Below are 57671 nucleotides of genomic sequence, written 5' to 3'. Positions count from 1 at the left end.
CATGCACCCGGCTGCCGAAGGGTGTCAGCACGCACACACGCCAGTCACCGAGTTCGTCGCGCACGCGCTCGATCACGATGGTGCGATCGTCCGGCACCGCCGTCGTTGCGAGCTCCTGATCTGCAAGGAAGCGCAGCAGGTTCTCCGCCGCCTGCGGGTCCAGATCGTGCTCGCGCGTCAGCCGCGCCAGCGCGGCATTGCGCGGCATCTCCCGCAGTTCGCGGACCAGTGCACCGATGCGCCGGCCAAACTCAAGCGGTCGCCCTGCTATGTCGCCATGCCAGAACGGCATCTTTCCCGGCTCGCCCGGGGCGGGCGATACAAGCACGCGATCGTGCGTGATCTCATCGATGCGCCAGGTCGTCGCGCCCAGGATGAAGGTGTCGCCCGTGCGGCTCTCGAAGATCATCTCCTCGTCGAGTTCGCCAACGCGCACCGGCCGCCCCTCTGTTCCCGACAGAAAGACGCCATAGAGACCGCGATCGGGAATCGTGCCGCCGTTCAGGATCGCCAGCATCTTCGAGCCATCGCGCGGAGTGAGCACGCTTGTCGTGCGGTCCCACGTGAGCCTCGGCCGCAATTCGCTGAACTCGTCAGACGGATAACGACCCGCCAGTAGATCGAGCACACCCTCAAAGGCGCCGCGACTCAGCTCGGCAAAGGGCGCGGCCCCGCGCACAATGCGGAACAAGTCCTCCACCGGGATCTCCGCAGGCGGTGGAGCCTCTTTGCGCTTTCGTGGCGTGATCACCACGCGCGGCGGTTGCGCCACCGTCGCGACCATCTGCTGCGCCAGCACATCGAGCGGGTTGCGGAGGTAGCGTGTCGATTCCACCAGTCCTTCGTGCATCGCGCGCGTCACCGCCGCGCACGCCACCAGGTCGGCGCGGTACTTCGGGAAGATGATGCCGTCGCTGGCCGCGCCCACACGATGCCCCGCACGGCCGATGCGCTGCATGCCGCTCGCCACGGATGGCGGCGCTTCGATTTGGATGACGAGATCGACCGCGCCCATGTCGATGCCCAGTTCGAGCGACGACGTGCACACCAGCGCTTTGATCTTGCCCGCTTTCAACAGCTCTTCGATCTCCGATCGCTGCGACGCGGCGAGCGAGCCGTGATGCGCGCGCGCCACCGGCTCATTCGCAAGCTCGTTAATGGCGCCAGCCAATCGCTCCGCCGTGCGGCGGTTGTTCACAAAGATCAGCGTCGAGGTACGCTCGCGCACAATCTCCAGCAGCCGAGGATGAATTGCGCTCCAGATCGAAGCGCGCTTCGGCCCCTGCGATGCCGCGCCACTTGGCAGCTCGATGGGCTGGCCGAGCTTCGCCATGTCCTCGACCGGGACCTCGATGCGCAGCTCCAGCTTCTTCGGCTCACTCGCATTCACGATCGTGACCGGGCGGAAGCGCACGACCTGCTCTTCACGCGCAGCAATCGCCTCTGCGGTTTCGTCTTGCGTGTAGCCGGCCTCCATCTCTTCCGCTAATTCGTTCCCGGCTTGCTCAACCGGCTCGGGCGGGATCGAACTCTCGACCGCAGCATCGACCCCGGCGAGAAAGTGCGCGACCTCCTCAAGCGGGCGCTGCGTTGCCGATAGACCGATACGCTGGAATGGCCGATCCGTGATCGCGGCCAGCCGCTCGAGCGAGAGCGCCAGATGCGCGCCGCGCTTGGTCGGCACCAGCGCGTGGATCTCGTCGATGATGACGGTCTCGACGCTGCGCAGGCCCGCGGCCGCGTCGGACGTGAGCAGCAGGTAGAGCGACTCCGGCGTGGTGATCAGGATCTCCGCGGGACGGCGGCGGAAGAGTGCGCGATCCTTCTGCGATGTGTCGCCGGTGCGCACCGCAATTTCCGGCTCATGCACGGAGACACCGCAGCGTTGCGCCATGCTGGCGATACCCGCCAGAGGCGAGCGCAGGTTGCGCTCCACGTCCACTGCAAGCGCCTTCAGCGGACTGATGTAGAGCACGCGGCAGGTGTCCACCGTGCCCGCTGGTGGGGGCGCGAGCATCAGTCGGTTGAGACACCACAGAAAGGCGGTCAGCGTTTTGCCGGTGCCCGTGGGCGCGAGGATCAGCGTGTGGTCGCCGCGCGCGATCGCCGGCCAGCCCAGCACCTGCGGCGACGTAGGCCGCTCGAACACAGCGCGGAACCACTCTGCCGTGACGGGATGAAACAGCGCGAGCGCGTCCTCGGCTGGGTCCGGACTGCTGCGGGTTGTCTTCGCTCGTGCCATCGGCGTTCGTTCGTCAGACGGGGAAAGCGGCTGCCGGGATTGCCGTCTGCGCTAGCAGGGATGCAACTCTTTATGGTCTCAGGAAAGCGGTCCGTGCGCGGACCGGCCCCGAAGGTGTCGGCGTTGGCTGTTGATGGCAACGCAAGCACCCATGCACTCCGGCGGTTGCAAGCGTAAAGCCTTCCCAGTAGCCTCGGACGTGATGCAGAGCAGCGCAGCTACCATTTCGCAGGCAGCAAGAGAGCGACTGCTGGAGGCCGCGGAGACAGCCGCGCTCCAAGCCTATGCGCCGTATTCGCGCTTCCGCGTCGGCGCTGCGTTGCTGCTGGAGAACGGCACGATCGTGACCGGGGCGAATGTCGAGAACGCCTCCTATGGACTAACCATCTGCGCCGAGCGGTCTGCCGTCGTTCGCGCCATTGCCGAGCAAGGTCCCGCTATTCGCATCGCCGCGGTGGCCGTCGCAAACCAGAATGCTGCCGCAAGCCCTCCGTGTGGCGGCTGCCGGCAGGTACTTGCCGAGTTCATGGCCGACGACGCGCCCGTCTTCTTTCCCTTGCAGGACGAGGTGCAGCAGCGCACACTCGCAGAACTGCTTCCTCTGACCTTTGGCCTCGTGCATGGCTGATCTGCACACGGTCGACATCGTCGCCCGCAAACGCGACGGCCTCGCGCTGACGCCGGCTCAGGTCGCGCACATCGTCCGCGGCGCAGCCGATGGCACTATCGACGACGCGCAACTCAGCGCCTTCCTTATGGCTACCTTCCTGCGCGGCATGGAGCCAGAGGAGGTGCACGCGCTTACGGAGTCGATGCGCGGCTCCGGCCAGCAGCTCGACCTGCGCACACCGGCGAGCGGCGGCCCTGCGAAGACGACGGTCGACAAGCACTCGACGGGCGGCGTCGGCGACAAGACTTCGTTTCTCGTGGCGCCCATCGCAGCAGCAGCGGGACTGCGCGTGCCCATGATCAGCGGGCGTGCGCTGGGCCATACCGGCGGCACGCTCGATAAACTCGAAGCCATCCCCGGCTACCGCACCACGCTCTCCGCAGACGAGATGCGCCGCGTGATCGATGCCGCGGGCTTCACCATCGTCGGCCAATCGACGGAGCTGGTGCCCGCCGACCGGCGCCTCTACACCTTGCGCGACCACATCGGCGCGGTCGAGAGCCCCTACCTTATCTGCGCCTCCATCATGAGCAAGAAGCTCGCGGCAGGCCTCGACGCGCTCGTGCTGGACGTAAAGACCGGCTCCGGCGCGATGCTCAAATCACTCGCCGTGGCGCGTTTTCTGGCGCGCCTCATGGTCGAGACCGGTGAGCGTGCGGGCACGCGAACGGCAGCACTGCTGAGCGATATGTCGCAGCCACTGGGGCGATTTGCAGGCAACGGGGTCGAAGTGCTCGAGTCCCTGTCGCTCCTTGGCGGCGAGCGCCACCCGCTCAGCAACGATCTGCGCGAGCTTTCGCTCACCCTCGCTGGATGGATGCTGACCCTCGGCGGCGTCACCGATAGTGCCGAAGCAGGCCGCGCCCAGGCAGAGCGCCACCTTGCCGATGGTTCCGCGCTGCACCAGTTCGAGCAGATGATCGCGCTACAGGGCGGTGAACTCGCCGCGTTGAAGCAGGCGCCTGCGCATCGCCGCGAGCTGCGCGCCACCCGCTCCGGCTTTGTCTTCGCTATGGATACGGCAGCGATCGGCTGGGCCGTGCAACGGCTCGGCGCCGGACGTGAGCGCGCCGGCGATCCTGTCTCGCCCCAGGCCGGCATCGAGTTTCACGCGAAGCCTGGCTCGGAGGTCCGCACCGGGGACCTGCTGTGCACGATGTTCACCGACGATCCGGCGCGCTTTACCGAACCGCAGTCGCTCTTTCTGAATGCGATCGACATCGCCGACGCACCGCCGCGGCCAACGCCGCTGGTGCATGAGGTGCTCACCCGCGATACTCTGGGCTCGGCACCGCTGCTCTGATTCCTCTTCCTCTTTGAGACAGGATCGATCGATTGGCACGATTCACCGGAGTCCTCGGTCTTGTCACCATGCTCCTTCTGGCGTGGATCTTCTCGACCGATCGCCGCGCCATTCGCGCCCGCACCATTGCCTGGGGACTGGGCCTCCAGATCGTCTTCGCCTTCATGGTGCTGCGCTGGAGCTTCGGCCGCACTGCGATGGCGCGAGCCGGAGACGTAGTCAACCACCTGCTCGCGTATGCCTTCGCCGGCTCCTCGTTCCTGTTCGGCGAGTTCGGAAAGCAGCAGTCGTCCTTCGGGTCCATCATCGCGTTCCAGGTGCTGCCCACCATCATTTTCATCTCGGCGCTCTTCGCCGTGCTCTATCACCTTGGCATCATGCAGCTCGTCATTCGCGCCTTCGCATGGGGCATGCAGCGCACCATGCGCATCTCCGGCGCGGAGTCGCTCAACGTCGCCGCATCCATCTTCATGGGCCAGACGGAAGCCCCGCTCTCTATCCGGCCCTTCCTTCCCGGGCTCACGCGCTCCGAGCTGATGACCGTGATGACCAGCGGCATGGCGCATGTCTCGGGTGGCATCATGGCCGCGTACATCCTGCGCGGCATCGAGGCGAAACACCTGCTGGCGGCCGTGATCATGACCGCGCCAGGCACGATTCTTGTCGCGAAGATGCTGGTACCGGAGACGCAGGTACCAGACACGCTGGGCCGCGTTTACCTGCCGAAAAGCGAAGAGCACAAGGATGAAAACCTGATCGGCGCAATCGCGCGCGGCACCATCGACGGCGGACGCCTCGCGTTCAACGTCGGTATCATGCTGATTTCGTTCATCGCGCTGGTGGCGCTCGCGAACGGCATCATGGGCGGTCTGCACGACTGGCTCGGGCTGCGCCACATCCCGTTCCCGTCGTCGCTCGACCAGATCCTTGGATGGGTCTTCGCTCCCGTTGCGTGGCTCATCGGTATCCCCTGGCACGCAGCACCGGTGGTCGGCAACCTGCTCGGCACGCGCATGGTCGTGAACGAACTGATCGCCTTTTCAAACCTAGGCGCTCTCAAGAGTTCGCTCGACCCGCGCTCATTCACCATCGCGACCTTCGCGCTGTGCGGGTTTGCCAACATCAGTTCCATCGGAATCCAGATCGGCGGCATCGGGGCACTGATCCCGGAGAGGCGCAAGGAGCTGGCACAGCTCGGCGCCCGTGCGATGCTGGCTGGCACCATGGCGAACCTCATGTCCGCCTCGATCGTCGGCATCCTGCTGCAGTAGCCCGCACGCGGCACCTCGGTTGCGGTAGCCTGTCCGGGCACAACGGAGGGAGCATCATGGCCGAACCTTCGCTCGACGAGGACCTGGCACAGATCGCGCGCCAGGAGCGTGAGCTGCAGTGGAATGCATTCAGCGAAGAGGATGCCTGGGAGGTCGGCTCCACGCTGCGCTCGCTGGCCGCGGAGCGGATGCTCTCCATCGTGATCGATATCCGCCGCTTCACGCCGCACCTCGGCAATCAGGCAGGTGCGCCGCTGTTCTACGCGGCGATGACCGGCACTAGTCCCGACAACTCCGAGTGGGCGCGTCGCAAGGCTAACGTGGTCGCGCGCCTGCATCGCAGCAGCTACCAAGTCGGCCTGCACCTCAAGTCGCGCAGGACCACGCTCGAAGACAAGTACGGACTGCCGACGACGGACTACGCCAGCCACGGCGGCGCGTTTCCCATCACGCTGGCAGGCACCGGTGTTATCGGCAGCGTGACCGTCTCCGGTCTGCCCCAGCGCGAGGATCACGAGTTAGTCGTGGAGGCGCTCTGTCTCGAACTGAATCGCAAGTACGCAGACCTGCGCCTCGCTAGCGCGAGTTAGCGGGACGAGTGACAATCGAGTCGGCCTCGTCTACCACTCGTTGTGCTGAACGGGCTTGGGTGCTTTCCCTTGCCGGCCGCCCAGCAGCCAGTCCAGGCGCGACCGCAGATCGCGTTCGCGTGCCTCGCCCTCAATGCGGCCAATCACCTCGCCCTTGTCGTCGAGCACCACTGTGGCCGGCACCACGTCGCCCAGTTGCAACTCGTGCAGCGACTTGTACGACGCGCCAGTCCACACCGGGATCTTCAATCCGCGACGTTCGATCACCGCGGGTATCTTCGAGCGCGCCGCTGGCTCATCGATGGACACAGCGACGAACGACACGCCCTGCGCTGCATACGCATCAGCCAGCTTCTGCAGCAGCGGCATCTCTTCTTTGCAAGGCCCGCACCACGTCGCCCAGAAGTTCACGACCGCTGGATGCCCTCGCAGCTCGGCAATCGAATGTGGCGTTCCGTCGAGCGCCTGTAACTGCGTCTTGCTCTCGGCGGCCGCGGACGATCGCGACCCGGCGTGAAGCAAGGGCTGCAGGAAGAAGATCGCAGCGAGTAGACCAGCCGCTCGTTGGGCTTGCATTTCCAACCTTTGGCCGATAGTGAGATAGCTCGGCGCGAATGCATCATGGCACACGTTCCGCCATGAAGAAAACAATCGCACTCCTCGCTACGCTTCTCGCTGCTGCCGTCCCCGCCTTCGGCCAGGGCTGCCTCGCTGTCCACACCAACCAGCCCATGCTCGGCGGCCTGTGCAGTGGCGGCGCGCCAGTGAAGGGGTTCTTCCGTCACCCGCTCACGCTCGAGGTCGACTGGCGCTCCTTCAGCTCCCATCGCCACTTCATCGGCACGGTCGAGCAGAAGCAACGCGAAGCCCTCGGCACCGAAATTGAGAATCATCAGAATCTCTACAACGTCGGCCTGAGTTATGAGTTATCCCCGCGCTGGAGCGTGAACGCGAACGTGCCGTTCATCGCCGGCACGCGCGATCAGAAGTATCCGCCGAAGGCGATCTACGACATCGGCGGCATCGGCGACATGCTGGTCGGTGTGCAGGGATGGGTGATCCGTCCGCCCGCGGAAAATGGCGGCAACATTGCCCTCGGCGCCGCGCTCAAGATACCCACAGGCATCAACGACGGCAAGTACACCGGCACGCTCGCCAATGGCAAGTCGGTCGAGGCCGTCGGCGATCAGTCGATGCAGCCGGGCGATGGATCCTGGGGCTTCACACTCTCGACTCAGGCCTACAAGCAGACGCTCTTCAACACCACCGCTTACTTCCAGGGCTTTTGGCTCTTCAACCCGCGCGATACGAATGGCGTCGCCACATTCCGCAGCAAGCGGGGCGAGCAGGTGATGTCGGTGCCCGACCAGTACCTGTTCCGCGGTGGGTTCGGCCATCGGGTTCCAAAGGTTCGCGGACTGCTGGCGAGCTTGGGTGGCCGCATGGAAGGCATCCCGGTGCGCGACGCCTTCGGCAAGAGCGATGGTTTCCGGCGCCCGGGTTACATCATCTCGATCGATCCAGGATTGATGTATGAGCACGGCCGTGACATGTTCTCGCTCAACGGCCCGTACGCGCTGGAGCGCAACCGGCGCGCCTCTGTCACCGACCTCGCGAGCCACACACATGGTGACGCGGCCTTCGCTGATTACACCGTGATCCTCAGCTACAGCCGCGTCTTCTAAATGCAATCGGCTCAGATACGCGCTTCGAGCACCATGTTGAAGGGCGTCTCTGCCACGCGCCGAACGCGCGTAAACCCAGCCTCGGCAAGCACCGCGCGCAGTCGTTTCTCCCCGGCCTGGGCGCCCAGCCCCAGCGCAACATCCTGCGACAACGACGCAGGCACACACAGCAGCATCGATGCCGAGTAGTAGATGCGCCCGACCGGATTGTGGTTCGCCGCCGTGTCGTCCTCCGCACGCGGTTCCACGATCATCCACACGCCATCGGGGCTCAGCATCTCGCGCATATGCCGGGCCGCTCCGACCGGATCACCCATGTCGTGCAGGCAGTCGAAGCAGGTGATGAGGTCATACCCTGTGCCCGGAATCTGGGCCGCAGAGGACACGCTGAACGTCGCTCGCGAGGCGAGCCCGCGAGCCTTCGCCTCCTCACGCGCATGGGCGACGGATCCATCGTGGTAATCAAAGCCGACGAAGCTCGACTCCGGGAAGGCCTTCGCCATCAGCAGCGTCGACGCACCGTGCCCGCAGCCAACATCCGCCACCTTGCCGCCAGCTTTCAGCTTGGCCTCAACGCCAGTCAGCGCGGGAATCCACTCGGAGACGAGGTGCGTGAGATAAGTCGGGCGGAAGAAGCGCTCACAGCCCACGAACAGGTCCTTGTCATGCTCGTGCCAGCCGAAGCCGCGACCTTCACGATAGGCCTCCGTCAGCTTGTCTACGTCGCGCATGCACGCCGCAAGCATGTAACTGAAACCCGGCAGATCAAGCGCGGTGTCATCCTGCGCCAGTGCAAAGGCCTGCTCCGGAGACAACGAATACGTGTCAGTAGCGGAATCATAATCCACGTAATGGCTGGCGGCATTTGCGTTCAGCCACTCGCGGACGTAGCGCTCACGCACCCCTGTACGCCGGCTTAACTCCTCTGAGCTCATAGGGACGCCATCGCGCATCGCGCGGTAAAGGCCCAGTTTGTCGCCGACCAGCACCACGCCCATATGCATGGCAGCGCCCATATCTCCAACGGCGCGGCCAAGGAACGCGTTCAATTTATCGGGATCGAGGGTGCGGGATTGGGGTGGAGTCTCAGGCGCTGCAGTAGCCATGATCAGTTCTCCTCAGAGGATTGAGGGAACGTCCGCGGTGTCCGGAGGGGCCTGGACAGGTGGCCCATTTACGAATGGCACGGTCGCGCTCCCGGGCCCGATGTTGCCCGGCAGAAGATAGTGCCGGCGCGCCAGTATAGGGGCAACGCCGCACACGGGAGCAAGCAAAATCAGGAACTAACTATCCAGAGAGTAGCGTCTAGCGGATTCCCATCTTCCCCGCGACCGAGGCGCGCAGCTTCTCCGGGTCGTAGCCGATCCCGTCTTTGAATACCGTCTCCACCGCCTCGATATCATCGACCTTAGCTGCGGGATTGCCGTTGATCACCACCAGGTCGGCTGCATGGTCCGCCACAACAGCACCGATCGCGTCCTGCTGACCGAGATAGGTCGCGCCATTCTGCGTCGCGATATGAATCGCCTCCACGGGCGAGAAGCCCGCCTCGACCAGCAGTTCCATCCCGCGCTGATCGCCGAAGCCTGGCAGGATGCCTCCGTACCCGGTCGGGTCACAGCCCGCGAGCAGCAGTCCACCCGCCTTCACAAATGCGCGCTCGAACTGCATCTCCTTCTTCAGCAGCGTAGGCCAGTTCGATGCATCGCCGCGCTCCGCAATCGCTGCACGCGTGGTCGCAAAGTCTGCCCAGGCGGCGACGTTCAGCGCTTTGCGTACCGACTCCTGCTTGGCAAGTGGGGGCCGGTTCGGCACGAAGCTCTCAAAGATCGCCAGCGTCGACGTGACTGCGACATGATGCTCGACCAGCGTGCGAATCATGGCCTGCACCTCCGGCCCATCCACGTTTAGGCTCTGCGCCATCGCCTTCATCGGCCCGTTCTGCCCCGGGCACACGCCCTCCTGCTTGCCCGGCGCAAACTCTGTGTCCACCACCAGCCCGTGCTCCAGATCGTCGATGCCAAGCTCCGCCGCCTTGGTGAAGCCGATCGAGCAGAGATGACCGGTGATCTTCAGTCCCTTGGCATGTGCGCGATCGATCGCCGCCTTCAACTCCTCGGGAGTGATGTGCATGTACGCCTTGTAGTTCGTCACGCCCTCGGCCGCCCAGTAGTCCACGGTGCGTGCAGCATCCTCAGGCCCGTTTAGCGAATGCAATTGCGGGCCCAGCGACGGCGTGCCCTCGAGATAGGGCCCCGTGATCAGCAGCTTCGGCCCCGGTGTCTGCCCGGCATCGATCGCGGCCTTCAGCGCAAGATCGGTGTACGGCTCGACCGAACCTGTCGTGCGCGCCGTCGTCACACCGCCCGCGAGATACAGCCGCGGCGCCGAGTCGGCCATCTCGCCGTACATGTTCTGGTCACCGGGGCCAGATTCCGGTGTGGGATAGAACAGGTGCTCGTGCATGCCGACCAGGCCAGGGATCACCGTGCGTCCGGTCAGATCGAGGATCTTCGCATCCGGCGGATACGCATTGCGCAGCTTCGCGCTCTGCACGCGCGTGACGCGGCCATGCTCGATGTCAATGCGCTGATCCTCCCGCGGCTCTGCACCCGTGCCGTCGATCACCCGCACATGGTTCAGCACCAGGACCGGCGCGTCTTCCTTGACGAACGGCTTCAGCGAATCCTTCGGCGCTTGCGCAAGCAGCAGTGTTGCGGCAGCCAGCGGAGCAAGAGAAATCCATCGGGCGATGCGGGGCATCGGCACACTCCTTACGTCTTTCTGTTGTGTTGATTCGTTCCGCCACTCTCATCGCAGGGCGGCTATTCCGTCAAGATCGGCTCCGCGAGCGCAGCCGCCGCGCCGAACTCACCCTCGCTGCGCGCCACGATCGCCGATGCCAGGCAGTTGCCGATCACATTGATCGCCGTCCGTCCCATATCCGCAAAGGCATCGACGCCGAGGATGAGAAAGATGGGCTCCTGCGGCAGGTGAAAGGTGGACGCGGTGGCCAGCAGCACGACCAGCGTCGCGCGCGGCACGCCCGCCACGCCTTTGCTCGTCAGCATCAGGGTGAAGACCATGGCCAGTTGCGCGCCCCAGCTCAGCCGCTGCCCTGCCGCCTGCGCGACGAAGATCGACGCCAGCGCGAGATAGACAGACGACCCCGCCAGATTGAAGCTGTAGCCCGCCGGAATGACGAACGACACGATGCGCCGCGGCACGCCGAACTGCTCCATCTCCTCCATCGCGCGTGGCAGCGCCGCTTCCGACGTACTGGTCGCGAAGCCGATCGTCGCCGGCTCCGCTACCGCCGCGATGAAGCCGCGCACTGGCACGCGAAACAGCAGGGCCGCCGGCAGCAGCACCAGCAGCAGAAACCCCGCCAACGCACCATAGAGCGTGCTCAGCAGGCTGCCCAGCGGCAGCAGCACGCGCAATCCATGCAGCCCCACCGTGTACGCCAGCGCCGCCGCCACGCCCAGTGGCGCGACATACATCACGACGTTGGTGATGGCAAACATCGCATGCGTCACCGACTCAGCGAGGGCCAGCAGTGGACGACGCCGCTCCTCCGAGAGCATGGTCAGCGCCACGCCCAAAAGCACCGCGAACACCGCCACCTGCAGGATCTGGTCGTCAGCGATCGACTTCGCCAGGTTCTCCGGAAATATGTTTAGCAGGAAGCCCTGCCATCCGTGACCCGCCGCATTGGCAGGCGTTGGCTGCGCCTGCACGGCCGCCGCTTGAGGCGCGAAGGCGATCCCCACGCCGGCATGCGTCACGTTGATCGACACCACGCCGATCAGGAGCGCCAACGTTGTGACGACCTCGAAGTACACCAGCGCCTTCACGCCAATCCGCCCCACTTGGCGCAGGCTTCCGTGCCCCGCGATGCCCGTCACCAGCGTGCCCAGGATCAGCGGCGCGACGATCATGCGAATCAGGCGAAGGAAGATGTCGCTGAACACACGCGAGGCGACCGCTGCATGCGGCGCATCCACGCCGAGTTCAATCCCGGCGAGCATCGCAACAAAGATCCAGCGCGTCAGCGACCGCCCGCTCCACGCCGCAAGCAGCACGAAGCCCAGCAACCGCAACACCAGTCCGGACACGGCGAAGCGCAGGCTCAGCGCCGCACCCGCGCCATACAGCACCGCCCCGGTTGCGCCCATCGCTCGTCTCGCGCCTGTCGCCATCGAGCCACATCCTAACCTGAGCCGCGCGCGTTAGTCTGAACAGGCATGCCTGCCATCGCTTCCCTCGAGTGCTCCCGCTGCCACCAGCACATTGCCGCCGACACACCCCAGACGCTCTGCCCGCACTGCGCGGGCGCTCTCTACGTCCGCTACGAGCTGAGCGCCGCGAAGGGCACAGCCGCGCGTGACCGCATCGCATCCGAGGCAGGCACTGCACCATCCGACGGCATGTGGCGCTACCGCGATGTGCTGCCGGCCGTCGAGCCGGTCACCCTGGGCGAGGGTTGGACGCCGATGCTCCAGAGCAAACGTAACCGCCATGTATTCGTGAAGGAAGAGGGCGACAACCCCACCGGCACCTTCAAGGCGCGCGGGCTTGCGCTCGCCGTCACTATGGCCCGGCATTACGGCCTGCGCAAACTCGCTGTGCCCTCGGCGGGCAATGCTGCGGGTGCGCTCGCCGCCTATGCCGCGGCTGCCGGGATTGAGGCACACATCTTCATGCCGCGCGATGTCCCCATCGCGAACTACATGGAAGGCATCGCCTACGGCGCTCACGTCACACTGGTCGACGGCCTCATCTCCGACTGCGCCCGCATCGTCGCCGAACGCAAGCAGGCCGAGGGCTGGTTCGATATCTCGACACTCAAGGAGCCCTTCCGCGTCGAAGGCAAAAAGACGATGGGCTACGAGCTGGTTGAACAACTCGGATGGGAGTATCCCGACGTCGTCTTCTATCCCACGGGTGGCGGCGTGGGGCTGATCGGTATGTGGAAAGCATTCGAAGAGATGGAGCAGCTCGGCTGGGTCGCGCCGGGCCGCCGTCCGAAGATGATCGCCGTTCAGTCCAGCGGCTGCGCCCCGGTGGCCCGCGCCTTCGATGAGGGCAAACCCGCATCCGAAATGTGGCAGAACGCAGCCACCTTCGCCTCCGGCCTGCGCGTGCCCAAACCCTACGGCGACACCATCATCCTCGATATCTGCCGCAGCAGCGGTGGCGTATGCCTCGCCCTGCCCGACGAGACCATCTTCGCCTCGCTGCTCGACTGGTCAAAGAACGAGGGGCTGCTGCTCTCGCCGGAAGGCGCAGCCGCCACCGCCGCCTACGATCACCTGCTGGCCACTGGCTTCCTGAAGCCGACCGATCGCTGCGTCCTGTTCAACACCGGCGCCGGCCTCAAATACACCGACGTCATCGCGGAGAAGCTGGGCATCACCTCCCGCGCCTAGCCGGTTGTCCGGCCGTGAACAGTGCACCGCGCGACCGGACACTGCGGCTGCTCGCATTCCGGACGCGATGGAAAGTGCGCACTGAACATGCACGACTTAGCGGCCGCTCCCGCCAGTGCAGGAGCGGCTGCTGAATTGCATGTCCTTCTCGGGAACAGAGTTTCAGCCGGAGGACGCTCACGATGCTTTCGTCGCTGCGCTACGCACTGCGTCAGTTGCGACACAGCCCCAGCTTCGCCGTGGTGGCGATCGCGATCCTTGCGCTGGGCATTGGCTCGACGACTGCTATCTTCAGCGTGCTCGACGCCGTCGTGCTGGAGCCGCTGCCGTTCCCTCACCCGGACCGCCTGGTCGCGATTGCCTCCGGCCCCGACGAGATCGTATCGATGCCGACCGTCCAGGACTGGCAGCATCGCGCGCACAGCTTCGCCGCCATCGCAACGTACCGCGGCTGGAGCCCGACCGTCCGGTCTTCGCGCGGGATCGAAAGCGGCAGGGTGCTCGAGGTCTCACAGAACTTCTTCTCAACCCTCGGCGCAAGCTTCGCGCTCGGTCAGGACCTGCCGCAGACCGGCAACGAGCGCGACTGCACTGGTCAGGCCATCGTGAGTGGGCCCTTCTGGCAGCAGCTCGGGGGCGGCGCCACCCTGGGCGCGCGCACACTCGAGATCAATCGCCGCAGCTTTCTGATCACGGGCGTGCTGCCGATCGCAGAAACCATCGAAGGTCACGGCGTCAACCGACCCGACATCTTCGTGCCGACCGGCTGCGATCCGTGGCAGCACCCGGAGAAGCGCGGCTCTATGGATTACTGGGCATTCGGCCGACTCAAATCGCACGTGTCGATAGCAGCAGCGCATGCAGACCTCGCCCGCGCCCACGCGACGCTGCGCCGCGACTTTCCCAACGACTACAACGGGCCGCTCGCGCAGGCTCCCGTCATCGTCCCCTGGATCGACAAGCTGACCGGCGCAGAAACGCGACCGGCCCTGCTCGCCACACTGACCGCATGCGGACTGCTCCTGCTCATCGCCTGCGCGAACCTTGCCAACCTGCTGCTCGCGCGCAGCGTGCGCCGCCGGCACGAGTTCGCAATGCGCGCCACCCTCGGTGCGAACATCGGACAACTGCTGAAGCAGCTACTTGTCGAGAGCGCTGTCCTCGCGCTGGCTGGCACCGCGCTTGGCATTGCGCTGGCCTATGCCGCACTGCACCTCCTGCTCCAGCAGAGGGTGCTGCAGTTGCCACGCCTCGGCCACGCTGCGTTGCATGCGCCGGTGCTTGCCTTTGCTGCCGGCACCACGCTCGTGATCTCCCTGCTGCTCACATTGCTGCCGGCGCTGCGCACCCTACGACCGGAGCTGCTGCGCGACCTCGCCGGTGCAGGCCGCACCTCGGCATCCGGTAGCCTGCGCCTCGCCGGACGCGCGCTCGTCGCCGCGCAGATCGCGTTCGCCTTCATCCTGGTCGCGGGCGCCGGCTGGATGGTCGCCACCGTCTACATCCTGCTGCATCAGCCTCGGCTTCACGCCGGATCATCTGCTGATGGCCGGGGTCGACATCGACAGCACCAGCGTGACGCCTCGCTACGATGCCGCGCAGACCAACCTCTTCTTTACCGAGATGGTCGCGCGCCTGCGTGCATTGCCCGGCGTCGTGAGCGCGACGGCCGTGAATCATCCGCCGCTCGGCCACGCCATCAATCGCTACACCTTCTGCTCCGACGTCCACCCGGAGCACTGGAAACGCCCGGTGACGCTCAACCCGGACTCGTACCACGTCACTCCCGGCTACTTCGCCACCGTGCAGCAGTCGCTGCTCGGCGGTCGCGACTTCACGGACGCGGACACAAGCGAGCACCACGTCGCTATCGTGAACCAGGCGCTCGCCGCGCGCGAATGGCCGGGCGAGAGCGCGCTCGGGCACCGCGTGCGCACGGGTGACGTCGATGGCTGGGCCACGGTCGTTGGCGTGGTGGGCAACGTGCATAGTGTCACGCTCGACGACGCGCCCGGTCCCGACCTATATCTGCCCGAGGCGGACCAGCCGCAGACCGGCATGCAGCTCCTCGTTCGCACCAAAGGTGATCCCGCGATGTTCAAGAACACATTGCGCAGCGTCATCCAGTCCGGACACGCCGACCTCTCGCTCTACAGCCTGCGCACGATGAGCGAAGAGATGGAGGGTGAGACAGCCCTGCGACGCTTCCTGATGCAGGTCGTGGCTGCATTCGGCGCGACCGCGCTGCTCATCGCAATCGTCGGCACGTATGGTCTGCTGGCCTACGAAGTCTCTCTGCGACAGAAGGAGATCGGCATCCGGCTCGCGCTGGGCTCGCCTCGCGAGGCAATTGTCGCTCTCTTGCTGCGGCAGGAGGCGCGGTGGGTTGCACTCGGCGCCCTGCTTGGGCTGATCGGTGCAGTCGCCACTGGCGCTCTGCTCCAGTCGCGCTTCTACCACGCACGTGCGGCCAGCCTGCCGGTCATCGCTGCGTCGCTCGTCCTGCTGGTCGCGCCCGCGCTGCTGGCGATTGCCTTGCCGGCGCGTCAGGCGTCACGCATCGATCTCATACACTCGCTGCGCAGCGAGTGATCTGCTTTACTTCGCGCGCCGCCGAGCGCGCGTCACGCTGCAGCCATTGAAGACGATGGGCAGTGTGTAAGACTTCGCTACGGCAAACGTCACATGCCATGGCACGTGAACGCCGCCCGCATCGTGGTAGTCCAGCGCAATGTGGACCGCCGGCTCTTTGCTTACGTCCACCGCGGTCAGCAGCCGCGGATGACCGGGGATGTCGTTCGGCGCGTCGGAGAAGCGCGGCTCCATAGTGAGCGTTGATCCAGGCCGTTCGTACCGCACACTGCGCACGACAAATTCTTTGTCGATTTCCTCAACCACGCGTGCGCCAGCCGCGGAAAAGCGCAGCCGGTAACCGCCATCGTCGCCGGGCTCGGCTACGGGCTTTTCATCCGCCGTCGGCGCAATCGACGACGCATCGAGCGCCCAGTACACCTGGAAGAACCCCGTCAGTGCTTTGCGCATGCCGTTCTCCAGCGCGGCACGATCCACCCCAGGGTTGCCGGCCCACGCAAAGGCCACCTCCGGCGCTCTGCCGCGCACGGCCTTCATGCGAATCTTCGTCTGCTTCAGCGCTTCGTTCTGCCGGCTGTCGGGCGAGCGCTTCAGCTGCGCCGCGAGCGCGTCCCAATCCGTCTCCACGCTACAAGCGAGCGCTTCCAGATCATCCGGGTGGTAGTAGCTGTCGCGAATGCCGACGGCAATCTTCAAGAGGTCCGGCGAAGCAGGGGCGACGGCATGCTGCGACTGACCAGCAGCAGAGAGGCAAGCAACAACAGCCAGAGCGAGGGAGACGAGTGTGCGCACGCACGCCAGTCTGAGGCCGGCGTGCGCGCGCTGTCTACAAACCTCGCGCCTGCGAACCTACGATGGCCACAATCACGGGCAGGCGAGGCTTACGCATCCGGCACGGCGTTCACCAGAGACTTAGAATGGCGGCACCGACAATGACTGCCACGCCCAGCAATCCAGACGACAGCGGCGCGTTCGCGCAAGCCGCACAGGCGGCCGCGACGATCCGCACGCGCAGTGAGCGGGAACCGCGTGTCGCGATAATTCTTGGGACCGGCCTCGGCGGCTTTGCCGATCAACTCAGCGACCCCATCGCTATCCCGTACACACAGATCCCGCACTTCCCCCGCTCGACGGTCGAAGGCCACTGCGGGCAACTCGTGCTGGGCCGATTCGCTGGCATCCCGATCGCCGTTATGCAGGGTCGCGTGCATCCGTACGAGGGCTACACGCCGCAGCAGGTCGTCTTCCCCGTCCGCGTGCTGGCCCAGCTCGGCGTGCGCACGCTGGTAGTGACTAACGCCTCGGGCGGCATCCGCGAGGACTACGCGCCAGGGCAGCTTGTCCTCATCCGCGACCAGATCAACTTCACCGGCCACAACCCCTGCGTAGGTCCGCACGATGAGCGCTTCGGGGAGCGCTTCTTCGACATGAGCGATGCCTACACCGCGCGCCTCCGCGCGCTCGCACAATCGGTGGCTGCCGCGCAGGGCCACGACGCTCTGGCTGAGGGTGTCTACCTCGGGCTGATCGGCCCCAGCTTTGAAACGCCTGCGGAGATCCGAGCCTTCCGCGCGCTTGGCGCCGATCTCGTCGGCATGTCCACAGTGTTCGAGGTGATTGCGGCGCGGCAGATGGGGCTTGAAGTGCTCGGCTTCTCCTGCGTCACGAACATGGCGGCCGGTGTGCTCACTACCCCCATCGATCACACAGAGGTGCTCGCCATCGGCGCCCGCGCTCAGCAGGAGCTCGCCCGCTTGCTCGCTGCTCTCGTTCCGCAACTGAACGCGTCGCCTGAGTAGCAGCGCGGCAGCTAGTGACGCGCCGGGACCGGCTTCGCGCTCAGCTGCCACGCCGTCGCGATCATGTCCCGCAATTCACTTGCACCCACGGCCAGTTGCGTCGCCACAAACTGCTTCGATTCCGCCGTGCCAGTGCCGACGAAGCCCTGCTGCTTCTCAAGCTGGTACACCCGCTCGACGAGCGTGTGCGACGCGCGTAGATAAGTCACGTAGTCCTCGAACGGATCGTTCAGGTACTTGACCTGCGCCATCAGGGGCGCCACATCGGCGGCCTTGAGATTGTTATGCACGAACTCGCTCTCGAACCGAGAGTGAATGCCCGGCGTCGTCACGTAACCGTTCGGATTTTCCTTACCCACCCAGCCGTTGTAATGGATCGTCGTGTGCAGCGGCATCGAACCATCGCCGACATAGTGCCCCAGCCAGCCCGCATAGAAAATGGCAGCGGCCTCCACCGGCTTGGTGTCTTCGCCGTGCGCTTTTTCCTCGCGGTACTCGCGCAGCGCGGCCTGCAGCCGCTCGTAGACCTCGGTGGTCACATACGGCTGCAAGCCCACCCGCTCCGGCATCAGCTCCGCTGCCTGGTAAGGGTGCGTCAGGCTGGTGGCGTACAGCGCGGCCATGTACGCAAACCGCGTCCGCGGCAACGGACCGATCATGTCCGCCCGCTCCAGGTCGATAAAGTGCTCCGGCGCCTGCGCCGCGTTCAGCTCGGCTTCGTTCGGGCTGCGCCAGCGGTCGGGCTCAGGCCCCAGATACTCAATCTCGGCGATCGCCCCCGGCGCCCGCAGAAACTCCGGGAGGTCAGCAGGAAGATGCTCGGCGGCGAGCCGATTGATCATGCGGTGGCCATCGTTGCCCCAGCCATGTGCAGACGAACCCGCCAGCAACCACGTACCCAGCACCAGAACACCCGACACAGCACGAGCCCAGGAGTGAAACATGGCGCTCAGTATAGCGAGCGATGCAGCGGATTCCGTGCAGTCGCACCGGAAGACCGCACCGGAAGCCACTTTTCACACGAGCGTAGCAATCGCACGCACCCCTGGGTTGATATCCTTGAGATCTATGGCGAATAAGAAAGAATTACTCCAGCAACCCATCCAGCACATCGACATCAAGCAGATCAATGTCGTGCCCCTGGTGGACGCCATGCAGCACATGGCCTACAGCTCGCGCGACCTCGCACGTGCCGCGTCGATCTATGAGCGCATGCTGCGCGACACCGACTGTGGCGTCATCCTCTGCCTCGCCGGATCGCTGGTCAGCGCCGGACTTAAGCAGATCTTCGTCGACCTGATTCGCAACAACATGGTGGACGCCATCGTCTCGACCGGCGCCAACATCGTCGACCAGGACTTCTTCGAGTCGCTCGGCTACAAGCACTGGATCGCCGACGACCTCGTCAAGTCCGGCACCGAGGACGCGAAGCTGCGCGAGCTGATGATCGATCGCATCTACGACACACTGATCGACGAAGAAGAGCTCCGTGACTGCGACGAGACGACCGGCAAGATCGCCGACTCGCTCACACCCCGCCCCTACAGCTCGCGCGAGTTCATCCGCGAGATGGGCGCCTACCTGGTCAAGAACGGCAAGACCCCGCAGCAGGGTGGCGTCGACGGCATCGTGCTCGCCGCCTACGAGAAGGACGTGCCGATCTTCTGCCCTGCATTCAGCGACTGCTCCGCTGGCTTCGGCCTGGTAGCGCACCAGCACAGCCGCGGTGACAAGCCGAAGGTCACGCTCGATTCCGCGAAGGACTTCTACGAGCTGACCCAGCTCAAGATCGCCAACCCGACCACTGGCCTGCTCATGATGGGCGGCGGCGTGCCGAAGAACTTCGCGCAGGATATTGTCGTTGCCGCAGACATTCTGGGCAGCGAGGCTCCCATGCATAAGTACGCCATCCAGATCACGGTGGCCGATGTGCGCGATGGCGCGCTCTCCTCGAGCACGCTCAAGGAAGCCAGCTCCTGGGGCAAGGTCGACACTACTTATGAGCAGATGGTCTACAGCGAAGCGACACTCGCCCTGCCGCTGCTCGCCGGCTACGCATACCACAAGCAGGCTCACGTTAGCCGCAAGGAACGTCGCTGGTCGCGCCTGCTCGAGCCGGTCACCGCATAGGCTCTAGAAGCGTTTCACAACATAAAGGTGCAGTTATGAGCGGCCCATCCATAAAAGAGGATGGGCCGTTTTGCATATAGGTGCGCGGCTGGTAATTTCTGCCGCGCATGCCGGTTCAGCCTTTTACGATGTATGCACATATTGTGGTGCAGTAACCTATTCTTTTCAGTTACTAAGGACATTTTCTTTGACTATCGGTAAGAGTTACCTACTATACTCACGAAGCGCTAATACCTAATCAGCACATGCTCTGCCCATAGTGCAAAGGGAACGGTCATTTCTTCCGTGCGCGCTGAGAGAAATGGGTAGAGAGTGTCAGTGCTGGCGTATCAGTTTCAGGCCGGAAACGGTCTGTGGTGGTTGGAGTGGTTGCAGGTTTGGGGCGAGCGGTACGCTTTACAAACGCTGAGGTCTGCGTGTGTAACGGGTTACGCTCACATTTCCGTAAGGGATTTCTGAGCTTTGGATTCCACAACGAGTCAGCACGAACGTCTCTTCACGCACTGGCTCAGCGGCCGGCCTGTGTGGATTGCCATGTTCGCCCTGACGGTGCTCGTCACCGCGTACGCCATCGCAGCATTTGTCTACTCTGGCGGCGCACTTACGTGGAGCCCGCTCTCGCCCGGCGTCATCCTCATCGGCTCCGGGATCGTGCAGAGCTGCTTTGCCGTCATCTGCCTGCTCAAGCTGCGCCATGAACGCCATCTGCAGTCTGAATTGATCGAGAGCGAGCGCGCCCAGGCCACGGTCGAGGCCGTGCGCAAGGCCGAGAGCTCTCCCGAAATTCGCTACCGCGACTACTTCGAAAACCTCACCGAGATGATTGCCATGCTCTCGGCAGAGGGGCGTTATCTCTACGTCAACTCGGCCTGGCAGCGCTACTTCGGTCGCGATGCCGCATCCGCCCGCGCGCTCGACGGCTTTGCCTCTGCGTTCCCCTTTCCGATCCAGTCGCAGGCTGCCGCCATCTTCGAACGCGCGCTTGCCGGCGAGCACGTCGAGCAGGTCCACCTGCGGATGGAAGACTCGGCTGGCCGCACGCGCGAGATGGACGCCAGCCTCTTCGGTCTGCGCGAAGCCGGCCGCCCGCGCGCGGTGCGCTGCATCCTGCGCGACGTCACACTGCGCAACCAGCGCGAGCGTCGTCTCGCTATGCAGCTGGGTGTCGGCCAGGTTGTGCAGGAGGCCTCGACCGAGGACTCGCTGCCCCGCATCCTCGCCGCGCTCGGCAGCCACCTCGGCTTCGACCTCGTCCAGCTCTGGCGCGCCGACCACGGCAACGAAGTGCTGCGCTACGGCAGCATGTGGATGGCCGCCGACTGCATCTTTCCCTCCACACTCTCGAAAAGCGCCATGACGGAGTTCGCCCCCGGCGATGGACTGCCCGGCCAGGTCTGGATGCAGGGCTCGTCCATCTGGATCGAGGACATCCGCAACGATGTCCGCTTCAGCACTCGCGAGGGCGCGAAGACGGACGGCCTGATCACCTGCTGGGGCGTGCCTGTCCGCGTCGGCAACCAGGTCATTGCCGTTATTGAGTTCTTCAGCCGCAAACGCATGGGCGCCGAAGTCGAGATCATGGCCACCGTCGAGACGGTGTGCGCTTCCGTCGGCCAGTTTCTCGGCCGCTCCGTGCAGGAGAAGCGGGTCAACGAGCTGAACCGGCAGAAGGAATCGATCCTGAATACGGTCGCAGACGGCATCCTCGGCACCGATCAGCATGGCCGCGTCACCTTTGCAAACCCCGCAGCGGCACGCATGCTGGGTGCCGATCCAAACGCGCTGGTCGGCCGCTTCGTCCACGCGATCGTGCATGAAGATGTCTACGGCAGCCCCACCGCCTGCGCCTCGCACTGCTTCATCCGCCGCGGCCTCTTCGCGAAGGAGGGCACGCATGGCCAGGACATCTTCTATCGGCCCGACAGCACCTCCTTCCCAGTCGAGTTCACGCTGACCCCCATGCAGGTCAGCGGCACCGTGACCGGCAGCGTGCTCAACTTCCGCGACGTCAGCCAGCGCCAGGCGCTCGACCGAATGAAGGACGAGTTCATCTCGACCGTCAGCCACGAGCTGCGCACCCCGCTCACCTCGATCCGCGGCTCGCTCGGCCTGCTCTCGACCGGCCTGCTGGGCGAGGTCAACGACAAGGCCGCCAACCTGCTGCGGATCGCCGTCAACAACTCCGATCGCCTGGTCCGGCTCATCAACGACATCCTCGATCTCGAGCGCATGCAGTCCGGCCGCGCGCCGCTCAGCTTCCGCAACTGCTCGCTCTCCGATCTTGCAAAGCAGGCCATCGACGCACTCACGCCGGTCGCGGACAACGCACAGGTCCGCCTGCTGCTGCGCGCCACCAGCGTCGAGTTCGTAGCCGATCCCGATCGTCTCCAGCAGGTACTCACCAACCTGCTCAGCAATGCCATCAAGTTCTCTCCGCCCGAATCAACCATCACGGTTGCCATCGAGACCGGCGCGAGCGGCGTGTCGCTCAGCGTGTCCGATGAAGGCCGCGGCATCCCAGAGGATAAGCTCGAGAGCATCTTCGATCGCTTTCAGCAGGTCGACGCCTCGGACTCGCGCCAGAAGGGCGGCACCGGCCTCGGACTCGCCATCTGTCGCACCATCGTCGAACAGCACGGAGGCCGCATCTGGGCTGAGCGCAACGTGGAGCGCGGTGCTACCTTCCGCCTGTTCCTCCCCGCCGATCCACAGCAGGCGCGCCCCGAACCCCAGCCGCAGTCGCCGCGCGACAGCATCCTGGTCAGCACCAGCGATACGGAAACGCGCACCAGCCTCGCCGCCAGCCTGCGCTTCCATGGCTACACCGTGATCGAAGCCTCGAGCGGCCGCGAGACGCTGGCCCACGCGCAGCGTCAGGCGCCGCAGGCTGTGCTGCTCGATCTCACGCTGCCCGACATGTCCGGCTGGGAGGCGCTCCGCATTCTCAAGGAAGAATCCGGCACTGCCGACGTGCCGGTCATCATCCTCAGCGCACAATCCATCGGCAAATCGTCCACACTCGGCCTCGGTGCCGATGGCTGGCTGCAGGTGCCCGCGCAGGAAAGCGAGCTGATTGAAGAGCTCCGCACTGTGCTCGAGCGGCAAAAGACGTGGGCGGAGATTCTGCTGGTCGAAGACGATCTCGACCTGGCGCGCGTCATCAGCGCCACCTTCGATCGCGCCGGCATCCATGTGCTGCACGCGAGCACGCGGCAGGCAGCCCTTGAGCTCTGTGCCTCGTTCACGCCGCGACTGATGATCCTCGATGTCGCATTGCCCGACGGCGACGGATTCAGCCTTGTCGATCGGCTGCGTCACCATCCGGAACTCCACGCCCTGCCGCTGCTGGTCTACTCCGCTCGCGATCTCAGCGATGCAGAGCGCGCCCAGTTGCAGCTCGGTCCGACCCACTTCCTGACCAAGGCACGCGTTCAGGCGCAAGAGGTAGAAGACGTGGTACTCGCCATGCTTCGTGCGCCGTCACAGAATGTGCCTACCTCCAACTTGTCTATCTCCGGCTTACCGCCGTTTATGGTGCCCAGTGCTCATGACACGCCGCATACTCATCATCGATGACGAAGAAGACATCCGCCAGGTAGCCGGGCTTAGCCTGGAGACCGTGGCCGGATGGGAAGTGGTTCTGGCAAACTCGGGACTGCAAGGGATGGAGCGCGCCGAAAACGAACACCCGGACGCGATCCTGCTCGACGTCATGATGCCGACGATGGACGGCCCTACCACGTTCTTGCAGCTCCAGAAGAACCCGAAGACAGCCAAGATTCCCGTCATACTGCTCACCGCAAAAGTGCAGGGATCGGACCAGCGCCGCTTCGCCGAACTGGGTGTCGCCGGCATCCTCTTCAAACCCTTTGACCCGCTCACGTTGTCCTCGCAGGTCTCACAGACCCTGGGCTGGCCCCAGGTGCAATAGGAGACTTCATGTCCAAACTCCACAATTCCCCCGCAAATCCGGACGAAGTCGCCGGCAAGCTGCACGATCTGCTGGTGACGCTCTGGGCGCGCAGCCGGCAGACCATCGGTGAACGCCTCGACGTGCTCGAAGCGGCGCACAAGGCACTCAAGATCAGCCCGTCCGATCCCGCGGCCCGCCGCTCGGGCGCGGACGCCGCGCACAAGCTCGCAGGCATCCTCGGCACCTTTGGCCTGCCCCACGGCACCGAGGTCGCGCGACGCATCGAGGTCATGCTCGAAGCACAGGCGCCGCTCCGCACCTTCGAGGTCGACACGCTGCAGCAGTCCATCGCGCAACTGCAGGTGATGATCGAAGAGAAGTCCCGCGACGCCGGCAAACGCCGCACTTAAACACCTCGACGACCGGCTCACTCGCCGTTCCACAACGGTGTAGACTCGCTGTTTGGCACACCTCCGCTCCGACAGCGACGACCCCGCCGGACAGCTTGGACTGCTCTTCCCGGCGGAGCAACAGCAGCAACCACCAGAGCCGCAGCGCCGCATCTGGAGCGTCAGCGCCCTCGTCGCTGAGATCCGCGGCCACCTCGAACGCAGCTATGCCGACTGCTGGATCGAAGGCGAAATCTCAGGCCTGCGCGCCGCTCCCTCCGGCCACGTGTACTTCACGCTGAAAGACGAGCAGGGCCAGTTGCCGGTCGTGCTCTTCCGCCGCCAGGCACAACTGCTCCGCTTCCGCCCCGCCGCCGGCCTGCACGTGCTGGTGCGCGGCCGCGTCTCCATCTACGAAGAGCGCGGCCAGTTGCAGATGATCGCCGAAACACTCGAGCCCGTCGGCGCTGGGTCACTCCAGTTCGCCTTCGAGCAGCTCAAGCAGCGGCTCAAGGATGAGGGCCTCTTTGACGCGGAACGCAAGCGGCCACTGCCCGCCTATCCGCGCTGCATCGGTATCATCACGTCGCCTACCGGCGCCGTCATCCGCGACTTCCTCAACATCGTCAACCGCCGTCACGCCGGGCTGGACATTCTGCTCTTCCCCGCAGTGGTGCAGGGCGAATCCGCCGCGGGCGAGATCGCCTCCGGCATCCTCTACTTCAATCGAGCAGAGAACGTGGATGCCATCGTGCTCGCGCGTGGCGGTGGCGCGCCCGAAGATCTCGCCGCATTCAACGCGGAACCGCTGGCCCGCGCCATCGCCGCATCGACCATCCCCGTCGTCTCCGCAGTCGGCCATGAGACTGACTTCACCATCGCCGACTTCGTCGCCGACCTGCGGGCCCCAACACCGTCCGCCGCCGCCGAGCTGCTCACGACACTCCAGCACGGCGTTGCCGAGCGTGTGGACAGCTTGCAGCTCCGGCTCGTCCGCGGATGGCGCTACGCCATCACGCTCGCGCGGCAGCGCTTTGCCGCGGTGTCCTCGGAAGCGAGTATCGCGCGCATGCGCAACCGGCTCGACCGTAGTCAGCAACGCGTGGACGAGCAACAGTTCCGGCTGAATGGGAACGTGCAACGCACATTACAGAAACATCGCGCCGCGCTCGATGTGTTGCACACACGCCTGCTGCGCCAAAGCAGCCTCGAAGCACTTGCGCTGCGGCAGAGACGCTGCAGTGACATCACGCAGCGCCTGCATGCAGCGATGCGCGCACGATTGCTCGCAGCGCATCGGCGCGCCGACCAGCTTGATCACGACGTGCTGCTGCACTCGCCCGCGCACCGTTTCCGCCAGTCGCGCCAACTCATCGAGCACCTGACCGAACGCGCCGCTCGCGCCGGGGCAATTCAGTTTCGCCACGCCCGCAGTTCGCAGCAGGCCCTGCGCGATCGGCTCGAGGCACTCTCGCCGCTCGCTGTACTCAGCCGCGGCTACAGCCTCACCTACACACAAGATGGCCAACTGCTGCGCGTCAGCACCGGCACAGGCGTGGGTGATACGCTCACCACCCGGCTGGCACAGGGCACACTGCGCAGCACTGTTCGCGAGATCACAGACAAATCATGAGAAAGCTCTTCGGCACAGACGGTATCCGCGCGGTAGCAGGTGACGCGCCCCTGGATCAACGCACAATTCACGCAGTCGGGCTCGCGCTCGCCCACACGCAGCAGCGGCATGGCGTGACGCCGCGCGTCCTGCTCGGCATGGACACGCGCGAATCCAGCGAATGGATCAGCGCCACACTCGCAGCGGGTCTGCGCGAAGGCGGCGCCGTGGTCGAGAGCGCCGGCGTCATCACCACGCCTGGCATTGCCTATCTCGCGCGGCGCCACGGCTTCTCCGCCGGCGTCGTCATCTCTGCCTCCCACAATCCATGGCAGGACAACGGCATTAAGATATTCGGCGGTGACGGCTACAAATTGCCCGATGAGCAGGAGCTCGAGATTGAGGCTGAAATCTTCCGCTCACTCGAGAACCGTGCAGCCGCCCCCGCCGGCACGCCGAAAACGCTCGCCGTCATGACGCATTACCGCCACGACTACGAGCGGTTTCTTCGCGAGGTCGTGCCCGGCCTTCACCTCCACGACAAGACCTTCGTCGTCGACTGCGCCAACGGTGCCGCCTCCGCCATTGCGCCGGAACTCTTCGCAACGCTGGGCGGCACGCTTTACCTCACGCATGCGCACCCGGACGGCCGCAACATCAACGAGCAATGCGGGGCGCTCCACGCAGAGATCGTCGCGGCAGAGACGAAGCAGCGCCACGCCGACCTCGGCATCACGCTTGATGGCGACGCCGACCGCGCCCTCTTCGCGGACCGCCACGGCCGCGTCGTCAATGGCGATGCCGTCATGCTGCTGGCCGCCCGCGATCTGCAGACTCGCGGACTGCTGCGCGACAACACCGTCGTCGCCACCACTATGTCGAACATGGGCCTCGAGGCAGCGCTCGCCGCCAGCAACATCCGCATGCTGCGCGCGCCTGTCGGCGACAAATACGTGCTCCAGATGATGCACGAGAACAACGCCACACTCGGCGGGGAGCAATCGGGTCACATCCTCTTCCCCGGCCACAGCACCACCGGCGATGGCCTGCTCACCGCACTGCTCGTGCTCGATATCGTGCAGCGCTCTGGCCGCCCGCTCGATGAACTGGTAGCTGACCTCAAGGTATTTCCGCAGGTCATCGTCAACGTGAAGGTGCGCGAGAAGCGGCCACTCACGGAGATCGCCGACGTGCGACAATCCATCGAAGAGGCCGAAGCCGCACTACGCGGCCGAGGGCGCGTCGTCGTGCGCTACAGCGGCACCGAGGCGTTGGCTCGCGTGATGATCGAAGCAGAGTCGCGTGAAGAGATGGAGACGCACGCAGCGCGCATCGCGGGCACGATCCGCGCCGCGCTCGGCGTTTAGCCCTTCAGATCACGCCAGTTCTGCCCGATGCCGATGTCTGCGACGATCGGCACCTTGAGCTCCATGACGTGCTCCATCTCCTGCTTCACGAGCGCGCTCACCGCATCCACCTCTTCGGGCACCACGTCGAACAGCAATTCGTCATGCACCTGCAGCGTCATCTGCGAGCGCAGCTCCTCATCCCGAAGCCGCGCATCGATGCGGATCATCGCGACCTTGATCATGTCGGCCGCCGTACCTTGTAGAGGCGTGTTCACCGCGGTGCGCTCAGCAAAGCCGCGCAGGTTCGGGTTGCGGCTCTGGATGTCCGGGATTGGCCGCACGCGCCCGAAGAGCGTGCGTACCTGCTGCGCCGAGCGCGTCTCCGCCAGCACTTGGTCGATGAAGCGTCGCACGCCCGCGTAGCGATCGAAGTATGTGTCAATGTACAGCCGCGCCTCGGATTGCGGAATGCCCAGGTTCGCTGCGAGCCCGAATGGCGAAATGCCGTAAACGATCCCGAAGTTCACTGCCTTCGCGCGATTGCGCGTCTCCTTGCTCATCGACGACGCCGGCACGCCGAACACCTCCGACGCCGTGAGCGTGTGAATGTCCTGCCCGGTGCGGTACGCCTCGACCAGCAGCGGATCCTCGGAGAAGTGCGCCATCAGCCGCAACTCGATCTGCGAATAGTCCGCCGCCAGCAGCACATGCCCGGGCGCCGCGATGAACGCAGCGCGAATCTCCCTCCCCTTCTCGGTCTTGATCGGAATGTTCTGCAGGTTCGGATTGGTCGATGAGAGCCGGCCCGTCGCCGTGCCCACCTGGTTGAAGGTGGTGTGCACACGTCCTTCGCTATCCGCCAACAGCGGCAGAGAGTCGACGTAATTCGATTTCAGCTTCGCGAGCTGCCGATGCGCCAGCACCTTCGCTGCCACCGGATGATGCGCAGCAAGCTCCTCGAGCACGTCCTGCGCGGTCGACACCACCTTGCCTTTGCCGTACTTGATCGGCTTCGGCAGCTTCATTTTGTTGAACAGCACATCGCCCAATTGCTTTGGAGAGTTCAGGTTGAAGCGTTGCTCTGCATGGGCGAAGACCTCATCACTCACCCTCATCATCTCGGCAGTCAGCTCTCGCTCCAACCGCTCGAGCACACCCAGATCAATTCTTACGCCCGCGCGCTCCATACGAAGCAATACCGGGACCAGCGGCTTGTCGATCGCGTCATAGACCTTGATCGCATCCACGCTCTCGACATCCGCTCGCATCGTCGGCGAGAGCACGCGGATCGCGGCCGCCTGCTCCGGAAGCGCACGCTCGTCCTTCTCCGCAAGTGGCGTGCTGCTGAACCGTGCCGCCACATCTGCAAGTCGATGCGTCGCGTGCGTCGGGTTGATCAGGTACGAATACAGCATCAGGTCATCACGCACACCGGCGATCGTGATGCCGTGCTCCTCAAGCACGCGAAGCGTGGCCTTCAAATCGTGCACTGTCTTCGGCACCGCAGCGTCTTCGAGCAGTGTCTTCAACTGGGCGCACTCCGGTGCGGTCAGGGAGAGCCGCAGCGCCACTCCATCCTCCGACGACACCGCGACATAATGCTCCCGCCCGGTGGACTTCTCTTCCCGCTCGGCCGTCTCCACCATGTCCAGCAGAGACAGGTTGCGCAGCATCGGCTGCTCTTCCTCCGCGGCTTCGGTCTCGTCTTCGCTGACCTCCTGCGCGACGGCCTCAAGCGTGCTCACATCCACGGCCAACGCGAAACCCTCGCGGGCGGCCTCGAAGAAGCGTGCAATCTGCTCCTTCGTCGGTTCTGTAAGTAGTTCGGTCTTTGCCGCATCGATGGCTGGCGCCATCTCCTTCAGCAATGTTGTGAACTCAAGCTCATTGAACAGCGCCCGTGCCGCCGCCAGGTCGGGCTCCTGCGTCTCCATCCGATCGAGTTCCAGTTCCACCGGCACGCTGCAATGAATCGTCACCAGCTCTTTGCTCAGCAGGATGTTCTCGCGATTGTTTTCGAGTGACTCGCGATACGTCTTGCGCTTCACCTCGCTCGCGCGATCCAGTGCCGCTTCGAGCGACCCGAACTGCTGGATCAGCTCCACCGACCCCTTGTCGCCAATGCCCGGCGCACCGGGAATGTTGTCGATCGCATCGCCACGCAGCGCCATCACGTCAACGACCCGCTCCGGCGGCACGCCCAGCGTCTCCTGCACCGACTCGCGATTGAGCACCAGGTTGTCCTTCGCCGGATTCAGCACCAGCACGTGCTCCGTCACGAGCTGCAGCATGTCTTTGTCGTTCGACACGATGTACACCTGGTGCCCCGCCGTCTCCGCCTTATGCGACAGCGTGCCGATCACGTCGTCCGCTTCGAAGCCCTCGTACTGGATGATGGGGATGCGAAACGCATCCAGCGCACGCCGGATGTAGGGCAGTTGCTGTGCAAGATCCGCCGGCATCTCGGTGCGGTTGGCCTTGTAGCCCTCGTACGCCACCTCGTCGAACTGCTGCGTCTTGATGTTGAACTTGCGCACGGAGGTCATCGACTTCGCGCGTTCATCGCGGAACACCGGCGTCATCGTGTCGAAGATCGCGGCGAAATAATGTGGCGTGAAATCGCGGCGCAGCTTGTTGATCATGTTCACGAACACATACGTGGCCGCCGTGGGCAGGCCGCTGCGCGTGGACATCGGCCGCTGCCGCTGCATCGCGTGATACGCGCGAAAGATGAACGACATCGAGTCGAGCAGAAAGATCGGCGGCTTCGTGTCAGAGTTCGTCATAGCTCTCCTGAAGTTGAGATGAACATGCAGTCGCCGTAGGAGAAGAAGCGATACTTCGCTTCGACAGCATGACGATACGCGGCCAGCGTGGCTTCTTGCCCGGCGAACGCGCACACCAGCATCAGCAGCGTCGATTGCGGCAGGTGAAAGTTCGTCAGCATCGCATCCACGGCACGAAAGCGATGCCCCGGCCCGAGAAAGATGCTGGTCGATCCGCGATGCGGCTCGACCTCGCCGTCCGCGCGCAGTGACGCGCAGTGCTCGAGCGTGCGCACCGTCGTGGTTCCAGCGGCAACCACATGCCGTCCCTCACGTCGTGCGCGGTTGATCTGCTCCGCCGTCTCGGGCCGCAGCTCATAGTGCTCGGCGTGCAGGCGAATATCTTTGACACGCTCCGCCCGGATCGGCTGAAATGTGCCGAGCCCCACATGCAGCGTCACCGAGCAGACGTGCACCCCGCTTGCGCGGATCGCGTCCAGCATTCCCGGCGTGAAGTGCAGGCCCGCCGTCGGCGCCGCTGCCGATCCGCGCTCCCGGGCATACACCGTCTGGTAGCGCTCGCGATCCGCCGCGCTGTCATCACGATGGATGTAGGGCGGCAGCGGCATGTGCCCGAGGCGATCGAGGCGGCCGTCGAAATCCTCGACCGCAGCGAACCGAAGGGTGCGCTCGCCGCGCTCGGCCGCTGCGATCACCTGGGCGCTGAGACCTTCCTCCTCGCCGAACAGGACACCATCGCCCACGCGCAGCTTCCGTCCAGGCTTCACCAGCGCACGCCACGTCCACTCGTCCAGCCGCTCCGTCAGCAACACCTCGATGCGACCCGTCGCGGCCGTAGTCTCGTCCGGTCGCCGCGCGCGCACTCCGTAGAGCCGCGCTGGAATCACGCGTGAGTCGTTCAGGACAAGCACATCGCCCGCGCGCAACTGCTGTGGAAACTGCTCGAAGACAGCATCCCGCCACGCGCCACTCCTGCGGTCGAGCAGCAGCATGCGCGAGCCGCCGCGTACCAGCGGCGGCTCCTGCGCAATCAACTCCTCCGGCAGCGCGAAGTCGAAATCAGAGACGAGCACCTGCTGATTCTAGTGGCCGGCTCGCGACTCGGCGATGCCACGCAGCCGCTCCAGGGTCGCCTCTGCCTCACGTCGCGCCGATTCTTCGGCCACCTCGTCTGGCGCCCGCACCGGCCGCCCCCACACGATCTGCACGCGCGAAAACGGCCGCGGAATCAGCAGGCCATCCCAGGAGCGCAGCACCCAGGCGCGCTCCGGCTGCATGTAAAACGTGTGCACAGGCAGCCCGGTGAGCCGAGACAGCCGCACCATTCCCGGCTTCAACTGATACCGCGGTCCCCGCGGCCCATCTGCCGGGATCACGCCCGTCGCGCCGTCGTTCACCGCACGTGCCAGCGCGCGCAGTCCACTCGCCCCCCTGCGCGAACTCGACCCACGTACCGTGCTGTACCCCAGCCGTTCGATCGTGCGCGCGATCAGCTCGCCATCGCGGCTCGCACTGATCAGCAGCGTCGTGCGTGGCCGGCCCACGAAGTAGCACGCGGCCACGAGCAGGTTGCGATGCCAGAAGCACCACAACGCTGGCTCCCCTGCGTCACCGCGCGTGCGATACCAGTCCGCCTCGCCGCCATCTTCGCGGATGGACTCATAGCGCAGCGTGCGGGCGAGAAGACGGATCAGCACAGCCGCGAGCGGCGGCACGATGCGCAGCGACAACCGCTGCGACCAGCTCAGCCTGTGCTCGATCCTCTCCGGCCCGCCGTTGCTCTGCGTGCGCGCGTCCCCCGTGCTCGGAGGCAGTGTAGCAGCGGCTGTTAGCATCGAACCCGTGCTCGCCATCGATACGCCCGTCCAGTTCATCAGAGGGATTGGACCGCGCATCGGCGAGACGCTCGCAGCCAAGGGCTTCCTCACCGCCGAGGATCTGCTCTATCACCTCCCTTTTCGCTACGAGGACCGTGCCAATCCGCGCGCGCTGCACGAGCTCGTCGCAGGAGAGACCGCCAGCTTCATCGGCGAGGTGCGCGGACATATCCTCTTGCGCACTCGCGCCATGCCGATCTTCGAGCTCACGCTCGGTCAGGGCACCGGCACACTGAAATGCATCTGGTTCCGCGGTACCTACCTGAAGGATCGCTTCCAGGCCGGCCAGACCGTTGCCGTCTTCGGCCGTGTCGAACCATCGCGTTCGTCGCGCGGCTTCAAGATGATCCAGCCGCAGTTTGAAATCCTGCCCGAGGCGACCGAGGAGTTTTCGAGCCTTGAAATGGGCCGCATCACGCCGATCTACGAGACACTCGGCGGCCCCAAGCTCGGCTCCCGTTTCTGCCGCCGCACCCTGTTCAGCCTGCTCGACGAGCTGCGTGGCCACATCCCCGAGACACTCCCTGCCTCCCTGCTGGGACGCCACGGCCTGCCTTCGCGTGAATCGTCGCTGACCCAGGCACATTTTCCCGACGCCGCCACACCAGTCAGCCAGTTGCAGTCCGCGCGCACTCCGGCGCACCGCCGCCTCATCTTCGAGGAGCTCTTCTTCCTCGAACTTGGCCTTGAGATCAAACGCCGCAAGGCAAAGGAGCGCACCGGCATCGCCTTCGTGCCGGACGCGAAGGTCCGCGCTGCGTTGCGTGAGGTGCTGCCCTTCCACCCCACGACGGCACAAAAGCGCTCGCTCGGCGAGATCGTCGAGGACATGAAGCAGCCCAGCCCGATGCGCCGTCTGCTGCAGGGTGACGTCGGCTCCGGCAAGACCATCGTGGCGCTGCAGGCCATGCTCATCGCCATCGAGAACGGCTACCAGGCCGCACTCATGGCGCCCACAGAGATCCTCGCTACGCAGCACTATCTCGGCGCACGCAAGCTGCTGGAGCGCGCCAGCCGCCGCTACCAGATCACGCTGCTCACCGGCTCGCTCGACCCGCTGCACAAGCGCGACGCACGCTGGCGGATCGCAAGCGGCGAAGCCGACCTGATCATCGGTACGCATGCGCTCATCGAGGAAAAGGTCGACTTCGACCGGCTCGGACTGGTCGTCGTTGATGAGCAGCATCGCTTCGGCGTACTGCAGCGCTTCCGGTTGATGAAGAAGCCCGGGCAGGGCGAGCCCGACGTGCTCGTCATGACGGCTACACCAATCCCGCGCACGCTGGCGCTGTCGCTCTATGGCGACCTCGACCTCAGCGTGCTCGATGAACTGCCACCCGGCCGCACGCCCATCACAACGCGCCGCGGCTCTGACGAAAAGTCGGACGAGGTGTGGCAGTTTGTCCGCAAGCAGGTGAAGGCGGGTAGGCAGGCCTACATCGTCTACCCCGTCATTGAAGGCCCCAATGACGACCAGCCCGAGCTCGACTTTGCCGACGCGGACGAGCCCGCGCCGCCCCCGCCGCGCAAACGTGGCGCCAAGGCGCCCACCCTCTTCGCCAGCGACGACTCCGGCCGTCCGACACTGAAGGCAGCCACCCAGATGTACGACGAGTTGCGCGATGGCGCGCTCTCTGGGCTGCGGCTGGGCCTGCTGCACGGCCGCATGCCCGCGGACGACAAGGAGATCGTCATGCGCCGCTTCCAGCGTGGCGAGCTCGACGTGCTCGTCTCCACTACCGTGATCGAAGTCGGCGTGGATGTGCCGAATGCAACCGTGATGGTGATCGAACACGCGGAGCGCTTCGGTCTCGCGCAGCTACATCAACTCCGCGGACGCGTCGGCCGCGGCAGCGCCAAAAGCTTCTGCATCCTGATGACCGGGGGCCGCGTCTCTGCGGATGCAGAGCAGCGCCTCGACGCCATGGTACGCACGCAGGACGGCTTCGAGCTCGCTGAGCTCGATCTGGAGTTACGTGGACCGGGCGAGTTCTTCGGCACGCGCCAGGCCGGGCTGCCCGACTTCCGCGTGGCCAACCTGGTGCGCGACCGCGAACTGCTCGAGCTGGCCAAGCGCGAGGCCGCTCAATTCGTCGCCAGCGGCGGCGCAGAAGCCAGCGAGGCGGAGCGCGCCATCGTCTCGGCTCGGCTCAAGCAAGCCTGGCAGCGGCGCTATGGACTCGTGGAGGCAGGCTGAGCATGATCGTCGGCACCGGCATCGACCAGATCGACATCGCCCGCATCGCGCAATCGCTCGCGCGCTACGGCTCGCGCTTCCTCGACCGCGTCTACACACCCGGCGAGATTGACTATTGTCGAAGCAAACGCCAGAACGCGGCCGAGAGCTTCGCCGCGCGCTTTGCCGCCAAGGAGGCCGCAGCCAAGGCGCTCGGCACCGGCATCGGCTTCGGCGTCACCTGGCGCGAGATCGAGGTCACCCGCGACCCGAGGGGCCGTCCCTGTCTGCTGCTGCACGGCCGCGCTGCCGAGATCGCCGAGCAGCTCGGTGTCCACGCATCCTCGCTCTCCATCACCCACACGGGCACCATCGCGATGGCCTTGGTGATCCTCGAGGGCTGACCGCATCCAACTGCCCTTAACCCGCTGCCGCTCCGGAGTCGTCCGTTTGGTACTCTCTCCGTAGCCGATACATGCGGCAGCCGCAGGTCCCGGAGCGAGGTTTCGTGCCCAGTCAACACGAAGTGCAGTGGTCGCAACTGAAGGTCGGCGTCGTGGTGGTCGTTGCCCTCATCAGTCTGACGGCACTCATCTTTCTCATGTCGGGCAGCACGGGCGGGCTCTTCACCAGCAAGCTGATGCTGCGGTCCTACTTCGAAAACGCCGCCGGCCTGAAGGTCGGCGCGCCAGTCAACCTCGAAGGCGTGACCATTGGTAATGTGAAATCCATCAGCATCGTCCCCAACCGCAAACTGACGCCGGTCGAAGTCGTCATGAAGGTCAGCAGCAGCGGCAGCAAGTACCTGCATGAGGATTCACGCACCACGCTCAACACGGTCGGCGTGCTCGGCGATACCGTGGTCGATATCGATTCGAAGCACGCCATCGGGCCGCCGGTGAAAGATAACGACGAACTCGGGACGACCGAAAGCCCGAATCTCTCCGACGTCATCAAGTCCAGCCAGGGCACCATCGAACAGGTCAACACGATCCTCGCGAAGATCGACAGCTTGGTCGATTCTCTCAACACCGGCAAAGGCTCCATCGGTCAGCTCATCAACGACCCCACGCTCTACAACAAGGCCGTCCAGACAGTCGATCAGCTCTCGAAGTTGAGCAACGACATTAGCAGCGGCAAGGGCTCGCTCGGCAAACTCCTCACTGATGAGACGCTCTACAACAACCTGAATGACACGACGGCGCGCCTCGACCGTATCAGCACGGCGATAGAAAGCGGCCAGGGCTCGATCGGCAAGCTGATCAAGGACCCCTCGTTCTACAACAACCTGAACGAGACCGTCGCGAGCGCAAATTCGCTGCTCGCCGAGGCCAATGCAGGCAAAGGCGCGATCGGCATGATGGCCAAGGACCCGCAGTTTGCCGCGAAGCTCCGCGACACGGTCGATCGGCTCGACTCGATCATGAACCGCATCGACAGCGGCCAGGGCACAATCGGTCAGCTCGTGCAGAATCCGTCGCTCTACAACAATGCCGACGCGATGATCACGGAGAGTCGCAACCTGGTCACCCAGATTCGCGAGAATCCGAAGAAATACCTCACCTTCCACGTCAAGATCTTCTAAGCGATAGATCTCTCTGAGCAGAGAAAGAGCGGGGCCGCAGCCTCCGCTCTTCTGCATTCGCCTTAACGGCGCTACTTCGCCGGCTTCGGGTTGTTGAAGACGTCAGCGCCGAAGGCAGCCAGCCCGCTTGGCTGCGCATAGCCCAGATACGGCACGCCGAACAGCGACTCCATGGTCTTCAGCAGTGCGTAGTGGTTGTAGGGCGTGCTGTTCTGCGTTCCCGGCTTTACATACGGCGACAGAACAACGGTGCCCACCAGTCCCCCACCCGGGCCGTCGATCCCCGGCAGCGGCGAGTTCGGGCCCGGCAGTTCGCCGCAACAGGAGCTCGCGTCCGAGCTGCCGCTCGCGCCGAAATCTGCCTCGTCGAACGTGATCACCAGCATGCCGCCTTTGCGGTAGGCCGGCGAGTTCAGAATCGTTGGAACCCACGTCTGCAGCCACTGATCGGCCGACACCAGGCCGCCCGGCTCTCCGTCCGCGCACGGCGAATCGTGCCCGTCATGGCAGAGGTTCGGCACGATGTACACCAGGTTCGGCGTCGTGCGCTGGCTGCTCAGGTCTGTCTGTAACTGCGTCAGCGGCACATCGTTCGCGGCACACTGGCCAGAGTCGAGCAGCGAGTGGAAGTACACGAATGGGTTGTGCCGCGTCGCGTACGCATTACTCGGGGTCGCCGCCTGCGTGGTGTCCTGCATATTCAGCGCCGGATGAGCGCAGTGAGACGGCATGTCCTCCATGTAACCGCGCCAGGTCAGCCCGGCGGAGGCAAGCTGGTCGGCAATCGTCTTCACCGACGCTGGAAACACGCACCCCTGGCCGGCCAGCTGACCGTACGGTGCGGTCACGCCAGTGCTGACGAACTCCGAGAAGATCTGACAATCGCCCTGGTTCTGCGGATTGGGCGCCTGCCCGCTAATCATCGCAATGTAATTGTCATTGCTGTTGTGACCGATGCCGTAGTACTGGGTGAGCAGCTCGCCCTTGGCGGTCAGCGTGTTTGCGAGATAGGGCGCAGCCGAGCCCGGCCCGAAAGTCTGTGCGTAGTCCTTGTTCTCGAGCACGATGACGAACACATTGCGGATCGGCGGCTGCTGCGCCAGCACCGGGACCGTTGCGCACAGCAGCACAAGCAGGGGGAGAAACATTCGCTTCATCTCGTGGCTCCTCATTGTTGCCGTTAGTAGAGAGTGAATCCGTATTGCTGGGCCAGAGCGGCGATCGCCGGCCGCTCGGTCTCTTCAGAGCTGGTGCTGGGCAACGACCCCGTCACCGCAGAGCTGCAGGCCGTGCCAAATGGCCCAGTCGGCACCTTGTAGCGCGGCGCATCCAGGTTCGGCTTTCCGAAGTTGAGCACCGTGGCCAGGTTGTTCGCTTGGCTGTCGCGCACCGTCAGCGCACTGAGCCCCCATCGCCACTCGATCAGCTTGAGCACCGACGTGTGATCGAACTGCGTTCCGGACACCGCGTGACGCCGCGCGAAGGGCGAGATCACCAGCGCCGGCACGCGGAAGCCGATCCGTCCGTCGCTGCCGACCGCCGCGTCCGCTGTCGGGATGGGCTTCAGCGGCGGCGGCACATGATCGAAGAACCCGCCCCACTCGTCGAAGTTGATGATCAGCACAGTGCGTCCCCATGCCGGGCTCTGCGTCACCGCGGTGTAGACCTGGTTGAGAAAAGCCTCGCCATTGCGAACATCCGCGTGCGGATGATCGTCGTTCGAAGTTCCGCTCGATTCGTCCTCGAACCGTGGATCGATGTACGACACCTGCGGCAGCGTTCCTGTCGTACACGCGGCGATGAACTCGGTGAACGGCCGGCTGATGTCGAGATACTTCGCTCCCCACAACGCTGTGAATGGAATGTCGTTGTAGTAGTACCGGCCCGTGAGCCCGGCCAGTGCCAGCCGATCCCAGATCGTCGGCAGTGTCGACACTGTCGTGCTGTCGTCCAGCCGATCGGTCTGAGCCGCATGCTGGTACAGGCGATTGGGGTAGGTGGGCCCCAGGATGCCGGCAAAGTATTGGTCGCAGACCGTCCACTGCGGCGCTGCCTGGCTTAGAAAGCTCAGGTCCTGCGCCTGGTAGTAGCCGATCGGGAACAGGTCGTTGGTTCCCGCACGCAGCCAGCCGTCGCACGCGCCCCCGTCATACTGCGCGCGGGCACCCTGGTACGAGTGGTCCGGATCCTCGTAATCGCAGCCTTGGTACGTCGTCAGGTGGTAGGTCGGGTGCGACACACCCGCCTTGTCGGCGTAGCTCAGCCCGCCCTGCCGTCCGTTCGCACCGGGCAGCCAGCCCAGGAAGTGGTCGAACGAGCGATTCTCCATCATCACCAGCACGACGTGATCGATGCCCGATGCGTCCGGATGCGGCAATGCCGCATTCTGCTGATTCATCGCGGCCATCAGCCCACGCTGCCCGCTCAGCGCAGCAGCAGACGCAGCCATCGTCAGTCCACCGACGAAACGGCGACGCGAAACGTTGTGTGTCATGGGTCACTCCGGAGAGCGCGCGCCGATCTCGCACTCCGCTCTCAGCCTGCTTGGAGCAGCACTTCTCCCGAGGAGATCGCCCGGTGACCCGTTCCGGACGCGCATATTCAACGAAAGTTCACAAGGCGACCTGACCGCCCGGCCCTCCGTGCTGCGAAACACGGTTCTCGCTTTCTCCGAGCCCTCGGAGCTCTCCCCCGTCTATCCTCAGTCCTGCGGAGGCGCATGCATGGCGGAGGGTCAGGACTCGGAACTGCATAGCCCCGTTGCCCTGCACACGGAACAACCGCCGCTGGGCGCACTCCACACTTCTGTCCCCCATAGCCCTGCTTCGCCCGGCGGTGGCCCTCCCCGTCGTGGCCATCGTGCCGCCGCTGCCTTCATCTTCGTCACCATCGCGCTCGACATGCTGGCGCTCGGGATGATCGCCCCCGTGCTGCCGGCGCTCATCACCGGCTTCCTCGGCGGCAATGAAGCGAACGGCGCTGAGATGTTCGGCATCTTCGGCACCGTCTGGGCCGTCATGCAGTTCGGCTTCTCGCCGCTGCTCGGGTCCCTCTCCGATCGCTTCGGACGCCGGCCCATCATCCTGCTCTCGAACTTCGGCCTTGGCCTCGACTACTTCGTGATGGCGCTCGCGCCTTCGCTCCCGTGGCTGTTCGTCGGCCGCGTCATCTCCGGCATCACCTCGGCCAGCATTCCCACCGCCATGGCCTACATCGCGGACGTGACCGACCCGGAGCGCCGCGCGGAGGCCTTCGGGATGGTGAGTGCTGCGTTCGGCCTCGGCTTCGTGCTCGGCCCGGCACTCGGCGGCGTACTCGGCGACGTCAGCCCCCGGCTGCCCTTCTGGGTCGCCGGTGCCATGAGCCTGCTCAACGCCATGTATGGCCTGTTCGTGCTCCCCGAGTCGCTGCCTCGCGACAAGCGCGGCATCTTCTCCTGGAAGCAGGCCAACCCCATCGGCGCGCTCACCCTGCTCCGTCGCCATCGCGAGCTCTTCGGCATCGGCTGCGTCCTGCTGCTCAGCTACCTCACGCAACAGTCGCTGCAAAACACCTGGGTGCTCTACACCGACTATCGCTACCACTGGAGCGCGAAGAGTGTCGGACTCTCGCTCGCACTGGTCGGCGTCGGTTCGGTCATCGTCGGCGCGCTGCTCGTGCGTCCGCTGGTCCGCTGGCTGGGCCAGCGCGCCACCCTGCTCTGGGGGCTCGGCATCGGCTGGGTTGGCTTCGCCATCTTCGGCCTCGCTCCCACCGGCGCGTTGTTCCTGCTCGGGATTCCGCTCATGAACCTCTGGGGACTCGCCGGCCCTACGGCCCAGGGCCTGATGAGCGTGCACGTCAATCCGCAGGAGCAGGGCCAGTTGCAGGGAGCCGTGCAATGCATACGCGGCCTCACTGCACTGGTTGGCCCCGGCATGTTCACGTTCGTCTTCGCTGCCGGCATTCGTACAACGCTTGGCGTCCACCTGCCCGGCGCGCCCTTCCTGCTCGCCGCTGTCATCCTGCTCAGCGCTCTGCCCGTTGCTGCCTGGGTGACCCGCCACGCTCCGGCTGGCGGCCGCCGCTGATCGCATGAACGCTCCGGTCGCCACGCCCGATTGCGACTGCTGCGCTTTGTGCTATCGTGCGGCTTCGGCTGTTCTTCTGCGCGCGCCGTCCGCAAAGAACAACCGTTGTTTCCAGGCAGATGGTGCAGCCTGCCTCTGCCACCTCACCCCGGGAGTGCCATGCTGCATCCTCTTCGCTTCGCCGCCATCGTCCTGATGGGCACCGGACTCGCCTGTGCTCAAAGCGCCCTATCCTCCAACAGCCTGCGTGAACTGGACGCACTCGCCGATACACCCGCGAGCAGCGCGCCCGCCGAGCCCAAGGCGCCGAAAAGCTTCGACCTGACCGCCATGGATCGCACCGCCGATCCCTGCACCGACTTCTTCCAATACACCTGCGGCAACTGGGTCAAGAACAACCCCATCCCCGCCGACCAGGCACGCTGGGGCAGCTTCAATATGCTCGCCGAGCGCAATCAGTGGCTGCTCTACAAGGACCTCGAAGCCGCCGCCGACCCCAAAGCGAAGCGCACCCCGCTAGAAGCCAAATACGGCGACTTCTACGCCTCCTGCATGAACACGGCTGAGGTCAACCAGAAGGGCGCTGCCCCGCTCAAGCCGGCGCTCGATCGCATCGCCGCCATCAATGACAAGAAGCAGCTCGCCACCAGTCTCGCCGACCTCGAACGCCAGCACGGCACCGACGCGATGTTCCGCTTCGGCGTGCAGCAGGATCTGAAGGACAGCTCGAAGCAGATCGCGATGGTGGGCCAGGGCGGCCTTGGACTGCCGGACCGGTCCTACTACGTCGAGAAGACCGAGCGCGAAACCAAGATCCGCGACCAGTACCTCGAACACATGACGAAGATGTTCACGCTTGCGGGTGACTCACCGGATCAGGCTGCCGCCGAGGCGAAGAACGTCATGACCATCGAGACCGCGCTCGCCGAGGCGTCCCTCAGCCGCACCGAGCTGCGCGAGCCCACCAACCGCTACCACATCAAGAGCGTCGCCGAGCTCAAGACACTCGCGCCCGCTTTTGATTGGTCGGACTACTTCAGCGGCATCGGCATCGGCTCGTTCGACACGCTCAACGTCGGGCAGCCTGCCTTCGTCGAAGCCCTGAGCAAGCAGATCGAGAGCCAGGATCTGGGCGCGTGGAAGAGCTATCTGCGCTGGCAGGCCATCCACTCCGCCGCACCATGGCTCAGCGACAACTTCGTCGACGAGAACCACAAGTTCTACGAAGCCACCCTGCAGGGCGCGCAGGAGCTGCAGCCCCGCTGGAAGCGCTGCACTCGCGCGGTCGATCAGGCCATGGGCGAGGCCGTCGGTCAGGACTGGGTCAAGAAGAACTTCCCGCCCGAAGCCAAGGACAGCATGGTGCGCCTCGTCAAAGCGCTCGATACTGCGCTCGGCGAGGACATCCAGCAGCTCTCCTGGATGAGCGACCCGACCAAGAAGGAAGCCGAAGCCAAGCTGGCGCTGTTTCGTAACAAGATCGGTTACCCACAGCACTGGCGCGACTACTCGAAGCTCGACGTCGATCGCGACGACCTCCTCGGCAACCTCGATCGCGCCGACGAGTTCGAACAGCAGCGCAATCTAAAGAAGCTCGGCAAGCCGGTGGATGAGACCGAGTGGGGCATGACACCGCCCACCGTCAACGCCTACTACAACCCCAGCCAGAACGACATCAATTTCCCGGCCGGCATCCTGCAGCCGCCATTCTTCTCGCTCACCACCGACCAGGCCGTCAACTTCGGCGGCATCGGCGTCGTCATCGGCCACGAGATGACGCACGGCTTCGACGACCAGGGCTCCAAGTACGACGGCAAAGGCAATCTGCGCGAGTGGCAGACACCGGAGGACCGCAAGGCCTTCGTCGAGCGCACCGATTGCGAGGTCAAGGAGTACGACAACTTCGCAGCCGCGCCCGGCGCCAACGTCAATGGCAAGCTCACCCTCGGTGAGAACACCGCGGACAACGGCGGCATCCGCATCGCGTTCCTCGCACTCCAGAACACGCTCGCGCAGGAGGGCAAGAAGATCGACGGGCCGGAGGTCGATGGTTTCACCCCCGCGCAGCGCTTCTTCATCGGCTTCGGCCAGGTGTGGTGCGAGAATCGCCGCGAGCAGTACTCACGCATGATGGTGAAGGTCGATCCGCACTCGCCCGGCAAGTTCCGCGTCAACGGCACAGTGCAGAACTTCGAGGAGTTCGGCAAGGCCTTTCACTGCAAGAAGGGTGCGCCGCTCTACCCGGAAAACAGCTGTCGCGTCTGGTAGACGAGTCACACACACCAGCGGCCGGAGGAGACCACATGCCCCTCCGGCCGCTTTGTTTTGCGCTTCGCGCCTCGTTCGCCGGCCTGCTTTCGCTTTGCTTTAGCCTTCGTCTGAAGGACAAAGGGGCCCGCCGCTAGCCCGGAACTGCACAAACCTTTTACAATGATGGCGGGTCTCCACCCACACCTTGACGCAGTATCAGCAGCCCTCAAAGCGGACGTGCGCTTCGGGATGCGAAGGAATCGGATGAAGTTGAAGACACTCGGCCGGGCTGCTCTGGCCCTCGCCGCCTCTGCCGTTTCTGTGCTCGGCATGACGTCCTGCTCGCGCAGCTACACCGTCGGTTACTTCTTCGCTACCGGTTCCTCGACCGGCGCGGGAACCACCAACGGCCTCATCAATACCTACCGCATCCGGAACACCACCGGCGAATTGCTGCCCGCCGCGTCGACCGGCTCGGGCGGTGTTAATCCGAGCCAGGTGCTCGTCGGTTCCAGCGGCACGTTCCTCTATGTCCTCAACCAGGGCTGCGGCAACCAGGGCCAGGCGCCCTGCAGTGGCGGCGGCGCGGCACAGCACAGCTCCATCGATCTGTTCACCGTCGGTGGCCGCGGCACGCTCACGCATCAGCAGAGCTACCAGCCGCAGGGCGACAGCACGATCAACATACAGATCAACGGCAATTACCTGTACACGCTCGATCAGTTCGCGCCCACGGACGCGAACGGCCCGAAGCCCTACGGTGACATCACTGCCTTTTCGATCGATCAGAACACCGGCCGCCTGACCCTCCTGCCCAATCAGCAGACAGGTTCTTCGACCGCGCTGCTCACCTACTTCCCGGTCGGCACTAATCCGGTCTGGATGACCCTCTCGGGCAGCTACGCCTACGTGGCGGAGCAGGGTGCGGGCACCGCGACTGATCCCTCGCAGGCCATCTTCATCTACGCGCAGAACACGACCAACGGTCAGCTCACGTTGACCCAGAGCACGCCAACTCCAACGGGCGCCACCCAGTTGACCTACGTCTACGCCAACGGGTCCACCATCTACGCGCTGGATGCAGGCACCACACTGCCGCTCGATCAGGCCGGCAATACCAACACCCCGGGTCAGATCCTGATCTACACCGTCACCTCCGGTGGCACCCTGGGCGGTGGCATCACTGCCAAGGCCAACACGGCGCAGGGCGGCATCGCGCGCTTCCCCGCACGCGTCATCGTCAGCGACTCGCGCAAGTTCGTCTGGGTCGCCAATGCTGGCGTCAACACCCAGGCCAACACCGTGGGCAGTGTCGTGACCGCGTACAGCGTTCAGCAGAACGGTGAGCTCGCCGACGCCAACACGGGCGGCAACATCATTCCCACCGGCTCCAGCCCCCGCTGCATCGTCGAAGATCCCTCGAACCAGTACGTCTATCTCGTCAACTTCCAGGACAGCACCATCTCCGGCAAAAAGATCGACCAGAATGCTGGCGTCCTCACGGCTCTGCCCAAGGGCACGCCCGCACCTCCGGGATCTCCCACCTGGTGTGCGGTCTCCGGAAGCACGTTCTAAGCAAGGCCAACCGGGGGTGCTGTCAGTACAATGAAACAGCACTCCCAGACATTCGAACGACAGACGCTGCCCTGCAGCAGCTATGGCCTGCGACGGCGAAAGCCGCAGGCACGAAGGACGAAGGAATCGAATGAAGTTTAGTCAACTCGGCCAGGCTGCTCTGGCCACCGCCGTCTCCGCCGCCCTGGTGCTTGGCATCACCGCCTGCGGACAGAGCAATACCGTCTCTTTCGTCTACGTCGCCTCGGCCGGCGCCAACCCCGGCAGCGTCTACGCCTATGCCTCCGATGGTGAGTCGGGCGCGCTGACCCAGATCAAGGGCTCTCCCTACCCCGCAGGTCGGAATCCGATCGCGCTGCTGACCTCGCCCAACAACAAGAACGTGTATGTCCTGAATCACGACGACAACACGATCGTCGAGTACGCCGCAGGCAGCGACGGCACCCTGTTCGCACAGAACACCTACAACCCCAAGTCCGGCACCAATCCCAACGGCATGGCGCTGAGCCCCGACGGCAAGACGCTCTACGTCGTCGAGGCCTATGGCTTCGGGCCCAACAACACGCCGTTTAGCGCCACCACGCCCGGCGTGGGCGCGCTGGTCACCTTCGCCGTGAACCCCAATGGCACGCTCGGCGCAGAGAACGCTTACGCCACCTGCAACAACCCCGTCGCTGTCTCGGCCGTCGCCGACGGCAGCGCCGTATACGTGGTCAACGATCCCGCCGGTCAGCTCACCAGCCTCATCACGACGGTCGAACAGCAGAACGTCGGAGCCACAGGCAACGCCACCGTCACCTATCCCGCAGTCGGCGCCTGCAGCGGCGGCGCTAACCCCGTCGGCCAGGTCTCCACCTATGTGGTCAACCCGGATCGCACGCTCACTGACGGTGCCGGCTCGCCCTTCCGCGCTGGCGTCGCGCCCGTCGGCATCGCCACGGATCCGACCAGCCGGTTCACCTACGTCATCGACTACCGCCAGAACCAGATCCTGTCCTACGCCATCCAGCCGAACGGCGGACTGGTTCCGCTCGTCAACAGCACCACCACGACCGGCAACCTGCCCAGCGCCATCACCATCGACCCGCGCGGCAAGTTCATCTACGTCTCCAACTACAGCTCCGGCACGCTCAGCGGATACGAGATCAACGCCACGAACGGCATGCCCGCTGGCCTGGTCGGCGGAAGCTCGGTCGCAACTGATCCCGGGCCCGTCGGCGTGTCGGTCGAAAGCTCCATCGGCCGCTACGTCTACACCGCCAACTTCCTCGGCAACTCGGTCTCCGGCCTCTATCTCGATCCCAACGCCGGCACCACCAGCCAGGTACAGAACACGCCCTTCACCGGCGCGAACAAGGCCACCGCGGTGACCACGGTCAAGCACGGCGATCACGCAATCCAGCTCAACCCGACTTACTAAGCACATCGCACCGCAAACAGCAGAAGGCCCGCATCTCGCATGCGGGCCTTCTGCTTTGGTCTCGAGAATGAATCGCTACGGCACACTCGGCGGCATCGCCGGCGCGGCAGCCATGCTGCTCATCCGACGCTTCAGCCAGCGCTGGCCCGGCCGCTCGATCAGGTACATCGTCGCAATGGCCACAAGCACCAGCACCACGTACGAGAGCCACGGATCGAAGCGCATCAGCCCCGCACGCTCGATCACGTGCAGTTCATCATGCAGCAGCAGCCATACATTGAAGTGCAGGATGTACAGGCAGTAGCTCGCCTCGCCGATCACGATCAGCGGGTACACCGTGAACAGCCGCGTCAGCAGGTTCTGCCCCGCCAGCCCGAGGATCACCATCGCGTACAGCGGCATCAGCAGGCCGTCGTGCATGAAGACGTACGGCATGTGGTTGCCGAAGTAGAGCACCGCGTAGAGCGCGCCAAAGCCCATCACCCCGATCGCTAACCGCAGACGTCCCCGCTCTGGCAAAAAGTCATTCAGCCCCGCCAGCGCCATGCCGAACAAAAACGATGGCAGATGCTGCACAGGCCCGAACTTGATCAGCCGCAGCCACCACCCATTCGAATAACGCCCCGGATGCGGATCGCCATCTGGATTCAGCACCGCATACAGCGTGGGCAGCACAAAGCTCAACACCCAGAAGCCGAGCATCGTCCACAGAATGCGCCGCCGCGTCTGGGGTCGCCGTAGCGTGATCAGCCACGGAAACAGCGCGTAAAAGAACACATCCGTGGTCAGCGTCCACGCCGGCGTGTTCCAGAACGTGCAGTAGTCCGGCGACCAGCCCTGCGACAGCAGCAGTGTCAGCCCGACGCCCGTAGCAAACTGCCCGTGCGTCCGCCCCAGCCACTCCTGCCGCAGTACCAGCGCCGACACCACTAGCGAGAACAGGAACACCGGGTAAATGCGCGAGAAGCGTGCCTGCCAGAACGAGAGCGCGCGCATCTCCCCGCGGTCCGCGCGACCGCGGTAGTTGTACGCCAGCACAAAACCGGAGAGCAGCAGGAAGAAGCTGACCGACACGTAGCCGTTATCGACCACCGGCGCGAACAGGCCGAAGTTCTTCGGATCGGAGAAGTGGAAGAAGACGATGTTCAGCGCAGCAAGAGCGCGCATCCCGGTCAGGGCATGGAGGTGCTGCCTGCGCGGAGCTGCGGTCGTGGTCACTGCGTCCAAGGACGGCGGCTCCTCCGCTCGAGTTGCACCCGCAGGCGCAGGACTCGAATCGGAGGTGGATGGCAGGGTCGACACAGAGGCTCCGCGGGGGGAAACAGACCGCTCTCCGTCGGATGATACGGGAGCTGGAAAGGCGCGTGATACTGCTCGAAAAGGTGCAGCCTGAAGCGTGTCTAGGCCGTAACCAGCGAACCCACGCGCTCACCCGAGGCCACGCGCAGAATATTCCCCGGCTTGTTCATGTTGAAGATGATCATCGGCATGGCGTTGTCCTTGCACAGGCTCACGGCCGTCATATCCATCACCTTCAGCCCCAGCCGCAGGATCTCGTAGTACGTGATCTCGTCGTACTTCACGGCGTCCTTCGTGATCACCGGGTCGGCCGTGTAGATGCCGTCTACCTTGGTCGCCTTCAGCAGCACGTCCGCCTTGATCTCCATCGCGCGCAGCGACGCCGCCGTGTCCGTCGAGAAGTAAGGATTCCCGGTGCCCGCGGCAAAGATCACCACGCGCCCCTTTTCCAGGTGCCGGATCGCGCGCCGCCGGATGTAGGGCTCCGCAACTTGGTTCATTTCAATCGCCGACATCACGCGGCTGTGCACATTGCACTTCTCGAGCGCGTCCTGGAACGCGAGCGCATTGATCACCGTGCCCAGCATGCCCATGTGATCGGCGGACACACGATCCATGGCGCGCGCCTGCTCGGCCACACCGCGGAAGAAGTTGCCGCCCCCGACCACAATCGCAACTTCCACGCCCATGCTGCGCACATCGGCGATTTCGTTACTGATCTGGTGCACGGTGTCGACGTCCACACCGAAGCCGCGCCCGGCGGCCAGAGCCTCGCCTGAGAGCTTGAGGAGGATGCGCTTATACATTCCCTGTGAGTATCGCATAGCAGCCTGTTCACCCCTCGCCCGCACTCCGGCGTATGCTGTCAGCGAGCCGGCCCACGGCCTCAGGCCACACCATCGGTGGTCTCCGGAAGAGTCGGGCTGCATAAGCAACCGCGACGGTTCCGTTATCGCCGATCGTCGCGCTACCAGGAATGGATTTGCCACGCACCGGAAGGACATTGGCCCAGGAGATGTTCGCCTCAACGAGCAACGTGAGCTCGTCGTGAGCCCCGACGCGTTCCGCGCCGCGGCGCTCGCCCTGGAGGGCGTCGTCGAAGGCGAGCACATGCACCACCCCGACTTCCGCGTGGCCGGCCGCATCTTTGCAACGCTCGCCTCGCCTGACGCGCGCTTCGCCATGGTCAAGCTGCCGCTCGCGGAGCAGGCGCGGCTGATCGAAGCGTGGCCCGAAGCATGCAGCCCGGCTGCTGGTGCCTGGGGACGCCAGGGCTCCACGCTGATCCTGCTTCCGGCGGCGCGCGCCGAGATGGTCACACCTGCGCTCGAACTCGCGTGGGCCGCATCTGCCGCGAAACCCGCCAGCCGCCAATCCCGGCCCAGGCCATCCCGCATGCGGTGACGATCGCACCGCATGCGCGCCCCTGTGGAGCCCGCAACCACCCTGTCCGTGCAACCACCCGCTCGTCCGCGCGCCACCATTTGTTCGCCTCTGCTGCATAGCTTTCGCACCGTCGGGAACCGGACAGCAGTGACCGCAGTGCGGGTCGCGGCTACAACGGAACTGGTACTTCGCCGCATCTGAACGGACACTGTCTGGGTCTCTCCAAGGAGTCGTTCTCCCCCATGTTCGCCAACTCCGTGGATCGGCCTGGAAACAACCTGCTTGCGATCCGTATTCTGCTCGCGGCAGTCGTCGTGCTGTCGAACAGCTTCCTGCTCGCCAACGGCGTCACAGACGCCGACCCCTGGAAGCGCTTCAATCATCAGCAGGCTATCCTCGGCCACACGGCCGTCGACTTCTTCTTCATCCTCAGCGGCTTCCTGATCGCCGATCGGCTCCTGCGCAACACGGACCTCTGGAACTACTTCACGCATCGTGTCCGACGCGTCTACCCCGGCTTTCTGCTCGCTGCCGTCGTCTCGTTCCTGATCGTGCTGCCGCTCGGCGGCGGTCATCTCGAAGCCCCCGCGTGGCTCTCCGCGCGCATGCCTCATGCGATGGGTGCTGGCATCGATCTCCTCTATCGCTCACTGCGCCTCGGCCAGCCCAGCTACAGCGGTGCCTTCCTCCACAATCCCTACCCTGCGGATGTGAACCAGTCCCTCTGGTCCATCTCCTACGGCTTCGGCTGCTATGTGCTCGCAGCTCTGATCAGCGTCGTGCGCCTGCGCCGCCACGATCCGCACCTGCCTGGCGGCCTGCTCCGCTCGCCTCGCCTGCTCACGGGCGCGCTCCTCCTCGCGGTCGCGGTCAGCATATGGTTCCACGTCGAGCGTTACTTCCCGTCCCCGCGTTGGGCCGTGGCCACCATCGGGTATCCCGCCATGTGGGTGCGTGAGCTGCCCATGTTCCTCGGCGGCCTCACCCTGCGCTCCTGGATGACACAGCCCATGCGGGTGCTTCGTCCCACGGCCCCGGTCGCCTCCAGGGACATACGCTGGCTCCCCAGGCTGGCTGGAATCGCTGCGCTCGCCATCCTGGTCAGCACGCAGATCCCCCACGGTCTCGGCGCGGTCATGCCGTTCGCCGGCCCTGTGCTGCTGATCGCGCTCGCCTTCTCGGTACGCCTTCCGCTCGGTCCCATCGCCCGGCTCGGCGATCCGTCCTACGGCATGTACCTGCTCTCGTTCCCTTTGCAGCAACTCGTCGTCTCGCGCTGGGGAACGACCCTCTCCCCCTGGCTGCTCTTCGCTTTCTCGCTTCCCCTGTCACTACTGGCCGGCTACCTGAGCTGGCACCTCGTCGAGCGCTGGTTCCTCACCGCTGATCGAGCCGTGGCCCGGGAGACGATCGCAGTACGCAAGCAGCGCGCAGCTTAAGCCGCAGGCTCCAAACAGAAGTGCCGCATCTTCGCCACGGACAGTCCCGTGGCGAAGATCGCAGCCACAGACCGAGAGCCACACATGTGCCCACAGCCAGCGGGAATCGTCCTGCGCACCGCGCTCGCCGCGCAGCATGCTGGGCTTTCAATGTGAGTTGAGCCAGGCGATCGTCGCATCGTAGGACGACGACCAGATCTGCAATTGATCGCTCACCCGGATCAGCTTCGCCGTGATGCGCAGCCGCTCCCCTTCCGCGCGCAGCGAGCCCTCGATCAGGTGCGTGGCATTCAGCTCACGGCCAATCTCCGCAAGTGGCTTCACCGCCTGCTTGTACGCCATCACCGATGTTCGCCGCAGCACGCTCAGCCGCTCCGGATCGATCTGCCCAGCGCCGCAATCGTCTCCTCCGTCAGGCCATCCACCAGGTACTCGCGTTCCGCGCCCGCACCCAGGTTCGCGAACGGCAGCACCGCCAGCCGCAGTGCTTCATTCTCGGTCTGTTCGCGATGCGCAGCCGACGTTCTGCGCACCTCCGCCGTGAAGCAGTAGCCACGCCCCGGGATCGTCGCAATGAACCGGCTCTCCCCGCGCGAATCGCCGAGCACACGCCGCAAGGACGAGATGCTCTGGTTCAGGTTGTTCTCTTCGACCACCGTGTCCGGCCAGATCGCTCGCAGCACCTCTTGCTTGTCGAGAACGCGTCCACGCTCCGCGATCAGCAGCAACAGCGTGTCGAACGCCTTCGGCGACAGGACCACTGCTTCGCCATCACGCTCCAGCAGACGCCGGCTGGCATCCATGCGGAACGGACCAAACTCGTAGACCGGGTGCCGCGCCGGTTCTGCAGACACGGCGTCAGTGCCCGTCGCGCTGCTCTTCGCCGACTCACCGGCAGGCCGTAGACCCTCGTGCGCCACCTGACACCCGCCTTCAGAACGCTTCAGAACCCTTCAGTTCGCGGCAAAGACCCGGCCCCACAGCTTGGCGAATTATAGGTCCACACCCGGCCAAGGCCGGCGAGTGCTCCAGCCCACAGGGGGATCCATCATGCAGACCATGTTCAGCTCCACAAAGTTCACACTCCGCCGCGCACTGCTCACCGTTGCGCTGGCCGCGCTCACCGTCTCGGCAGCCAGCGCGCAGGACAACCAAGGCCAGGAACGCAGCCTCCGGGGCACCTGGAGGGTCGACATCACACTCAGAAATTGCGTCACCGGCGCTCCGCTCGGCGTCCCCTTCCAGTCGCTGCTCACCTTCGACCGGGGCGGCACCATGACCGAAACCACCTCCAACGGATCGTTCTTCCCGGCGGAGCGTGGCCCCGGCCACGGCATCTGGCAGCGCACCGACGTAGAGGGCTATCGCGCCCTGAGCCTTGCCTACATCACGCTCAACGGCGTGCTGGTGAAGACTCAGAGCATCGACCAGAGGATCGTCTTGCTCGACGGCGACCACTTCCGCACGACCTCCGCCGCGGTCTCCTTTGTGAAACCGGACGGCAGCCCCGCGGGCGCGGGCTGTGCAACCGCCAACGGAAAGCGCCTCGAGTTCGGCGAGTAATGCAGTCCTCCCCAAACGGAACGGCCCGCCTCAATCGAGGCGGGCCGTTCCTTTGCTGCTTGTGCGAAGACGCTTAGCTCTGCGCTTCTTCCACGGTCGGCTTCGTGGTCGCGACCGTCCAGTTGGGATCGCCTACCTTGAAGCGGGCGAAGCGCCGGACGGTAATGTTCTCACCCAGCTTGCCGACCTTCTGCGCGATCAGCTGCGCGATGGTGAGCGACTGCTCCTTGATGAACGGCTGATCGAGCAGGCAAACCTCTTCGTAGAACTTGCTCATCTTGCCTTCGACAATCTTCTCGACCACAGGAGCGGGCTTGCCCGTTGCCGCAGCCTGCGCGCGGTAGATCTCCTTCTCGCGATCCATGTCCTCGCCCGTGACCTCTTCCCGGCGCACATAGCGCGGATCGGTCGCTGCGATGTGCATCGCGATGTCCTTCAGCAACTCCTGGAAGTCTTCCGTACGCGCCACGAAGTCGCTCTCGCAGTTCAGCTCGACCAGCACGCCGATCTTGCCGCCCGCGTGGATGTACGTGCCCACGGCGCCCTCGTTCGTCGAGCGCGACGCCTTCTTCTGAGCCGACGCCATGCCGCGCTTGCGCAGCACGACGAACGCCTGCTCCATGTCGCCCTTCGACTCCTGCAACGCCTTCAGGCAATCGCCCATCGGCGCGCCAGACTTCTCACGCAGGTCCTTCACCAGCTTTGCATCGATCTTCTCGGTCACGACAGACATCTCCAGATCATCCTTTAACAAAGGGTGCCGCAGCACCGGGTAGAAACAGCGTTGGCCAGACAGTCGAAAGCGTGGCGGTGAAGATCACGGCCACGCTTTCGGATACCAGGGACCGTCTTGGTAAAACTCAGTGACCGGCTTCTGCCACAACCTCGGGCTCTGCCGCCGTAACAGCTGCGGGAGCCTTGCGGATGCCGCCGCCGAGCGCTGCTTCGAGATCGACGACCTCGTTCTCGCCGGCAGCCGTGTCCGCGCCTGCTTCGAGCGTCTCGGGCGTAGGCACCGACTCCGGCTCCTCGCCGACGAAGGCCTGATCGACCGCTAGAGCCGTCGCACCGGCCGTGGCTGCAGCGAACTGCTTGTCGGTGGCCATCTGCACACCCTCGATCACGGAGTCCGAAATCTTCGAGGTGAACAGACGGATCGCGCGCAGCGCATCGTCATTGCCCGGGATCACGTAATCGACGACCGTAGGATCGCAATTCGTATCCACCACGGCGACAACCGGGATGCCCAGCTTGCGTGCTTCCTTGACGGCGATCGCTTCGTTGTTCGAGTCGACGATGAAGATCGCATCCGGCAGGCGTTTCATTGCCTTGATGCCGGCCAGGTTCGCCTGCAGGTGCTTGCGCTCCCGCTCCAGGCGAATCACTTCCTTCTTCGTCAACAGGTCGTAACGGCCGTCCGTGGCCATATCATCCAGTTCCTGAAGGCGGCGCACCGATTTCTGCACAGTGATCCAGTTCGTCAGCAAGCCACCCAGCCAGCGCTGGTTGATGTAGAACATGCCGCAGCGGTTTGCTTCTTCCGCAATGGCGTCCTGCGCCTGGCGCTTGGTGCCGACAAACAGGATGACCTTGCCCGAAGACGTCAGATCCGTGACGTACTTCGAGGCCTCTTTGAACATCTTGAGGGTCTTCTGCAGATCGATGATGTAAATGCCGTTGCGCTCGCCAAAGATGTATTCCTTCATCTTCGGGTTCCAGCGCTTGGTCTGATGCCCGAAGTGAACACCCGCCTCGAGCAACTCCTTCATGGTGATAGTGGCCAAACGACCTCCTCGTGATGTGCATCCCGCCAGCGGTTGAGCCCCGGCGTGGATTGATCCCGTGTGTTGCCGCGTTGGACAGCACGCGGGGAATAACTACACTTGCGTGGCTGGAGTAGTCGCCCACTCCAGCCCAAACCCGAAGAACAAACTGATCCAGCCCCAGCGATTAGCGCTTGGAGAACTGGAACCGCTTGCGGGCGCCCTTCTGCCCGTACTTCTTGCGCTCCTTGATGCGCGCATCGCGCGAGAGCAGTCCGTCGCTCTTGAGCGTCTTGCGCAGCTCGGCGTTGAACTCGAGCAGGGCGCGGGCAATGCCCATCTTGACTGCGTCGGCCTGTGCGCTCACGCCGCCGCCCGACACTGTGGTCAGCACGTCGAAGTTCTGGAGCATCTCGACGAGCACCAGCGGCCGGCGCGCCGAAACGCGCTGCTGCTCGGTAACGAAGTACTCCTCAAAGCCACGGCGATTCACCGTGAACTGACCGGTGCCGGGGCGCAGGAAGACGCGCGCCACGCTCGACTTCCGCCGCCCTGTTCCGTAGTACTGAACCAGATCTGCCATCGTGTGTCCTGATCTCTCTCTTTAAAAACGGTGTAGGAGCCCTACCGCACGGCTCCGGCAATCTCGAGTGCCACCGGCTGCTGGGCCTGGTGCGGATGGTCAGTGCCGCGGTAGACCTTCAGCTTGGTCGCCATCTGGCGCCCCAGCTTCGTCTTCGGCAGCATGCCCCGGATCGCCTCTTCGACGACCTTCTCCGGCCGGCGCGCAATCAGGCGCACAAACGACTCTTCGCGCAGACCGCCCGGAAAGCCGGTGTAGCGGCGATAGATCTTCTGCTGGCTCTTCAGCCCGGTCAGCCGGACCTTCTCAGCATTGACGACGATCACGTGATCGCCCATGTCCATGAACGGCGTGTAGCGCGGATTGGTCTTGCCGCTCAACACACTGGCCGTTTCCGTGGCCAGGCGGCCCAGCGTCTTGCCGCTGGCGTCCACTACGAACCACTTGCGGGCTATGTCATGCGAGCTTGGCATGTAAGTCGACATCGATCGTGTACCTCTACCCTTCCACTCGTATCTGGCCTGTGCTGCCCCGGCCTGTGCGGCTTCGGCCCGGCGCGGCCATGCGCCCACAACAACAATCGTCTCCGCCGGTCTGGCCTCACAAGGCGCAGAGCACCGGCGTCTCGGAAATCCGGAGTCGGCGAAATGGCCGACAAACTGGATCACGTTGAGCGCGCAGGGGAGCCGAAGAACCAACTGCTGTGCCACCCGGCATCCGCGTCACCGCCCTGCGAAGCGCCCGGCACGGTTTCCAGGCCCGAAAGCCCAACCCCGGCAGACGCGCAGATACGGCACTGCGCAAGGCTTTCAGGATAGCCCAGTCAGTCAAGCGAGTCAACGAAATGGGTGCTCGCTCTCCCTCACAGATTGTAGGCCTATGTTTCACACCCCTCGGCCGGTCACACCCTCCGGTGCCCTTCCCCTGTTGATCCTCCGCGTCCTGCACGCCGCCCCGCTGCATGGCTACGCCATCGCCCAGCGCATTCACGTGCTCTCGAGCGAGGTGCTGGCCGTCGAAGAGGGGCTGCTCTACCCCACCCTGCAGAAGCTGCTGCTCAAGGGCTGGGTGACAGCAAAGTGGGGCGTCTCCGACACCAACCGCAAGGTCCGCTTCTACCAGCTCACGCCGGAGGGCCGGGCGCAGTTCGACGCCGAGCTGGCCGCCTACGAGCGGCTGAACCAGGGCATCCGCAGCGTGCTCGAGACAGCCTGAGCCGCAGGCTCAAAGGAGATCCACCATGAGCGAACTCTTCCGCCGCCGCGCTGAAACCTCTGCCAGTGCGCGATCCGGCCTCGCTGGTCCGGCTGGAGCGCCGCTCACCAGAGAACATCACTCCGCAGATTCCGTATGCCTCGGTCGTCTTCTACCGCGAACACACAAAGACGCTCTCGGCCGTGATGGTCACCCTGGGCTCACCGGGTGTGCAGTTCGACCAGGACCTGCAGCCGAGCAAAGCCGACTACGTCAGCGCCAACGACTTCTCCGAACTGGGCGCACAGCCCGCAGCCGGCACGCTGCAGCTTCCTGCTGACCTGCACGACGCACCCGCCGTTGTCTTCAGCTACGGCTTCTGGCAGCGTCGCTTTGGCGGCGACCGCTCAATCATCGGGCGGGTGATCCGCATCAACCACAAACCTGCCACCGTGATCGGCACACTTCCGCAGGATTTCGCGAGTCTCGATCAACAGCACCCCGACCTCTGGCTGCCACTGTCACAGCAGCCCTACTTCGTCGAGGGCAGCGATGCGCTCACGAACACGAACGGCGGCGGCAACTGCAGCATGTGGGGCCGGCTCGCCCCTGGCCACGCCGTAGCGTAGCGGGTCGAGCGAACTGATCCCGTAGAGCACCTTGCTCATCTGCTGGGCGTGACCGTGACTGCCGCATTGCTGCCGGCACGGCGCGCATGGCGGATGAACGTGGCGCGGACTCTGCATTCCGAGTAGCCGCAGCGAAGAGAGGGCGCGCTTCCAAACAGCTCGCATCTTCGCAAGCAGATTCACGCCACCGCGGCTGCTTCAAATGCGATCTGCGCCGCCTCCGCCGCCGGCAGCGTCCACACTGCCAGCTCCGCATTCGGCGTGCTCAGCCGCCCCGGGCGGAACACACTGCGTTTGTTCTCCTCTTCATCGAGCTCCGCGCCGGCCCAGCGCAGCGCCCGGCACACCCGCGCGCGCACCATCGGCTCGTCCTCGCCGATGCCGCCGCCAAACACGATCGCCTCTGCCCCACCCAGTGCCGCCAGGTACGCGCCCACCTGTTTGGTCACGTGGTAGCAGAACATCTCCATCGCCAGCGCCACGCGTGGCTCGCTCAGCCGCTTCATCAGCACACGCGTGTCCAGCGACACACCCGACACCCCAAGCAGCCCCGACTGCTTGTTCAGCACCTCCAGCGCCCCCGCAGCGTCCAGCCCCTCCGCTTCCATCAGCACCGGCAGGAGCGCCGGGTCCACCGAGCCGCTGCGCGTGCCCATCATCAATCCCTCCAGCGGCGTCAGCCCCATCGAGTTCTCAACCGCCACCCCATCCCGGATCGCCGTCGCGGAGCAGCCGCTCTCGAGATGCAGCGTCACGATGCGGATCTGCTCGAGCGCGCGCCCTGTCTCGAGCGCATACCGCTCCAGCAGCGACCGGTGCGAGAAGCCATGAAAGCCGTACCGCCGCAGCCCATGCCGGTCCGCCACTTCGACCGGCAGCGGATACCGCCACGCCACCTCCGGCATCCGCCGGTAGAACGATGTATCGAAGCCCGCGATCACCGGCCACGCGCGCCCATGCTCGCCCGCCAGCGATTGCACCGCCCGGATCACCTCGAGCGAGCGCGCATTGTGCAATGGCGCAAATCGCGCATACTGCTCGATCGCCCGCTCCACATCGGCATCCACACGCACCGGCCCGTCGAAGCGCTCGCCCCCATGCACCACGCGCACCGCCGCAAGCGCGATGTCCTCCGCACGAACGCCATTCTGATCGCCCTGCTCGTGCAGCCAGCGCAGCAGCAGCCCCGCCGCATCGGTGAAGCTCTTCGCCTCCACATCCCGCGTGTCCTTCGTCTCGCGCCCCTCCACCCGAGAGAAGGTCGCTGGCTTGTCTTTGCCGATGCCCTCCACCATCGCCCCTGCGCGTGTCACGCTCTCGCAGCCGAAGCGCTGCCCCTCCCGCACCTCGACCACGTCCGCCTTCAGCGAATTGCTCCCCGGATTCAGCACCAAGACCAGCGGCATCGTCGTCTCTCCATCCTGTCCGGCTAGTCTGATGCCCGCCCCTGCCACGAACGATTCATCCGCCCGGCCTTGCGTTCGTGTCTTTTTGCGGCCAGGTCCGTCTACCCTGTAGGAGCGGTCGGCTCGTCGCGACCCGCCCCCATGCCCGCTATGCTCTCTGCTCGCCTGCTTCGCCTCACGCTAGCCTTCGCGCTGCTCGCAATCGCGCCCGCTGCCTCGCTCCACGCGCAGGCCAGCTACACCCAGCTCCAGCCCACCGACGCCGGCTTCGGCCCGCTCGACAAATCCGCGCCCTCCACGCCGCCCGAACAGATCATCCAGAAGTTCGCGGCCAAGGAGAGCGAGTTCCGCAACGCGATGGACAAGTACACCTACACGCGCAGCGTGCGGATCGAGACCATCACCGACGAAGGCCAGGTCGACGGCGCCTATCAGCAGGTCGCTGAGATCTCCTACGACAAGGGCGGCGCCAAGCTCGAGCACGTCACCCTCGCTCCGCCGAACACGATGGAGCGCATCATGATGTCACCCGCCGACATGTCCGACATCGAGCACCGCCTGCCCTTCGTGCTCACCTCCGAAGAGCTGCCCAAGTACGACCTCCGCTACGTCGGCAAGCAGAAGGTCGATGAGGTCGACTGTTACGTATTCGACGTCACGCCCAAGCGCATCGAGAAGAAGGAGCGCTACCTCCAGGGCCGCCTCTGGGTCGATCAGAAGGATCTGCAGATCGTCGTCGTCAATGCGAAGAACGTGCCCGACGACACGCGCCCCGGCCACGAAGACCTTTCGCTGCCCTTCACCACGTATCGCGAGCAGGTCGACGGCGTCTACTGGTTCCCGGTCTACAGCAAGGCCGATGGCGTGCTGCACTTCGCAGGCGGCAGCGGCTACATGGCGCAGGACGTGCACGTCCGCTCCATCGTGAAGTACTCGAACTACAAGCGCTTCGGCTCGACCGCAAAGATCACCTACGGCGGCCAGGAGGTCAAAAGCGACCAACAGCCCAACGGCCCCGCCCCGTCCCCCTCGCCCCAGCAGCAGCCTGCTCCACCTCCAGCCACTCCGCCCCAGCACTAGTCGTCCGCTGGAGCCCTGCACCCGCCACGTGATATCACGGAAGGCGACATGACCGCCCCCTCCGCCCCGACCGCCTCCGATCCCGCCGAAGCCGCCAAGCGCCGCGCCGCCCAGTGGGCCGCCGCACAGGTCCAGGACGGCATGGCCGTCGGCCTCGGCTCTGGCTCCACCTCCGCGCTCTGCATCGAGGAGATCGGCCGCCGCGTGCGCGATGGTCTGCGCATCACCGGCATTGCTACCTCGGTCGCCTCGCACAAGCAGGCAGAGTCGCTCGGCATCCCGCTCACCGACTTCGCCCGCCAGCCCCGGCTCGACCTCACCATCGACGGCGCGGACGAGGTCCAGCGCGGCACCCTCCACCTGATCAAGGGGCACGGCGGCGCCCTTCTGCGCGAAAAGATCGTCGCCATGGCCAGCAACCGCATGCTCGTCGCCGTCGATCCCCGCAAACTCGTCGACACCCTCGGCTCCGTCTTCACCGTGCCCGTCGAGATCGTCCCCTTCGGCTGGGAAACTACGGAGCGCCGCCTGCGCGACCAGGGCTTCTCCACCGAGCTCCGCGTCGAGAAGGACGGCCAGCCCTACCTCACCGACGGCCAGCACTACATCCTGC

General features: G+C 64.8%; 49 protein-coding genes and 1 pseudogene (2 of these 50 running past the window's edge). 29 read left to right on the top strand and 21 right to left on the bottom strand.

Going from position 1 to position 57671, the window contains the following annotated elements; genetic code table 11:
* A protein-coding gene (locus AC5IJH_RS05025; RefSeq protein ID WP_491901709.1) for a DNA glycosylase AlkZ-like family protein crosses the window boundary here: on the bottom strand, window positions 1-2242 show its 5' portion. 2555 nt of this gene lie to the left of the window's left edge; only the first 2242 of its 4797 coding nucleotides appear in the window; it begins with the start codon at window positions 2240-2242; the stop codon falls past the left edge of the window.
* Between the two features lie 202 nt (window positions 2243-2444).
* On the opposite strand from AC5IJH_RS05025, the gene cdd reads away from it, so the two are divergent.
* The 4 genes from cdd to AC5IJH_RS05005 are packed head-to-tail and all read left to right on the top strand — an operon-like array spanning window position 2445 to window position 6076.
* Complete coding sequence (gene cdd / locus AC5IJH_RS05020; RefSeq protein ID WP_491901708.1) at window positions 2445-2870, top strand: cytidine deaminase; 426 nt, start codon at window positions 2445-2447, stop codon at window positions 2868-2870.
* Complete coding sequence (locus AC5IJH_RS05015) at window positions 2863-4215, top strand: thymidine phosphorylase (protein ID WP_491901707.1); 1353 nt, start codon at window positions 2863-2865, stop codon at window positions 4213-4215. The genes cdd and AC5IJH_RS05015 overlap by 8 nt, the downstream gene beginning before the upstream one ends.
* 32 nt (window positions 4216-4247) lie before the next feature.
* A complete protein-coding gene (locus tag AC5IJH_RS05010; RefSeq protein WP_491901706.1) occupies window positions 4248-5486 on the top strand; it encodes a NupC/NupG family nucleoside CNT transporter in 1239 nt (412 codons plus the stop codon).
* Window positions 5487-5542: 56 nt separating this feature from the next.
* Window positions 5543-6076 carry a heme-degrading domain-containing protein gene (locus AC5IJH_RS05005; RefSeq protein WP_491901705.1) on the top strand — a complete coding sequence of 178 codons (534 nt, stop codon included), beginning with the start codon at window positions 5543-5545 and terminating at the stop codon, window positions 6074-6076.
* A gap of 30 nt (window positions 6077-6106) precedes the next feature.
* Here the strand turns inward: AC5IJH_RS05005 and AC5IJH_RS05000 are convergent, their stop codons facing one another.
* Window positions 6107-6652, bottom strand: a complete 546-nt coding sequence (locus tag AC5IJH_RS05000; protein ID WP_491901704.1) for a TlpA family protein disulfide reductase — start codon at window positions 6650-6652, stop codon at window positions 6107-6109.
* Between the two features lie 62 nt (window positions 6653-6714).
* On the opposite strand from AC5IJH_RS05000, the gene AC5IJH_RS04995 reads away from it, so the two are divergent.
* Window positions 6715-7761, top strand: coding sequence for a hypothetical protein (locus AC5IJH_RS04995; RefSeq protein WP_491901703.1), 1047 nt, complete (start codon window positions 6715-6717; stop codon window positions 7759-7761).
* Between the two features lie 11 nt (window positions 7762-7772).
* On the opposite strand, the gene AC5IJH_RS04990 is transcribed toward AC5IJH_RS04995, so the two are convergent.
* From AC5IJH_RS04990 to AC5IJH_RS04980, 3 genes are all read right to left on the bottom strand, one after another.
* Complete coding sequence (locus AC5IJH_RS04990; RefSeq protein WP_491901702.1) at window positions 7773-8867, bottom strand: class I SAM-dependent methyltransferase; 1095 nt, start codon at window positions 8865-8867, stop codon at window positions 7773-7775.
* Window positions 8868-9066: 199 nt separating this feature from the next.
* Window positions 9067-10524: an amidohydrolase family protein gene (locus AC5IJH_RS04985; protein ID WP_491901701.1), complete on the bottom strand. Its 1458-nt coding sequence runs from the start codon at window positions 10522-10524 to the stop codon at window positions 9067-9069.
* Window positions 10525-10586: 62 nt separating this feature from the next.
* Window positions 10587-11963 carry a dicarboxylate/amino acid:cation symporter gene (locus AC5IJH_RS04980; protein WP_491901700.1) on the bottom strand — a complete coding sequence of 459 codons (1377 nt, stop codon included), beginning with the start codon at window positions 11961-11963 and terminating at the stop codon, window positions 10587-10589.
* A gap of 45 nt (window positions 11964-12008) precedes the next feature.
* Here AC5IJH_RS04980 and AC5IJH_RS04975 point away from each other — a divergent pair, with 45 nt between their 5' ends.
* The 3 genes and pseudogenes from AC5IJH_RS04975 (at window position 12009) to AC5IJH_RS04965 (ending at window position 15785) form a co-directional block, all read left to right on the top strand.
* Complete coding sequence (locus AC5IJH_RS04975; protein WP_491901699.1) at window positions 12009-13193, top strand: threonine synthase; 1185 nt, start codon at window positions 12009-12011, stop codon at window positions 13191-13193.
* A 182-nt stretch (window positions 13194-13375) separates the two neighbouring features.
* A pseudogene (locus AC5IJH_RS04970) lies at window positions 13376-14539 on the top strand (ABC transporter permease); the annotation flags it as partial.
* 199 nt (window positions 14540-14738) lie between these two features.
* Window positions 14739-15785: an FtsX-like permease family protein gene (locus tag AC5IJH_RS04965; RefSeq protein ID WP_491901698.1), complete on the top strand. Its 1047-nt coding sequence runs from the start codon at window positions 14739-14741 to the stop codon at window positions 15783-15785.
* 6 nt (window positions 15786-15791) lie between these two features.
* Here AC5IJH_RS04965 and AC5IJH_RS04960 read toward each other — a convergent pair whose 3' ends face one another.
* Window positions 15792-16577, bottom strand: coding sequence for a hypothetical protein (locus tag AC5IJH_RS04960; RefSeq protein WP_491901697.1), 786 nt, complete (start codon window positions 16575-16577; stop codon window positions 15792-15794).
* 125 nt (window positions 16578-16702) lie between these two features.
* Here AC5IJH_RS04960 and AC5IJH_RS04955 point away from each other — a divergent pair, with 125 nt between their 5' ends.
* Window positions 16703-17584: a purine-nucleoside phosphorylase gene (locus tag AC5IJH_RS04955; protein WP_491901696.1), complete on the top strand. Its 882-nt coding sequence runs from the start codon at window positions 16703-16705 to the stop codon at window positions 17582-17584.
* A gap of 11 nt (window positions 17585-17595) precedes the next feature.
* On the opposite strand, the gene AC5IJH_RS04950 is transcribed toward AC5IJH_RS04955, so the two are convergent.
* Window positions 17596-18528 (bottom strand): S1/P1 nuclease, encoded by a 933-nt coding sequence (locus tag AC5IJH_RS04950; RefSeq protein WP_491901695.1) that lies wholly within the window; start codon window positions 18526-18528, stop codon window positions 17596-17598.
* 124 nt (window positions 18529-18652) lie between these two features.
* Here AC5IJH_RS04950 and AC5IJH_RS04945 point away from each other — a divergent pair, with 124 nt between their 5' ends.
* The 6 genes from AC5IJH_RS04945 to glmM all read left to right on the top strand — a co-directional run bounded on the left by AC5IJH_RS04945 (window position 18653) and on the right by glmM (window position 26995).
* Window positions 18653-19714: a 1,9-bis(guanidino)-5-aza-nonane synthase gene (locus AC5IJH_RS04945; RefSeq protein WP_491901694.1), complete on the top strand. Its 1062-nt coding sequence runs from the start codon at window positions 18653-18655 to the stop codon at window positions 19712-19714.
* Window positions 19715-20248: 534 nt separating this feature from the next.
* Complete coding sequence (locus tag AC5IJH_RS04940) at window positions 20249-23290, top strand: ATP-binding protein (RefSeq protein ID WP_491901693.1); 3042 nt, start codon at window positions 20249-20251, stop codon at window positions 23288-23290.
* Window positions 23262-23645: a response regulator gene (locus AC5IJH_RS04935; RefSeq protein ID WP_491901716.1), complete on the top strand. Its 384-nt coding sequence runs from the start codon at window positions 23262-23264 to the stop codon at window positions 23643-23645. The genes AC5IJH_RS04940 and AC5IJH_RS04935 overlap by 29 nt, the downstream gene beginning before the upstream one ends.
* Window positions 23646-23653: 8 nt before the next feature.
* The gene (locus AC5IJH_RS04930) at window positions 23654-24037 is read left to right on the top strand and encodes an Hpt domain-containing protein (RefSeq protein ID WP_491901692.1); all 384 of its coding nucleotides are present in this window, start codon (window positions 23654-23656) and stop codon (window positions 24035-24037) included.
* Window positions 24038-24089: 52 nt separating this feature from the next.
* Window positions 24090-25649, top strand: coding sequence for an exodeoxyribonuclease VII large subunit (gene xseA / locus AC5IJH_RS04925; protein ID WP_491901691.1), 1560 nt, complete (start codon window positions 24090-24092; stop codon window positions 25647-25649).
* Window positions 25646-26995: a phosphoglucosamine mutase gene (gene glmM, locus AC5IJH_RS04920; protein WP_491901690.1), complete on the top strand. Its 1350-nt coding sequence runs from the start codon at window positions 25646-25648 to the stop codon at window positions 26993-26995. Before xseA ends, glmM begins: the two co-directional genes overlap by 4 nt.
* On the opposite strand, the gene polA is transcribed toward glmM, so the two are convergent.
* Genes polA through AC5IJH_RS04905 form a run of 3 tightly spaced genes read right to left on the bottom strand, consistent with a single transcriptional unit; the run spans window position 26992 to window position 31637 of the window.
* A complete protein-coding gene (gene polA, locus AC5IJH_RS04915; RefSeq protein WP_491901689.1) occupies window positions 26992-29763 on the bottom strand; it encodes a DNA polymerase I in 2772 nt (923 codons plus the stop codon). The two genes, glmM and polA, sit on opposite strands and share 4 nt — an antisense overlap.
* The gene (queA, locus tag AC5IJH_RS04910) at window positions 29760-30836 is read right to left on the bottom strand and encodes a tRNA preQ1(34) S-adenosylmethionine ribosyltransferase-isomerase QueA (RefSeq protein ID WP_491901688.1); all 1077 of its coding nucleotides are present in this window, start codon (window positions 30834-30836) and stop codon (window positions 29760-29762) included. The genes polA and queA overlap by 4 nt, the downstream gene beginning before the upstream one ends.
* A 9-nt stretch (window positions 30837-30845) precedes the next feature.
* Window positions 30846-31637, bottom strand: coding sequence for a lysophospholipid acyltransferase family protein (locus AC5IJH_RS04905; protein ID WP_491901687.1), 792 nt, complete (start codon window positions 31635-31637; stop codon window positions 30846-30848).
* Between AC5IJH_RS04905 and recG the strand changes: the two genes are divergently transcribed.
* The 3 genes from recG to AC5IJH_RS04890 all read left to right on the top strand — a co-directional run bounded on the left by recG (window position 31606) and on the right by AC5IJH_RS04890 (window position 35401).
* Entirely contained in the window at window positions 31606-33837 is a 2232-nt protein-coding gene (recG, locus tag AC5IJH_RS04900) for an ATP-dependent DNA helicase RecG (protein WP_491901686.1), read from the top strand. The genes AC5IJH_RS04905 and recG overlap by 32 nt on opposite strands.
* A gap of 2 nt (window positions 33838-33839) precedes the next feature.
* On the top strand, window positions 33840-34220 hold the full coding sequence (locus AC5IJH_RS04895) for a holo-ACP synthase (protein WP_491901685.1): 381 nt from the start codon (window positions 33840-33842) through the stop codon (window positions 34218-34220).
* Window positions 34221-34324: 104 nt separating this feature from the next.
* Window positions 34325-35401 (top strand): MlaD family protein, encoded by a 1077-nt coding sequence (locus tag AC5IJH_RS04890; protein ID WP_491901684.1) that lies wholly within the window; start codon window positions 34325-34327, stop codon window positions 35399-35401.
* A gap of 71 nt (window positions 35402-35472) precedes the next feature.
* On the opposite strand, the gene AC5IJH_RS04885 is transcribed toward AC5IJH_RS04890, so the two are convergent.
* On the bottom strand, window positions 35473-36558 hold the full coding sequence (locus AC5IJH_RS04885; RefSeq protein WP_491901683.1) for an alkaline phosphatase family protein: 1086 nt from the start codon (window positions 36556-36558) through the stop codon (window positions 35473-35475).
* A 23-nt stretch (window positions 36559-36581) separates the two neighbouring features.
* Window positions 36582-37895, bottom strand: a complete 1314-nt coding sequence (locus AC5IJH_RS04880) for an alkaline phosphatase family protein (RefSeq protein ID WP_491901682.1) — start codon at window positions 37893-37895, stop codon at window positions 36582-36584.
* 229 nt (window positions 37896-38124) lie between these two features.
* On the opposite strand from AC5IJH_RS04880, the gene AC5IJH_RS04875 reads away from it, so the two are divergent.
* From AC5IJH_RS04875 to AC5IJH_RS04860, 4 genes are all read left to right on the top strand, one after another.
* Window positions 38125-39471: a TCR/Tet family MFS transporter gene (locus AC5IJH_RS04875; RefSeq protein WP_491901681.1), complete on the top strand. Its 1347-nt coding sequence runs from the start codon at window positions 38125-38127 to the stop codon at window positions 39469-39471.
* A 159-nt stretch (window positions 39472-39630) separates the two neighbouring features.
* Window positions 39631-41739 carry a M13 family metallopeptidase gene (locus AC5IJH_RS04870; RefSeq protein WP_491901680.1) on the top strand — a complete coding sequence of 703 codons (2109 nt, stop codon included), beginning with the start codon at window positions 39631-39633 and terminating at the stop codon, window positions 41737-41739.
* 246 nt (window positions 41740-41985) lie between these two features.
* Complete coding sequence (locus AC5IJH_RS04865) at window positions 41986-43296, top strand: lactonase family protein (protein WP_491901679.1); 1311 nt, start codon at window positions 41986-41988, stop codon at window positions 43294-43296.
* Window positions 43297-43426: 130 nt separating this feature from the next.
* Window positions 43427-44716: a lactonase family protein gene (locus AC5IJH_RS04860; protein ID WP_491901678.1), complete on the top strand. Its 1290-nt coding sequence runs from the start codon at window positions 43427-43429 to the stop codon at window positions 44714-44716.
* A 75-nt stretch (window positions 44717-44791) separates the two neighbouring features.
* On the opposite strand, the gene AC5IJH_RS04855 is transcribed toward AC5IJH_RS04860, so the two are convergent.
* Window positions 44792-45934: an acyltransferase family protein gene (locus AC5IJH_RS04855; protein WP_491901715.1), complete on the bottom strand. Its 1143-nt coding sequence runs from the start codon at window positions 45932-45934 to the stop codon at window positions 44792-44794.
* A 182-nt stretch (window positions 45935-46116) separates the two neighbouring features.
* Window positions 46117-46821, bottom strand: a complete 705-nt coding sequence (gene pyrH / locus AC5IJH_RS04850; protein ID WP_491901677.1) for a UMP kinase — start codon at window positions 46819-46821, stop codon at window positions 46117-46119.
* A gap of 241 nt (window positions 46822-47062) precedes the next feature.
* Here pyrH and AC5IJH_RS04845 point away from each other — a divergent pair, with 241 nt between their 5' ends.
* Window positions 47063-47419 carry an MmcQ/YjbR family DNA-binding protein gene (locus AC5IJH_RS04845; RefSeq protein ID WP_491901676.1) on the top strand — a complete coding sequence of 119 codons (357 nt, stop codon included), beginning with the start codon at window positions 47063-47065 and terminating at the stop codon, window positions 47417-47419.
* A gap of 224 nt (window positions 47420-47643) precedes the next feature.
* Window positions 47644-48840 carry an acyltransferase family protein gene (locus AC5IJH_RS04840; RefSeq protein WP_491901675.1) on the top strand — a complete coding sequence of 399 codons (1197 nt, stop codon included), beginning with the start codon at window positions 47644-47646 and terminating at the stop codon, window positions 48838-48840.
* A gap of 147 nt (window positions 48841-48987) precedes the next feature.
* Here AC5IJH_RS04840 and AC5IJH_RS04835 read toward each other — a convergent pair whose 3' ends face one another.
* Together AC5IJH_RS04835 and AC5IJH_RS04830 are read right to left on the bottom strand one after the other, a co-directional pair.
* Window positions 48988-49203, bottom strand: coding sequence for a hypothetical protein (locus tag AC5IJH_RS04835; RefSeq protein WP_491901674.1), 216 nt, complete (start codon window positions 49201-49203; stop codon window positions 48988-48990).
* Window positions 49204-49205: 2 nt separating this feature from the next.
* Window positions 49206-49760 (bottom strand): winged helix-turn-helix domain-containing protein, encoded by a 555-nt coding sequence (locus AC5IJH_RS04830; RefSeq protein ID WP_491901673.1) that lies wholly within the window; start codon window positions 49758-49760, stop codon window positions 49206-49208.
* A 139-nt stretch (window positions 49761-49899) separates the two neighbouring features.
* On the opposite strand from AC5IJH_RS04830, the gene AC5IJH_RS04825 reads away from it, so the two are divergent.
* Window positions 49900-50403 carry a hypothetical protein gene (locus tag AC5IJH_RS04825; RefSeq protein WP_491901672.1) on the top strand — a complete coding sequence of 168 codons (504 nt, stop codon included), beginning with the start codon at window positions 49900-49902 and terminating at the stop codon, window positions 50401-50403.
* 73 nt (window positions 50404-50476) lie between these two features.
* Here the strand turns inward: AC5IJH_RS04825 and AC5IJH_RS04820 are convergent, their stop codons facing one another.
* The 4 genes from AC5IJH_RS04820 to rplM form a co-directional block, all read right to left on the bottom strand.
* Window positions 50477-51136, bottom strand: a complete 660-nt coding sequence (locus tag AC5IJH_RS04820) for a translation elongation factor Ts (protein ID WP_491901671.1) — start codon at window positions 51134-51136, stop codon at window positions 50477-50479.
* Between the two features lie 127 nt (window positions 51137-51263).
* Complete coding sequence (rpsB, locus tag AC5IJH_RS04815; protein ID WP_491901670.1) at window positions 51264-52187, bottom strand: 30S ribosomal protein S2; 924 nt, start codon at window positions 52185-52187, stop codon at window positions 51264-51266.
* Window positions 52188-52353: 166 nt separating this feature from the next.
* Window positions 52354-52749, bottom strand: coding sequence for a 30S ribosomal protein S9 (gene rpsI, locus AC5IJH_RS04810; RefSeq protein WP_491901669.1), 396 nt, complete (start codon window positions 52747-52749; stop codon window positions 52354-52356).
* Window positions 52750-52790: 41 nt separating this feature from the next.
* Window positions 52791-53234 (bottom strand): 50S ribosomal protein L13, encoded by a 444-nt coding sequence (rplM, locus tag AC5IJH_RS04805; protein ID WP_491901668.1) that lies wholly within the window; start codon window positions 53232-53234, stop codon window positions 52791-52793.
* 394 nt (window positions 53235-53628) lie between these two features.
* Between rplM and AC5IJH_RS04800 the strand changes: the two genes are divergently transcribed.
* Window positions 53629-53964 (top strand): PadR family transcriptional regulator, encoded by a 336-nt coding sequence (locus AC5IJH_RS04800; RefSeq protein ID WP_491901667.1) that lies wholly within the window; start codon window positions 53629-53631, stop codon window positions 53962-53964.
* A gap of 65 nt (window positions 53965-54029) precedes the next feature.
* Entirely contained in the window at window positions 54030-54572 is a 543-nt protein-coding gene (locus tag AC5IJH_RS04795) for an ABC transporter permease (protein ID WP_491901666.1), read from the top strand.
* A 179-nt stretch (window positions 54573-54751) separates the two neighbouring features.
* On the opposite strand, the gene AC5IJH_RS04790 is transcribed toward AC5IJH_RS04795, so the two are convergent.
* Window positions 54752-55978: an acetate/propionate family kinase gene (locus AC5IJH_RS04790; RefSeq protein ID WP_491901665.1), complete on the bottom strand. Its 1227-nt coding sequence runs from the start codon at window positions 55976-55978 to the stop codon at window positions 54752-54754.
* A gap of 150 nt (window positions 55979-56128) precedes the next feature.
* Here AC5IJH_RS04790 and AC5IJH_RS04785 point away from each other — a divergent pair, with 150 nt between their 5' ends.
* Together AC5IJH_RS04785 and rpiA are read left to right on the top strand one after the other, a co-directional pair.
* The gene (locus AC5IJH_RS04785; RefSeq protein ID WP_491901664.1) at window positions 56129-57058 is read left to right on the top strand and encodes a LolA-like protein; all 930 of its coding nucleotides are present in this window, start codon (window positions 56129-56131) and stop codon (window positions 57056-57058) included.
* Window positions 57059-57106: 48 nt separating this feature from the next.
* Window positions 57107-57671: the 5' portion of a ribose 5-phosphate isomerase A gene (gene rpiA, locus AC5IJH_RS04780; RefSeq protein WP_491901663.1), read on the top strand. It continues 152 nt past the right edge of the window; the window shows 565 of its 717 coding nt (coding positions 1-565); the start codon lies at window positions 57107-57109; its stop codon lies beyond the right edge, outside the window.

The sequence above is a fragment of the Candidatus Dedyshia acidiphila genome, from assembly GCF_051025295.1.
Lineage (GTDB): Bacteria > Acidobacteriota > Terriglobia > Terriglobales > Acidobacteriaceae > KBS-83.
This window is presented reverse-complemented; position numbering and strand designations above follow the sequence as displayed.

Coding starts and splice junctions, on each gene's coding strand:
- cdd (WP_491901708.1), top strand. CDS start 2,445: ATGCAGAGCAGCGCAGCTACCATTTCGCAGGCAGCAAGAGAGCGACTG.
- AC5IJH_RS05015 (WP_491901707.1), top strand. CDS start 2,863: ATGGCTGATCTGCACACGGTCGACATCGTCGCCCGCAAACGCGACGGC.
- AC5IJH_RS05005 (WP_491901705.1), top strand. CDS start 5,543: ATGGCCGAACCTTCGCTCGACGAGGACCTGGCACAGATCGCGCGCCAG.
- AC5IJH_RS05000 (WP_491901704.1), bottom strand. CDS start 6,652: ATGCAAGCCCAACGAGCGGCTGGTCTACTCGCTGCGATCTTCTTCCTG.
- AC5IJH_RS04995 (WP_491901703.1), top strand. CDS start 6,715: ATGAAGAAAACAATCGCACTCCTCGCTACGCTTCTCGCTGCTGCCGTC.
- AC5IJH_RS04990 (WP_491901702.1), bottom strand. CDS start 8,867: ATGGCTACTGCAGCGCCTGAGACTCCACCCCAATCCCGCACCCTCGAT.
- AC5IJH_RS04985 (WP_491901701.1), bottom strand. CDS start 10,524: ATGCCCCGCATCGCCCGATGGATTTCTCTTGCTCCGCTGGCTGCCGCA.
- AC5IJH_RS04980 (WP_491901700.1), bottom strand. CDS start 11,963: ATGGCGACAGGCGCGAGACGAGCGATGGGCGCAACCGGGGCGGTGCTG.
- AC5IJH_RS04975 (WP_491901699.1), top strand. CDS start 12,009: ATGCCTGCCATCGCTTCCCTCGAGTGCTCCCGCTGCCACCAGCACATT.
- AC5IJH_RS04965 (WP_491901698.1), top strand. CDS start 14,739: ATGGCCGGGGTCGACATCGACAGCACCAGCGTGACGCCTCGCTACGAT.
- AC5IJH_RS04955 (WP_491901696.1), top strand. CDS start 16,703: ATGGCGGCACCGACAATGACTGCCACGCCCAGCAATCCAGACGACAGC.
- AC5IJH_RS04950 (WP_491901695.1), bottom strand. CDS start 18,528: ATGTTTCACTCCTGGGCTCGTGCTGTGTCGGGTGTTCTGGTGCTGGGT.
- AC5IJH_RS04945 (WP_491901694.1), top strand. CDS start 18,653: ATGGCGAATAAGAAAGAATTACTCCAGCAACCCATCCAGCACATCGAC.
- AC5IJH_RS04940 (WP_491901693.1), top strand. CDS start 20,249: ATGTTCGCCCTGACGGTGCTCGTCACCGCGTACGCCATCGCAGCATTT.
- AC5IJH_RS04935 (WP_491901716.1), top strand. CDS start 23,262: ATGACACGCCGCATACTCATCATCGATGACGAAGAAGACATCCGCCAG.
- AC5IJH_RS04930 (WP_491901692.1), top strand. CDS start 23,654: ATGTCCAAACTCCACAATTCCCCCGCAAATCCGGACGAAGTCGCCGGC.
- glmM (WP_491901690.1), top strand. CDS start 25,646: ATGAGAAAGCTCTTCGGCACAGACGGTATCCGCGCGGTAGCAGGTGAC.
- polA (WP_491901689.1), bottom strand. CDS start 29,763: ATGACGAACTCTGACACGAAGCCGCCGATCTTTCTGCTCGACTCGATG.
- AC5IJH_RS04905 (WP_491901687.1), bottom strand. CDS start 31,637: ATGAACTGGACGGGCGTATCGATGGCGAGCACGGGTTCGATGCTAACA.
- AC5IJH_RS04895 (WP_491901685.1), top strand. CDS start 33,840: ATGATCGTCGGCACCGGCATCGACCAGATCGACATCGCCCGCATCGCG.
- AC5IJH_RS04885 (WP_491901683.1), bottom strand. CDS start 36,558: ATGAAGCGAATGTTTCTCCCCCTGCTTGTGCTGCTGTGCGCAACGGTC.
- AC5IJH_RS04880 (WP_491901682.1), bottom strand. CDS start 37,895: ATGACACACAACGTTTCGCGTCGCCGTTTCGTCGGTGGACTGACGATG.
- AC5IJH_RS04875 (WP_491901681.1), top strand. CDS start 38,125: ATGGCGGAGGGTCAGGACTCGGAACTGCATAGCCCCGTTGCCCTGCAC.
- AC5IJH_RS04870 (WP_491901680.1), top strand. CDS start 39,631: ATGCTGCATCCTCTTCGCTTCGCCGCCATCGTCCTGATGGGCACCGGA.
- AC5IJH_RS04865 (WP_491901679.1), top strand. CDS start 41,986: ATGAAGTTGAAGACACTCGGCCGGGCTGCTCTGGCCCTCGCCGCCTCT.
- AC5IJH_RS04860 (WP_491901678.1), top strand. CDS start 43,427: ATGAAGTTTAGTCAACTCGGCCAGGCTGCTCTGGCCACCGCCGTCTCC.
- pyrH (WP_491901677.1), bottom strand. CDS start 46,821: ATGTATAAGCGCATCCTCCTCAAGCTCTCAGGCGAGGCTCTGGCCGCC.
- AC5IJH_RS04840 (WP_491901675.1), top strand. CDS start 47,644: ATGTTCGCCAACTCCGTGGATCGGCCTGGAAACAACCTGCTTGCGATC.
- AC5IJH_RS04825 (WP_491901672.1), top strand. CDS start 49,900: ATGTTCAGCTCCACAAAGTTCACACTCCGCCGCGCACTGCTCACCGTT.
- AC5IJH_RS04820 (WP_491901671.1), bottom strand. CDS start 51,136: ATGTCTGTCGTGACCGAGAAGATCGATGCAAAGCTGGTGAAGGACCTG.
- rpsI (WP_491901669.1), bottom strand. CDS start 52,749: ATGGCAGATCTGGTTCAGTACTACGGAACAGGGCGGCGGAAGTCGAGC.
- rplM (WP_491901668.1), bottom strand. CDS start 53,234: ATGTCGACTTACATGCCAAGCTCGCATGACATAGCCCGCAAGTGGTTC.
- AC5IJH_RS04800 (WP_491901667.1), top strand. CDS start 53,629: ATGTTTCACACCCCTCGGCCGGTCACACCCTCCGGTGCCCTTCCCCTG.
- AC5IJH_RS04790 (WP_491901665.1), bottom strand. CDS start 55,978: ATGCCGCTGGTCTTGGTGCTGAATCCGGGGAGCAATTCGCTGAAGGCG.
- AC5IJH_RS04785 (WP_491901664.1), top strand. CDS start 56,129: ATGCTCTCTGCTCGCCTGCTTCGCCTCACGCTAGCCTTCGCGCTGCTC.